The sequence below is a fragment of the Streptomyces sp. NBC_00569 genome, from assembly GCF_036345255.1.
Taxonomy (GTDB): domain Bacteria; phylum Actinomycetota; class Actinomycetes; order Streptomycetales; family Streptomycetaceae; genus Streptomyces.
This window is the reverse complement of sequence record NZ_CP107783.1, coordinates 6,294,960-6,352,630: the sequence shown is the minus strand read 5'-3', so window position 1 is coordinate 6,352,630 and position 57,671 is coordinate 6,294,960. Positions and strand designations below refer to the sequence as shown.

At 71.6% G+C, this 57,671-nt stretch carries 44 protein-coding genes (2 of these 44 cut by a window edge); 24 read left to right on the top strand and 20 right to left on the bottom strand.

The annotated features are described in order from the left end of the window. Window positions 1–2,282, top strand: partial view of a heavy metal translocating P-type ATPase gene (locus tag OHO83_RS28610; protein ID WP_266670705.1) — the 3' portion only. It extends 40 nt beyond the left edge of the window; 2,282 of the gene's 2,322 nt are visible here — the last part of the coding sequence; its start codon lies off the left edge, out of view; it ends in the stop codon at window positions 2,280–2,282. 632 nt (window positions 2,283–2,914) lie between these two features. On the opposite strand, the gene OHO83_RS28605 is transcribed toward OHO83_RS28610, so the two are convergent. The 3 genes from OHO83_RS28605 to OHO83_RS28595 form a co-directional block, all read right to left on the bottom strand. Then, entirely contained in the window at window positions 2,915–4,204 is a 1,290-nt protein-coding gene (locus OHO83_RS28605; protein WP_116512889.1) for a citrate synthase, read from the bottom strand. 134 nt (window positions 4,205–4,338) lie between these two features. After that, a complete protein-coding gene (recD2, locus tag OHO83_RS28600; protein ID WP_329435124.1) occupies window positions 4,339–6,642 on the bottom strand; it encodes an SF1B family DNA helicase RecD2 in 2,304 nt (767 codons plus the stop codon). A gap of 55 nt (window positions 6,643–6,697) precedes the next feature. Further along, window positions 6,698–7,282 carry a hypothetical protein gene (locus OHO83_RS28595; RefSeq protein WP_330279917.1) on the bottom strand — a complete coding sequence of 195 codons (585 nt, stop codon included), beginning with the start codon at window positions 7,280–7,282 and terminating at the stop codon, window positions 6,698–6,700. A gap of 247 nt (window positions 7,283–7,529) precedes the next feature. Here OHO83_RS28595 and OHO83_RS28590 point away from each other — a divergent pair, with 247 nt between their 5' ends. From OHO83_RS28590 to OHO83_RS28565, 6 genes are all read left to right on the top strand, one after another. Then, window positions 7,530–8,585, top strand: a complete 1,056-nt coding sequence (locus tag OHO83_RS28590) for a LacI family DNA-binding transcriptional regulator (RefSeq protein WP_266670712.1) — start codon at window positions 7,530–7,532, stop codon at window positions 8,583–8,585. Further along, complete coding sequence (locus OHO83_RS28585; protein ID WP_266670714.1) at window positions 8,582–10,171, top strand: sugar ABC transporter ATP-binding protein; 1,590 nt, start codon at window positions 8,582–8,584, stop codon at window positions 10,169–10,171. Before OHO83_RS28590 ends, OHO83_RS28585 begins: the two co-directional genes overlap by 4 nt. Then, window positions 10,161–12,107: an ABC transporter permease/substrate-binding protein gene (locus OHO83_RS28580; protein WP_266670716.1), complete on the top strand. Its 1,947-nt coding sequence runs from the start codon at window positions 10,161–10,163 to the stop codon at window positions 12,105–12,107. Before OHO83_RS28585 ends, OHO83_RS28580 begins: the two co-directional genes overlap by 11 nt. Before the next feature lie 86 nt (window positions 12,108–12,193). Then, complete coding sequence (locus OHO83_RS28575; protein ID WP_266670718.1) at window positions 12,194–13,093, top strand: ribokinase; 900 nt, start codon at window positions 12,194–12,196, stop codon at window positions 13,091–13,093. Then, window positions 13,090–13,479 (top strand): D-ribose pyranase, encoded by a 390-nt coding sequence (gene rbsD, locus OHO83_RS28570; protein WP_266670720.1) that lies wholly within the window; start codon window positions 13,090–13,092, stop codon window positions 13,477–13,479. The genes OHO83_RS28575 and rbsD overlap by 4 nt, the downstream gene beginning before the upstream one ends. Window positions 13,480–13,702: 223 nt before the next feature. Further along, the gene (locus tag OHO83_RS28565) at window positions 13,703–14,167 is read left to right on the top strand and encodes a DUF937 domain-containing protein (protein WP_266670722.1); all 465 of its coding nucleotides are present in this window, start codon (window positions 13,703–13,705) and stop codon (window positions 14,165–14,167) included. Between the two features lie 47 nt (window positions 14,168–14,214). Here OHO83_RS28565 and OHO83_RS28560 read toward each other — a convergent pair whose 3' ends face one another. From OHO83_RS28560 to OHO83_RS28550, 3 genes are read right to left on the bottom strand one after another with little or no spacing between them, the layout of a single operon-like run. Beyond that, window positions 14,215–15,012: a sugar phosphate isomerase/epimerase family protein gene (locus OHO83_RS28560; protein WP_330280805.1), complete on the bottom strand. Its 798-nt coding sequence runs from the start codon at window positions 15,010–15,012 to the stop codon at window positions 14,215–14,217. 32 nt (window positions 15,013–15,044) lie between these two features. Beyond that, window positions 15,045–16,196 carry a dihydrodipicolinate synthase family protein gene (locus tag OHO83_RS28555; RefSeq protein ID WP_329435121.1) on the bottom strand — a complete coding sequence of 384 codons (1,152 nt, stop codon included), beginning with the start codon at window positions 16,194–16,196 and terminating at the stop codon, window positions 15,045–15,047. Continuing rightward, window positions 16,193–17,350, bottom strand: coding sequence for a Gfo/Idh/MocA family protein (locus tag OHO83_RS28550; protein ID WP_266670726.1), 1,158 nt, complete (start codon window positions 17,348–17,350; stop codon window positions 16,193–16,195). The genes OHO83_RS28555 and OHO83_RS28550 overlap by 4 nt, the downstream gene beginning before the upstream one ends. Window positions 17,351–17,516: 166 nt before the next feature. Between OHO83_RS28550 and OHO83_RS28545 the strand changes: the two genes are divergently transcribed. Both OHO83_RS28545 and OHO83_RS28540 read left to right on the top strand, forming a co-directional pair. Continuing rightward, complete coding sequence (locus OHO83_RS28545; RefSeq protein WP_266670728.1) at window positions 17,517–18,566, top strand: LacI family DNA-binding transcriptional regulator; 1,050 nt, start codon at window positions 17,517–17,519, stop codon at window positions 18,564–18,566. A gap of 797 nt (window positions 18,567–19,363) precedes the next feature. Beyond that, on the top strand, window positions 19,364–20,164 hold the full coding sequence (locus tag OHO83_RS28540; RefSeq protein WP_329435120.1) for a sugar phosphate isomerase/epimerase family protein: 801 nt from the start codon (window positions 19,364–19,366) through the stop codon (window positions 20,162–20,164). On the opposite strand, the gene aroA is transcribed toward OHO83_RS28540, so the two are convergent. Together aroA and OHO83_RS28530 are read right to left on the bottom strand one after the other, a co-directional pair. Beyond that, a complete protein-coding gene (aroA, locus tag OHO83_RS28535; RefSeq protein ID WP_330279916.1) occupies window positions 20,148–21,404 on the bottom strand; it encodes a 3-phosphoshikimate 1-carboxyvinyltransferase in 1,257 nt (418 codons plus the stop codon). The two genes, OHO83_RS28540 and aroA, sit on opposite strands and share 17 nt — an antisense overlap. Further along, window positions 21,391–22,365, bottom strand: coding sequence for an EamA family transporter (locus OHO83_RS28530; protein ID WP_330280804.1), 975 nt, complete (start codon window positions 22,363–22,365; stop codon window positions 21,391–21,393). Before OHO83_RS28530 ends, aroA begins: the two co-directional genes overlap by 14 nt. Before the next feature lie 133 nt (window positions 22,366–22,498). Here OHO83_RS28530 and OHO83_RS28525 point away from each other — a divergent pair, with 133 nt between their 5' ends. The 3 genes from OHO83_RS28525 to OHO83_RS28515 all read left to right on the top strand — a co-directional run bounded on the left by OHO83_RS28525 (window position 22,499) and on the right by OHO83_RS28515 (window position 26,407). Continuing rightward, complete coding sequence (locus tag OHO83_RS28525; RefSeq protein WP_330280803.1) at window positions 22,499–23,476, top strand: LysR family transcriptional regulator; 978 nt, start codon at window positions 22,499–22,501, stop codon at window positions 23,474–23,476. Window positions 23,477–23,809: 333 nt separating this feature from the next. Then, window positions 23,810–25,663 (top strand): glycoside hydrolase family 3 protein, encoded by a 1,854-nt coding sequence (locus OHO83_RS28520; protein ID WP_389564054.1) that lies wholly within the window; start codon window positions 23,810–23,812, stop codon window positions 25,661–25,663. A gap of 111 nt (window positions 25,664–25,774) precedes the next feature. Next, window positions 25,775–26,407, top strand: a complete 633-nt coding sequence (locus tag OHO83_RS28515) for a hypothetical protein (RefSeq protein ID WP_330279915.1) — start codon at window positions 25,775–25,777, stop codon at window positions 26,405–26,407. A 34-nt stretch (window positions 26,408–26,441) separates the two neighbouring features. Here the strand turns inward: OHO83_RS28515 and OHO83_RS28510 are convergent, their stop codons facing one another. The 7 genes from OHO83_RS28510 to OHO83_RS28480 all read right to left on the bottom strand — a co-directional run bounded on the left by OHO83_RS28510 (window position 26,442) and on the right by OHO83_RS28480 (window position 37,831). Next, window positions 26,442–27,869 (bottom strand): S28 family serine protease, encoded by a 1,428-nt coding sequence (locus tag OHO83_RS28510; RefSeq protein WP_266670738.1) that lies wholly within the window; start codon window positions 27,867–27,869, stop codon window positions 26,442–26,444. Between the two features lie 101 nt (window positions 27,870–27,970). After that, window positions 27,971–28,363 carry a hypothetical protein gene (locus tag OHO83_RS28505; RefSeq protein WP_330279914.1) on the bottom strand — a complete coding sequence of 131 codons (393 nt, stop codon included), beginning with the start codon at window positions 28,361–28,363 and terminating at the stop codon, window positions 27,971–27,973. 94 nt (window positions 28,364–28,457) lie between these two features. After that, on the bottom strand, window positions 28,458–32,198 hold the full coding sequence (locus OHO83_RS28500; protein WP_330279913.1) for an ABC transporter ATP-binding protein: 3,741 nt from the start codon (window positions 32,196–32,198) through the stop codon (window positions 28,458–28,460). A 162-nt stretch (window positions 32,199–32,360) separates the two neighbouring features. After that, window positions 32,361–33,287 carry a serine hydrolase gene (locus tag OHO83_RS28495; RefSeq protein WP_330279912.1) on the bottom strand — a complete coding sequence of 309 codons (927 nt, stop codon included), beginning with the start codon at window positions 33,285–33,287 and terminating at the stop codon, window positions 32,361–32,363. A 221-nt stretch (window positions 33,288–33,508) separates the two neighbouring features. Continuing rightward, window positions 33,509–35,182, bottom strand: a complete 1,674-nt coding sequence (locus OHO83_RS28490; RefSeq protein ID WP_330279911.1) for a thiamine pyrophosphate-binding protein — start codon at window positions 35,180–35,182, stop codon at window positions 33,509–33,511. Window positions 35,183–35,314: 132 nt separating this feature from the next. Continuing rightward, the gene (gene speB / locus OHO83_RS28485) at window positions 35,315–36,286 is read right to left on the bottom strand and encodes an agmatinase (RefSeq protein WP_266564021.1); all 972 of its coding nucleotides are present in this window, start codon (window positions 36,284–36,286) and stop codon (window positions 35,315–35,317) included. Window positions 36,287–36,358: 72 nt separating this feature from the next. Beyond that, window positions 36,359–37,831, bottom strand: coding sequence for a sodium:solute symporter (locus tag OHO83_RS28480; RefSeq protein WP_266670748.1), 1,473 nt, complete (start codon window positions 37,829–37,831; stop codon window positions 36,359–36,361). A 178-nt stretch (window positions 37,832–38,009) separates the two neighbouring features. On the opposite strand from OHO83_RS28480, the gene OHO83_RS28475 reads away from it, so the two are divergent. Further along, entirely contained in the window at window positions 38,010–39,518 is a 1,509-nt protein-coding gene (locus tag OHO83_RS28475; protein ID WP_266670750.1) for a PucR family transcriptional regulator, read from the top strand. A 62-nt stretch (window positions 39,519–39,580) separates the two neighbouring features. Next, complete coding sequence (locus OHO83_RS28470) at window positions 39,581–40,378, top strand: phosphatase (protein WP_266670752.1); 798 nt, start codon at window positions 39,581–39,583, stop codon at window positions 40,376–40,378. Here OHO83_RS28470 and OHO83_RS28465 read toward each other — a convergent pair. The 4 genes from OHO83_RS28465 to OHO83_RS28450 all read right to left on the bottom strand — a co-directional run bounded on the left by OHO83_RS28465 (window position 40,362) and on the right by OHO83_RS28450 (window position 44,297). After that, a complete protein-coding gene (locus tag OHO83_RS28465; protein WP_330279910.1) occupies window positions 40,362–41,351 on the bottom strand; it encodes a cation diffusion facilitator family transporter in 990 nt (329 codons plus the stop codon). The genes OHO83_RS28470 and OHO83_RS28465 overlap by 17 nt on opposite strands. Window positions 41,352–41,398: 47 nt before the next feature. Next, window positions 41,399–42,280: an acyl-CoA thioesterase gene (locus OHO83_RS28460; RefSeq protein WP_266670756.1), complete on the bottom strand. Its 882-nt coding sequence runs from the start codon at window positions 42,278–42,280 to the stop codon at window positions 41,399–41,401. Between the two features lie 36 nt (window positions 42,281–42,316). Then, window positions 42,317–43,474: an acyl-CoA dehydrogenase family protein gene (locus OHO83_RS28455; protein WP_100594312.1), complete on the bottom strand. Its 1,158-nt coding sequence runs from the start codon at window positions 43,472–43,474 to the stop codon at window positions 42,317–42,319. Window positions 43,475–43,709: 235 nt separating this feature from the next. Then, window positions 43,710–44,297, bottom strand: coding sequence for an SACE_7040 family transcriptional regulator (locus OHO83_RS28450; protein ID WP_100594093.1), 588 nt, complete (start codon window positions 44,295–44,297; stop codon window positions 43,710–43,712). Between the two features lie 111 nt (window positions 44,298–44,408). Here OHO83_RS28450 and OHO83_RS28445 point away from each other — a divergent pair, with 111 nt between their 5' ends. The 10 genes from OHO83_RS28445 to OHO83_RS28400 all read left to right on the top strand — a co-directional run bounded on the left by OHO83_RS28445 (window position 44,409) and on the right by OHO83_RS28400 (window position 57,358). After that, a complete protein-coding gene (locus OHO83_RS28445) occupies window positions 44,409–46,031 on the top strand; it encodes a carboxyl transferase domain-containing protein (RefSeq protein ID WP_330279909.1) in 1,623 nt (540 codons plus the stop codon). Between the two features lie 19 nt (window positions 46,032–46,050). Next, a complete protein-coding gene (locus tag OHO83_RS28440) occupies window positions 46,051–47,988 on the top strand; it encodes an acetyl-CoA carboxylase biotin carboxylase subunit (protein WP_330280802.1) in 1,938 nt (645 codons plus the stop codon). Next, window positions 47,985–48,956 (top strand): hydroxymethylglutaryl-CoA lyase, encoded by a 972-nt coding sequence (locus tag OHO83_RS28435; protein WP_266670761.1) that lies wholly within the window; start codon window positions 47,985–47,987, stop codon window positions 48,954–48,956. The genes OHO83_RS28440 and OHO83_RS28435 overlap by 4 nt, the downstream gene beginning before the upstream one ends. A gap of 5 nt (window positions 48,957–48,961) precedes the next feature. Continuing rightward, window positions 48,962–50,122 carry an acyl-CoA dehydrogenase family protein gene (locus OHO83_RS28430; protein ID WP_330279908.1) on the top strand — a complete coding sequence of 387 codons (1,161 nt, stop codon included), beginning with the start codon at window positions 48,962–48,964 and terminating at the stop codon, window positions 50,120–50,122. Between the two features lie 104 nt (window positions 50,123–50,226). Continuing rightward, the gene (locus OHO83_RS28425) at window positions 50,227–51,270 is read left to right on the top strand and encodes an ABC transporter substrate-binding protein (RefSeq protein WP_330279907.1); all 1,044 of its coding nucleotides are present in this window, start codon (window positions 50,227–50,229) and stop codon (window positions 51,268–51,270) included. 5 nt (window positions 51,271–51,275) lie between these two features. Further along, window positions 51,276–52,163: a siderophore-interacting protein gene (locus OHO83_RS28420; protein ID WP_329435091.1), complete on the top strand. Its 888-nt coding sequence runs from the start codon at window positions 51,276–51,278 to the stop codon at window positions 52,161–52,163. A 153-nt stretch (window positions 52,164–52,316) separates the two neighbouring features. Beyond that, the gene (gene desA, locus OHO83_RS28415; protein WP_329435090.1) at window positions 52,317–53,768 is read left to right on the top strand and encodes a lysine decarboxylase DesA; all 1,452 of its coding nucleotides are present in this window, start codon (window positions 52,317–52,319) and stop codon (window positions 53,766–53,768) included. Then, on the top strand, window positions 53,752–55,032 hold the full coding sequence (locus tag OHO83_RS28410; RefSeq protein ID WP_266670771.1) for a lysine N(6)-hydroxylase/L-ornithine N(5)-oxygenase family protein: 1,281 nt from the start codon (window positions 53,752–53,754) through the stop codon (window positions 55,030–55,032). The genes desA and OHO83_RS28410 overlap by 17 nt, the downstream gene beginning before the upstream one ends. Next, window positions 55,029–55,589 (top strand): GNAT family N-acetyltransferase, encoded by a 561-nt coding sequence (locus OHO83_RS28405; protein WP_329435088.1) that lies wholly within the window; start codon window positions 55,029–55,031, stop codon window positions 55,587–55,589. The genes OHO83_RS28410 and OHO83_RS28405 overlap by 4 nt, the downstream gene beginning before the upstream one ends. Beyond that, a complete protein-coding gene (locus tag OHO83_RS28400) occupies window positions 55,586–57,358 on the top strand; it encodes an IucA/IucC family protein (RefSeq protein ID WP_266670775.1) in 1,773 nt (590 codons plus the stop codon). Before OHO83_RS28405 ends, OHO83_RS28400 begins: the two co-directional genes overlap by 4 nt. 84 nt (window positions 57,359–57,442) lie before the next feature. On the opposite strand, the gene OHO83_RS28395 is transcribed toward OHO83_RS28400, so the two are convergent. Next, window positions 57,443–57,671, bottom strand: partial view of a beta-N-acetylhexosaminidase gene (locus tag OHO83_RS28395; protein ID WP_330279906.1) — the end only. Its footprint extends 1,391 nt past the window's final position; 229 of the gene's 1,620 nt are visible here — the last part of the coding sequence; its start codon lies off the right edge, out of view; it ends in the stop codon at window positions 57,443–57,445.

The following is a 57,671-nucleotide window of genomic DNA, read 5'->3' as shown; positions in this document are numbered from 1 at the left end:
AAGTGGAGCTCGCCGTCGGCGGGATGACCTGCGCCTCCTGCTCGGCCCGTATCGAGAAGAAGCTCAACCGCCTCGACGGCGTGACGGCGTCGGTCAATCTCGCGACCGAGAAGGCGAAGGTCGCTTACGCGCCCGGGGTCGAGGTCGCCGACCTGGTCGCCACGGTGCAGAGGCTCGGATACACGGCGGAGCCGGTCGCCCGGGAGGAGCCGGCCGAAGCGGCCGCGGACGGTCCGGACGGGGCTCGCGACGAACCCCCGCACGAGATCCGCACGGAAGCCGGGAGCGGGTCCGGGACCGAGCCCGACCCCACCGCCCCCGAGCGCCGGCGGCTCGTCGTCTGCGCGCTGCTCTCCCTGCCCGTCGTCCTGCTGGCGATGGTGCCCGCCCTCCAGTTCGACAACTGGCAGTGGCTCTCCCTCACGCTCGCCGCCCCCGTCGCCGTCTGGGGCGGGCTCCCCTTCCACCGGGCCGCCTGGACCAACGCGCGGCACGGCGCCGCCACCATGGACACGCTCGTCTCCGTCGGAACGCTCGCCGCGTTCGGCTGGTCGCTGTGGGCCCTGTTCCTGGGCGACGCCGGCACGAGCGGGATGCGGCACGGATTCACGTTCGCCGTCGACCGCACCGACGCCTCCTCCACCATCTATCTCGAAGTCGCGTCGGGCGTCGTCACCCTGATCCTGCTCGGCCGCTACCTGGAGTCCCGCTCCAAGCGCCGTGCCGGCACCGCCCTGCGCGCCCTGCTCGAACTCGGCGCCAAGGACGTCGCCGTGCTGGACGCCTCGGGCGCGGAAGTGCGCCTGCCGGTCGGGCGGCTGCGGCCGGGCGACCGGTTCGTCGTACGGCCCGGCGAGAAGATCGCGACCGACGGCACCGTCGTCGAGGGCGCCTCAGCCGTCGACACCGCCCTGCTCACCGGCGAGTCCGTGCCCGTGGACGTGACCGTCGGCGACGCCGTGACCGGCGCGACCGTGAACGCCGGCGGCCGGCTCGTCGTCGAGGCGACCCGCGTCGGCGCCGACACCCAGCTCGCCCGCATGGCGCGCCTCGTCGAGGACGCGCAGACCGGCAAGGCCGAGGTGCAGCGCCTCGCCGACCGGATCGCCGGTGTGTTCGTGCCGGTGGTGTTCGTCATCGCGCTCGGCACGTTCGCCGGCTGGCTGCTCGCCACCGGTGAGGCGACCGCCGCGTTCACCTCGGCCGTCGCCGTCCTGATCATCGCCTGCCCCTGCTCGCTCGGCCTCGCGACGCCCACCGCGCTCATGGTCGGCACCGGCCGCGGCGCCCAGCTCGGCATCCTCATCAAGGGCCCCGAGGTCCTGGAGAGCACACGCCGCGTCGACACCGTCGTCCTCGACAAGACGGGCACGGTGACGACCGGCCGAATGACGCTCCAGGACGCGTACGCCGCCGAGGGCGTCGAGGAGAAGACCCTGCTGCGGCTGGCCGGGGCCCTGGAGCACGCCTCCGAGCACCCCGTCGCCCGGGCCGTCGCGGAGGGCGCCGCAGGCCGGGCCGGGACGCTGCCCGCCGTCACCCGCTTCACCGCGCTCGCCGGGCTCGGCGTCCGCGGCGTGGTGGACCGGCACGACGTCCTGGTCGGCCGGGAACGCCTCCTCGCCGAGCACGGCATCGCCCTGCCGCCCTCGCTCACGGCCGCCAAGACCGCCGCCGAGGCCGCCGGCCGCACCGCCGTCGCCGTCGCCTGGGACGGCGAGGCACGGGGTGTCATCACGGTCGCCGACGCGGTCCGCCCGACGAGCGCCCAGGCCGTCGCCGAGCTGCGGGCGCTGGGCCTCACGCCGGTGCTCCTGACCGGCGACAACCGGATCGTCGCCGAGTCCGTGGCGCGGGCCGTCGGGATCGCCGAGGACGCCGTGTACGCGGAGGTCCTGCCGCAGGAGAAGGTCGACGTCGTGCGGCGCCTGAAGGCCGAGGGGCGCACCGTCGCCATGGTCGGCGACGGCGTGAACGACGCGGCGGCGCTCGCCACCGCCGATCTGGGGCTCGCGATGGGCACCGGCACGGACGCCGCGATCGAGGCGGGCGACCTGACGCTGGTGCGCGCGGACCTGCGTGTGGCGGCCGACGCGATCCGGCTCTCCCGGCGCACCCTCGCCACCATCAAGGGGAACCTCTTCTGGGCCTTCGGCTACAACGTGGCCGCGCTGCCGCTGGCCGCCGCCGGGTTCCTGAACCCGATGATCGCGGGCGCCGCGATGGCGTTCTCGTCCGTGTTCGTGGTGACGAACAGCCTCCGGCTGAGGACGTTTTCCTGAAGGTGAGCGGCCCATTTTCTGGAAGGACTTCCCATCGCCCCTGGTCTGGCCCATCATCAAGGGGTCTTCACATTCGCCTCACATCACAACCGCAGCATTCTCACGTCCGAACCTCGATCTACATATGGGGTCTCTTGCGTACGATCAGGACATATGCAGGAGACGCAGATCACAGTGATCTGAACGTAACCATTTGAGGTTCTCGTGAGTCTAAGGAGGCGATGCAGGAACGTCTTGGGGGGCGTTTCTGTGTTGACCGGGGCCGTCTTGGGGGACGGACCCGACCGCGTTGGCCGGGACACGTGCCACGGAGAGCTTGAGCGGCCCTCCCGTGTACGCGTCCCGGCAGACCGCACCGCAGACGCCCGGACGGATCCCGTGGGGGGAATCCGCACCGGGAAAAGGAAAGCGCCCCGACTGCCGGCCCGTGGGGGGACTGGCAGCGGGGCGCTTTCCGCTTTCTCTTCACTTCCGCTCCCGCTCGAAGCGGGGGTGCGCTGCATGCTGTGCGGTCACGCAGCGCAAGGTGCACGGCGCGAGGCCTCGACGGGCCCCGACGAGCACGAGGTCACACAGGACCCCGCGGGTACTGCACCGGCCCGGGGAACAAGCCCCGGACCCCCGGCCGAGGATCAGCGAGCCTCGACGGGCACGAAGTCACGCAGGACCTCGCCGGTGTAGATCTGACGCGGGCGGCCGATGCGCGATCCCGGCTCCTTGATCATCTCGTGCCACTGGGCGATCCAGCCCGGCAGCCGGCCGAGGGCGAACAGGACCGTGAACATCTCGGTCGGGAAGCCCATGGCCCGGTAGATGAGGCCCGTGTAGAAGTCGACGTTCGGGTAGAGGTTGCGCGAGACGAAGTACTCGTCGGAGAGCGCGTGCTCCTCCAGCTTGAGCGCGATGTCGAGCAGCTCGTCGGACTTGCCGAGGGCCGAGAGGACATCGTGGGCCGCGGCCTTGATGATCTTGGCGCGCGGGTCGAAGGACTTGTACACCCGGTGGCCGAAGCCCATCAGGCGGACGCCGTCCTCCTTGTTCTTCACCTTGCGGATGAAGGAGTCGACATCGCCGCCGTTGGCCTGGATGCCCTCGAGCATCTCCAGGACGGACTGGTTGGCGCCGCCGTGCAGCGGGCCCCACAGCGCGGAGATACCGGCGGAGATCGAGGCGAACATGTTCGCCTGCGAGGAGCCGACCAGACGCACGGTGGACGTCGAACAGTTCTGCTCGTGGTCCGCGTGCAGGATGAGCAGCTTGTCGAGCGCGGAGACGACGACCGGGTCGAGGTCGTACTCCTGCGCCGGCACGGAGAACGTCATGCGCAGGAAGTTCTCGACGTAGCCGAGGTCGTTGCGCGGGTAGACGAACGGGTGGCCGATCGACTTCTTGTACGCGTACGCCGCGATGGTCGGCAGCTTGGCGAGCAGCCGGATCGTCGACAGGTGGCGCTGCTGCTCGTCGAACGGGTTGTGACTGTCCTGGTAGAACGTCGACAGCGCGCTGACCACGGAGGACAGCATCGCCATCGGGTGGGCGTCACGCGGGAAGCCGTCGAAGAAGCGCTTGACGTCCTCGTGGAGCAGCGTGTGCCCGGTGATCTCGTTCTTGAAAGTGGAGAGCTCGTCGACGGTCGGAAGCTCGCCGTTGATCAGCAGGTAGGCCACCTCAGTGAAGGTGGAACGCTCGGCCAGCTGCTCGATCGGGTAGCCGCGGTACCGGAGGATGCCCTGCTCACCGTCGAGATAGGTGATCGCGGATTTATAGGCGGCGGTGTTGCCGTACCCGCTGTCGAGGGTCACCAGACCGGTCTGGGCCCGGAGCTTCCCGATGTCGAAGCCCTTGTCACCGACGGTGCTGTCGATCACCGGGTAGGTGTACTCGCCATCGCCGTACCGCAGTACTACAGAGTTGTCGCTCACGTCATCCCTCACCGACGTAGTGCCTCTTCTTCGAGGTGCCCTGACTGTTCTCTACCATCCCCCACTTGGCCCAGCAGAGTGCACTCGGGGTCGACCATTGGGCCTATTCGCGGCACTGAGTGCCGCGAACCTGCTCATCCTGCCCCCTTCGCCCCGCTTGCGGAAAGCCCGTGTGACGTTTCCGACTCATTTGATCGATCGAAAGTTACCAAACCGAAGGATGTGCCCCCGGAGAGCCGGAAACGGAGTGCCGTACAACGCCTTCCCGCGGAGACCGTGCGCACCGCCTGGCCGAGCGCCTTGCGTGAACCGACGAGCACCACCAGCTTCTTGGCCCGCGTGACCGCCGTGTAGAGGAGGTTCCTCTGCAGCATCATCCAGGCACCGGTCGTGACCGGGATCACGACGCACGGATACTCACTTCCCTGGGACCGGTGGATCGTCACGGCATACGCGTGAGCCAGCTCGTCCAGCTCGTCGAATTCGTATACGACTTCCTCGTCCTCGTCGGTGAGTACGGTCAGCCGCTGCTCGTCCGCGTCGAGGGAGGTGACGACGCCGACCGTGCCGTTGAACACGCCGTTCTCCCCCTTCTCGTAGTTGTTCCTAATCTGGGTGACTTTGTCGCCCACGCGGAAGACCCGGCCGCCGAAGCGCTTCTCGGGAAGGTCGGGGCGGGCGGGCGTAACGGCTTGCTGGAGCAAGCCGTTGAGGGTGCCGGCGCCGGCCGGGCCACGGTGCATCGGGGCGAGCACCTGGACGTCGCGCCGCGGGTCGAGGCCGAACTTGGCGGGGATGCGGCGGGCGGCGACATCGACAGTGAGCCGGCCCGCCTCCTCCGTGTCCTCCTCCACGAACAGGAAGAAGTCCTTGAGGCCCTGGGTGAGCGGATGCTGACCCCCGTTGATGCGGTGCGCGTTCGTGACGACGCCGGACTCCTGGGCCTGGCGGAAGATGCGGGTGAGGCGGACCGCGGGGACGGGGCCGCCCTCGCCGAGCAGGTCCCGCAGCACCTCGCCCGCGCCGACGCTCGGCAGCTGGTCGACGTCGCCCACGAACAGCAGATGGGCCCCCGGCGGCACGGCCTTGGCCAGCTTGTTGGCCAGCAGGAGGTCCAGCATCGACGCCTCGTCGACCACGACCAGGTCGGCGTCGAGCGGCCGGTCCCGGTCGTAGGCCGCGTCACCGCCCGGCTTGAGTTCGAGGAGGCGGTGGACCGTGGACGCCTCGGCGCCGGTCAGCTCGGCCAGGCGCTTGGCGGCGCGGCCCGTGGGGGCGGCGAGGACGACCTTCGCCCGCTTGGCGCGGGCCAGCTCGACGATCGAGCGCACCGTGAAGGACTTGCCGCAGCCGGGCCCTCCGGTGAGGACGGCGACCTTCTTCGTCAGGGCGAGCTTCACCGCCTCCTCCTGCTCGGGCGCGAGCTCGGCTCCCGTGCGCCCCGCGAGCCAGGTCAGGGCCTTGTCCCACGCGACGTCCCGGAACGCCGGCATCCGGTCCTCGTCCGTGCGCAGGAGGCGCAACAGCTGGGCGGACAGGGAGAGTTCGGCGCGGTGGAAGGGGACGAGGTAGACCGCGGTCACCAGCTCTTCCCCACCGTCCGGGCCCGGCACCCGCTCCCGTACGACGCCCTCCTCCTCGCCCGCCAGCTCGCCCAGGCACTCGATGACCAGGCCCGTGTCGACCTGGAGGAGTTTGACCGCGTCGGAGATCAGCTGTTCCTCCGGCAGGAAGCAGTGGCCCTGGTCGGTGGACTGCGAAAGCGCGTACTGCAGGCCAGCCTTGACGCGCTCGGGGCTGTCGTGCGGGATGCCGACGGACTGCGCGATGCGGTCGGCGGTGAGGAAGCCGATACCCCAGACGTCGGACGCGAGCCGGTAGGGCTGGTTCTTGACCACGGAGATCGACGCGTCGCCGTACTTCTTGTAGATGCGCACCGCGATCGACGTGGACACCTCCACACTCTGGAGGAAGACCATCACTTCCTTGATGGCCTTCTGTTCCTCCCAGGCGTCGGCGATCTTCTTGGTGCGCTTGGGGCCGAGGCCCGGCACCTCGATCAGGCGGCCCGGCTCCTGCTCGATGATGTCGAGGGTGTCCAGACCGAAGTGACGGGTGATCCGGTCGGCGAAGACCGGGCCGATGCCCTTGACCAGGCCCGATCCGAGGTAGCGGCGGATGCCCTGGATGGTGGCGGGCAGGACCGTCGTGTAGTTCTCCACGGTGAACTGCTTGCCGTACTGAGGGTGGGAGCCCCAGCGGCCCTCCATGCGCAGCGACTCGCCGGCCTGCGCGCCGAGCAGCGCGCCGACGACGGTGAGCAGATCACCGCCGCCGCGGCCGGTGTCGACGCGGGCGACCGTGTACCCGCTCTCCTCGTTGGCGTATGTGATCCGCTCGAGGACTCCCTCGAGCACCGCCATCCCCGGGTTCGGCATGAGGCGACCGTACCGGTGGGGTCGGACAGCCGGGGAGCCGTGCCCGCGTTACGGACTACAGGCCGCCCATGGGTTCGATGTCCACCTTGACGGGCGTGCCCCAGACCCGCACCACCTCGTAGTCCGTGAACGCGTGGACCAGGCGGTACGCCGAGGCCGCGCGGGGCTCCCTGCGCTGGGCCGCGAGATAGTGCTCGGCCTCCCTGCGGTCGTGCCGCGGGGTGCCGCACAGCTGCCACACCTGTCCGTTCCACTTCTCGGGGAGCCAGCGCTGCTGGGGCTGCGGGCGGTCCTCCCGGACGCCGTACCGCGACATCGCCGGGGCGTCCGCGCTCTCGCCCTGCCGCGGCCGCGTGGGATACGTGCCGTTGATCTCGGAGCGGCGGGCGACGCGGCGGCGGGTCTCGCAGAGCAGGCACAGGTCCTGCGCGTTCTCGTCGACCGGGCCCGTCGGGTGCTCCGGGCAGCGCGTGGTGGGCGGGTCGCCGGTGACGGAGTCCTCGATGAGGTCGAGCGCGCGCTTCACGTCCGCGCGCATCTCGTGCAGCTTGCTGTCGGGGGTGTCGATGCCGAGGCCCTCGCCGTGCTCGCCGAGGAGGCGCAGGGCCCGGCCGAGCGCGGTGAGCTGTGCGTGATTCACGGGCGTGTGCCCCTTCCGTGCGGGTTCCGTGGCTGACTCCGCCAGCGTCTCACGCGCCACTGACACGACCGTCCGGCATCGACCGCCCGGGCGGCGAACATCACGATCCGGTCTCGACAAGCGGAACGGGGGTTGCCAACATCCCGTGTAATCGATTCCAATCCTTCGTGTAATCGATTCCATGACGGTGTCGGACCAGGTTTCGGATCCGTTCCGGACCGAGCAGCCACAAGGAGGTGGTCCTGCGATGGCGAGCATCAAGGACGTCGCCGCGGCGGCGGGTGTCTCCGTCGCCACGGTCTCGCGGGTGCTGAACAGCCACCCGTCCGTGAGCCCGGACGCGCGCGCCCGGGTCCTCGGCGCGGTCGACTCGCTCGGCTACCGCCCGAACGCCGTGGCCCGCTCCCTGCGCACCGCCCAGACCCGCACGCTCGGCCTGGTCATCAGCGACGTGCTCAACCCGTACTTCACCGAGCTGGCCCGCTCCGTCGAGGAGGAGGCCCGCGCACTGGGCTACAGCGTCATCATCGGGAACGCGGACGAGCAGCCCGACATCCAGGACCACCACGTACGCACCCTCGTCGACCGGCGCATCGACGGCCTCCTGGTCTCCCCCACCGACGGCGGCTCGCCGCTGATGCTGGAAGCCGCGCGCGCCGGTACGCCGATGGTCTTCGTCGACCGCTGGATCCCGGGCGTGGACGTGCCCGTGGTCCGCTCCGACGGGCGCGCCGCGGTGCGCGAACTCGTGGCCCATCTGCACGCCCTCGGCCACCGCCGCCTCGCCATCATCGCGGGGCCCGCCGCCACCACGACCGGCAGCGAGCGCGTCGAGGCGTTCCGCGAGGCCCTCGCCGCGTACGGGACAGCGCTGCCGGACGCCTACATCGGGCAGGGCGACTTCCAGGCGGACAGCGGCCGGCGCGCGACGGAGCGCTTCCTCGCCCTGTCCGAGCCGCCCGAGGTCGTGTTCGCCGCCGACAACCTGATGGCGCTCGGCGCGCTCGACGCGATCAGGGCCGCCGGGCTGCGCGTCCCGCACGACATCGGGCTCGCGGCCTTCGACGACATCCCCTGGTTCGTGCACACCGACCCGCCGGTCACGGCGATCGCCCAGCCGACCAAGGAGCTCGGCCGGGCCGCCGTACGGGCCCTGATCGACCGCATCGAGGGCAGGCCACCGCAATCGGTGACGCTGCCCGCGCGCCTGGTCGTCCGCCGGTCCTGCGGCGAGACGCGGAGCCCGGCCCCGGCTCCCGCGGACACCCCCACCGCCACGACCTCAACGAGGAGGAACCCGTGAGCAACCCGGAAGAGCGGCAGGCCCATGAGGCGGCCGGGCCGCCCGACGAGCTGCTGCGCATCGAGGGGATACGCAAGACGTTCCCCGGCGTCGTCGCGCTCGACAGTGTCGACTTCGATCTGCGCCGCGGCGAGGTGCACGTGCTGCTCGGCGAGAACGGCGCGGGCAAGAGCACCCTCATCAAGATGCTCTCCGGCGCCTACCGGCCCGACGCGGGCCGGATCGTCGTCGACGGCCGGGAGACCCGTATCCACGGGGCGCAGGACGCCGAGCGTCTCGGGATCGCCACCATCTACCAGGAGTTCAACCTCGTCCCCGACCTGACGGTCGCCGAGAACATCTTCCTGGGCCGCCAGCCGCGCCGCCTCGGGATGATCGACCGCAAGAAGATGGAGGCCGACGCCGAGGAGCTGCTGCGGCGCGTCGGCCTGACGGTCTCCCCCCGGACCCGGGTGCGCGAACTGGGCATCGCCCGGCTCCAGATGGTCGAGATCGCGAAGGCCCTGAGCCTGGACGCGCGCGTCCTGATCATGGACGAGCCGACGGCCGTGCTCACCTCGGAGGAGGTGGACAAGCTCTTCGGGATCGTGCGCGCGCTGCGCGAGGACGGTGTCGGCGTCGTCTTCATCACCCACCACCTGGAGGAGATCGCCGCGCTCGGCGACCGCGTCACGGTCATCCGCGACGGCAAGAGCGTCGGCCAGGTCCCCGCGTCGACCCCCGAGGCCGAGCTCGTACGGCTCATGGTGGGCCGCAGCATCGAGCAGCAGTATCCGCGCGAGCGGCCCGAACTCGACGCCACGGACGCTCCGTTGCTGCGGGTCGAGGGGCTGACCCGCGACGGGGTCTTCCACGACGTGCACTTCGAGGTGCGGGCCGGCGAGGTCGTCGGCATCGCGGGCCTCGTGGGCGCGGGCCGTACCGAGGTCGTCCGTGCCGTCTTCGGCGCCGACCCGTACGACAAGGGCAGCGTCGAGGTGGCGGGCGCGCGGCTGCCGCGGCACGACGTGAACGCGGCGATGGCCGCAGGCGTCGGCCTCGTGCCCGAGGACCGCAAGGGCCAGGGCCTCCTCCTGGACGCGTCCGTCGAGGAGAACCTGGGCCTGGTCACACTGCGTTCGGCGACCCGCGCGGGCCTCGTGGACCGCAGGTCCCAGCGCGCCGCGGCCGCGCGCATGGCCGAGCAGCTCGGCGTGCGCATGGCCGGGCTCGGCCAGCATGTGCGGACCCTGTCCGGCGGCAACCAGCAGAAGGTCGTCATCGGCAAGTGGCTGCTCGCCGACATCAAGGTCCTCATCCTCGACGAGCCGACCCGCGGCATCGACGTCGGCGCGAAGGTCGAGATCTACCAGCTCGTCAACGAACTCACCGCGGCCGGGCACGCCGTCCTGATGATCTCCAGCGATCTGCCGGAGGTCCTCGGGATGAGCGACCGGGTCCTCGTCATGGCGCAGGGCCGGATCGCGGGCGAACTCGCGGCCGGCGAAGCGACCCAGGACTCCGTGATGGCGCTCGCCGTCAGCACCGCGGCATCCCCGGCAACCACCCCCGAACACAATGAAGTGGAGGGCTCCCGTGGCCACTGACACGCTCAAGAGCAGCACGGCCGGCGCGGGTGGCCTGCGCCGCGTCCTGCTCGACAACGGCGCGCTGAGCGCCCTGGTCGTCCTGGTGATCGCGATGTCGCTGCTGTCCGGCGACTTCCTGACCACGCAGAACCTGCTCAACGTCGGCGTGCAGGCCGCCGTGACCGCGATCCTCGCGTTCGGCGTCACGTTCGTCATCGTCTCTGCGGGCATCGACCTGTCGGTCGGCTCCGTGGCCGCCCTGTCGGCGACGGTCCTCGCGTGGGCCGCGACCAGTGAGGGCGTCCCGGTGTGGATCGCCGTGATCCTCGCCGTCGTCACCGGTATCGCCTGCGGATTCGTCAACGGCGCGCTGATCTCGTACGGCAAGCTCCCGCCGTTCATCGCGACGCTCGCGATGCTGTCGGTGGGGCGTGGCCTGTCGCTCGTCATCTCGCAGGGCAGCCCGATCCCGTTCCCGCAGTCCGTCTCGCGGATCGGTGACACGCTCGGTGGCTGGCTGCCGGTGCCGGTGCTCGTGATGGTCGTCATGGGGCTGATCACCGCGCTGATCCTGGGCCGTACGTTCATCGGCCGGTCCATGTTCGCGATCGGCGGCAACGAGGAGGCGGCGCGCCTGTCCGGGCTCCGCGTCAAGCGGCAGAAGGTCGTCATCTACGCCCTGTCGGGCCTGTTCGCCGCCGTCGCGGGCATCGTCCTCGCCTCGCGTCTGACCTCCGCGCAGCCGCAGGCCGCACAGGGCTACGAGCTGGACGCCATCGCCGCGGTCGTCATCGGTGGCGCCTCCCTGTCCGGAGGCGTCGGCAAGGCGTCGGGCACGTTCATCGGCGCGCTGATCCTCGCGGTGCTCAGGAACGGCCTCAACCTCCTTTCCGTGTCGGCGTTCTGGCAGCAGGTCGTCATCGGCGTCGTCATCGCGCTCGCCGTGCTCCTCGACACCGTGCGCCGCAAGGCGGGCGCGACCCCGACGGCCGCCGGCGCCACGTCCGGGCCGGGCGGCTCCAAGGGCAGACAGGCCGCCCAGTACGTGATCGCGGCCGTCGTCGCCGCGGCAATCATCGGCGGCATCTCCCTGTGGAACAACGGCAAGTCGGGTACGTCGACCAAGCTCGGCCTGTCCGTCTCGACGCTGAACAACCCCTTCTTCGTGCAGATGAAGGCGGGCGCGCAGGCCGAGGCGAAGAAGGAGGGCATCAAGCTCACGGTCACGGACGCCCAGAACGACGCGTCCCAGCAGGCCAACCAGCTCCAGAACTTCACCAGTGAGGGCATGAGCTCGGTCATCGTGAACCCCGTCGACTCCGACGCGGTCGGCCCGGCCGTGCGCGGCGCCAACAAGGCGGACATCCCCGTCGTCGCCGCCGACCGCGGCGTCAACAAGGCGAAGACGGCCACGCTCGTCGCCTCCGACAACGTCGCGGGCGGCCGGCAGGCGGCGAAGACGCTCGCCGACAAGCTCGGCGGCAGCGGAAAGATCGTGATCCTCCAGGGCACGGCCGGCACCTCCGCCAGCCGGGAGCGCGGCCAGGGCTTCGCCGAGGGCCTCAAGGCCTACCCCGGCATCAAGGTCGTCGCCAAGCAGCCCGCGGACTTCGACCGCACCAAGGGCCTCGACGTCATGACCAACATGCTCCAGGCCAACGCGGGCGTCGACGGCGTCTTCGCCGAGAACGACGAGATGGCCCTCGGCGCGATCAAGGCGCTCGGCTCCAAGGCGGGCAAGTCCGTCGCCGTCGTCGGCTTCGACGGCACGCCGGACGGTCTCAAGGCGGTCGAGGCGGGCACGCTGTACGCGTCCGTCGCGCAGCAGCCGAAGGAGCTCGGCCGGATCGCCGTGCAGAACGCGGTCAGGGCGGCGAAGGACAAGAAGGTCGCGGAGATGGTGAAGGTGCCGGTGAAGGTCGTCACCTCGAAGAACGTCGCGAGCTTCAAGTAACCGTCCCGGGTTCCGGGTCACCGGCCGGGGCGCCCCGGCCGGCCCCATCGAGAACGTCCGTCCAGACCACGGAGAAAGTGACAGCGATGCACGACTACGACCTGCTGGTGGTGGGGTCGGCCAACGCCGACCTGGTGACCGTCGTCGAGCGCCGCCCGGGCGCCGGGGAGACCGTCCTCGGCTCTGACCTGGCCGTCCACCCGGGCGGCAAGGGCGCCAACCAGGCCGTCGCCGCCGCGCGCCTCGGGGCCCGTACGGCGCTGCTCGCGCGGGTCGGCGACGACGGGCACGGGCGGCTGCTGCTCGACTCGATGAGGTCGGCGGGCGTCGACCCGGTCGGCGTCCTCGTCGGCGGGGCGCCCACCGGGGTCGCCCTGATCACGGTGGACCCGTCCGGGGACAACAGCATCGTGGTGGCACCGGGTGCCAACGCCCGGCTCACCCCGCAGGACGTCAAGGCCGCCGGGGCGCTCTTCCAGGCGTCGCAGGTGGTCTCGGCGCAGCTGGAGATCCCGCTCGACACGGTCGCCGAGGTCGTACGGGCCATGGCACCGGGCAGCCGGTTCGTCCTCAATCCGTCCCCGCCCGCTCCCCTGCCCCCCGAGGTACTCGCGGCCTGCGACCCGCTCATCGTCAACGAGCACGAGGCGCGGGTCGTGCTCGGCGCGGACGTCACCGGCGAGCCCGAGGACTGGGCGACGGCGCTGCTCGCCCTCGGGCCGCGCTCCGTCGTGATCACGCTGGGCGCCGAGGGCGCGCTGGTGGCCGACGGCGCGGGTACGCACCGCGTGCCGTCCGTCAAGGTCACGGCCGTGGACACGACCGGTGCGGGGGACGCCTTCACGGCGGCCCTGGCGTGGCGGCTCGGCGCGGGCGAGAGCCTCGCCGACGCGGCGGCCTTCGCGGCCCGCGTCGGCGCGGCGGCGGTCACGAAGGAGGGCGCCCAGGCGTCCTACCCGACGACCGCCGAGGTCGCGGCGCTGTGAGGAAGGCCGGAATACTCAACCGCCACCTGGCCGGCGCGCTCGCCGAGCTGGGCCATGGCGACGGCGTGCTCGTGTGCGACGCGGGCATGCCGATCCCGGCGGGGCCGCGGGTCGTGGATCTGGCGTTCCGGGCCGGCGTCCCGTCGTTCGCCGAGGTCGTCGACGGGCTCCTGGACGAGCTGGTGGTGGAGGGCGGGACCGCTGCCGCGGAGATCCGGGCCGCGAACCCCGCGGCCGCGGGGCTGCTCGCGGAGCGCCTTCCCGCGCTCGCCTTCGTCCCGCACGAGGAGCTGAAGGAGCTCTCGCGGGGAGCGCGGCTCGTCGTCCGTACGGGAGAGGCGCGCCCGTACGCGAATGTGCTGCTGCGCTGCGGGGTCTTCTTCTAGCCGGCTGCTGCGGGCCCGGCTTGCGGGCATGCAAAAGGGGGCCCGGTCGGCGGACCGGACCCCCTGAGGCTTCCCCTCCCCATCAGAACCCCGCGATCCCCCCGGATCCCCCTCCAGAAGTCCTGATGCCACATACGACCCGCGCGGCACGGAAAGGGTTGCACGGTCCGCCCAGAATCTTTTCGGAGTGCCGACACAGTGGGGCAGACGTAGCGTTTCCGGCATGAGCGAAAACACCGGTTCCGCCGAACCCTCCCTGCAGAAGGACGTACTCGACGAGCTCGGGGACGACCGGCTCGGCGAGATCGCCGACCTGCTCGGCACGGACCCGGCGGGCGCGCAGGACGTCGTGGGCACCACCGTCTCCGAGCTCTCCGGAGGGCTCAGGGAGAAGGCGACGGCCGATCCCGCGCAGGCCGAGGAGGTCCGGCAGGCGCTCGCCGAGACGCAGGAGCAGCAGCCGCTGCAGGGCGTGGCCGCGTTCGGCGGGCTCGGTGGTCTGGCGGCCGGCGGGCTGATGTCCGGGATCCTCTCGAAGATGAGCCGCCCGGTCGCGAACGCCGTGGCCAAGAAGACCGGCCTGCCGCCCGCGACGGTCACGCGGGTCATCGAGCTCCTGATCCCGGTGCTGCTGACGGTCTTCACCAAGCGGGCCGCGGGCCGGAAGGCGGGCGGCGGCCCCCGGTAGCCACCGCCTTCCACCGCCGCCCGGAAGCCGGCCGCTGCCGGGAGGGTTCAGCCGGCGTGCCGCACGAAACGGTCCGCCGTCTCCGCGAGGACCTCGCGCCCGTCGCGTGCCCACAGCCCGTCGTTGAACAGTTCCACCTCGATGGGCCCCGCGTACCCGGCGTCCTCGACGAGGCCGCGCCACGCGCGCATGTCGATCGCGCCGTCACCGATCTGCCCCCGTCCGTTGAGGACGCCCTCGGGCAGCGGCGTCGTCCAGTCGGCCAGCTGGAAGGCGTGCAGCCGCCCGCCCTCCCCGGCACGCGCGATCTGCGCGGGCGCCTGGTCGTCCCACCAGATGTGGTACGTGTCCACGCAGACGCCGACCTGCTCGGCGGGGAAGCGCTCGGCGAGGTCGAGCGCCTGCGTCAGTGTCGACACGACGCAGCGGTCGGAGGCGTACATCGGGTGCAGCGGCTCGATGGCGAGCCGGACCCCACGCTCTGCGGCGTACGGGCCGAGCTCCGCGAGCGCGTCGGCGATCCGCTCCCGCGCGCCGTGCAGGTCCTTGCTGCCTTCGGGGAGGCCGCCGGAGACCAGGACGAGGGTGTCCGTGCCGAGGACGGCGGCCTCGTCGACGGCCGCGCGGTTGTCGTCGACAGCCTTCACGCGCGCGAGCGGGTCGATCGCGGTGAGGAAGCCGCCCCGGCACAGCGTGGTGACGGCGAGCCCCGCGTCCCGTACGAGTTTCGCCGCGGCCTCGACCCCGTACGTCTGCACGGGCTCGCGCCACAGGCCGACGCCCGGGACCTCCGACTCGACGCAGGCCGCGACGAGTTCTTCGAGGCCGAGCTGCCGGACGGTCATCTGGTTGATGGAGAAGCGGTCGAGGGAACGGCTCACTGGTCGACTCCGTACACGCTGAGCAGGGACTTCATCCGGGTCTCGGCAAGGGCGGGGTCCGGGAACAGGCCGAGGCCGTCGGCGAGTTCGTAGGCGCGCGCGAGGTGCGGGAGCGGACGGGCCGACTGGAGGCCGCCGACCATCGTGAAGTGGGACTGGTGGCCCGCGAGCCAGGCGAGCAGGACGACGCCCGTCTTGTAGAAGCGGGTCGGCTTCTCGAAGAGGTGCCGGGACAACTCGACCGTCGGGTCGAGCAGTTCACGGAACTTGGCGGTGTCCCCCGTGTCGAGGACGCGCACCGCCTCGGCCGCGAGCGGGCCCAGCGGGTCGAAGATGCCGAGGAGCGCGTGGCTGAAGCCCTGCTCGTCGCCCGCGATCAGCTCGGGGTAGTTGTAGTCGTCCCCCGTGTAGCAGCGCACGCCCCGCGGGAGACGGCGGCGCAGCTCGACCTCGCGCCGGGCGTCCAGGAGCGAGACCTTGATGCCGTCGACCTTGTCGGGGTGCGCGGCGATGACGTCGAGGAACGTCTCGGTGGCGGCGTCGAGGTCCGGCGAACCCCAGTAGCCGTCCAGGGCGGGGTCGAACATCGGGCCGAGCCAGTGCAGGATGACGGGCTCGGACGCCTGGCGCAGCAGATGCCCGTAGACGTCGAGGTAGTCCTCGGGTCCGGACGCGGCGGCCGCCAGGGCCCGCGAGGCCATGAGGATCGCCTGCGCGCCCGTCCCCTCCACGAGCGCGAGCTGTTCCTCGTAGGCCGCGCGGACCTCGGCGAGCGTGGCGGGCCCCGTCAGCTGGTCGGTGCCCACCCCGCACGCGATGGCGCCTCCGGCCGACCGGGCCTCGGCGGTCGAGCGCCGGATCAGCTCGGCCGCGCCCGCCCAGTCGAGGCCCATGCCGCGCTGGGCGGTGTCCATGGCCTCGGCGACACCCAGGCCGTGCGCCCACAGATGACGGCGGAAGGCGAGCGTCGCGTCCCAGTCGACGGCGGCCACGCCGGGGCCGGCGTCGGCGAGCGGGTCCGCGACGACGTGCGCCGCCGAGAAGACGGTCCGCGACACGAGCGGCGCGCCCGTGGTGAAGGAGGCCGGCTCGGCGCGCGGGGTGTGGTCGCGCAGCGAACCGCCGGGGCCGGGGAGTCGGATCGTCACAGCGCGATCTCCGGGACGTCCAGGCGGCGGCCCTCGGACGACGACTTCAGGCCGAGCTCGGCGAGCTGGACCCCGCGGGCGCCGGCGAACAGGTCCCAGCGGTAGGGCGCGTCGGCGTACACGTGCTTGAGGAACAGCTCCCACTGCGCCTTGAAGCCGTTGTCGAACTCCTGGTTGTCGGGGACCTCCTGCCACTGGTCGCGGAAGGAGTACGTGGCCGGCAGGTCCGGGTTCCATACGGGCTTCGGGGTCGAAGCGCGGTGCTGGACACGGCAGTTGCGCAGCCCGGCGACGGCGGAGCCCTCGGTGCCGTCCACCTGGAACTCGACGAGCTCGTCCCGGTTGACCCGCACCGACCAGGAGGAGTTGATCTGCGCGACGGCGCCGCCGTCGAGCTCGAAGATGCCGTACGCCGAGTCGTCGGCCGTCGCGTCGTACGGCTTGCCGCCCTCGTCCCAGCGCTGCGGGATGTGCGTCGAGGCCAGCGCCTGCACGCTGGTCACACGGCCGAACAGCTCGTGCAGCACGTACTCCCAGTGCGGGAACATGTCGACGACGATGCCGCCGCCGTCCTGCGACCGGTAGTTCCAGCTCGGCCGCTGCGCCTCCTGCCAGTCGCCCTCGAAGACCCAGTAGCCGAACTCGCCCCGCACGGACAGGATCCGCCCGAAGAAGCCGCCGTCGATGAGGCGCTTGAGCTTGAGCAGGCCCGGCAGGAACAGCTTGTCCTGGACGACGCCGTGCTTGATGCCCTTCGCCTTCGCCAGGCGGGCCAGTTCGAGCGCGCCGTCGAGGCTCGTCGCCGAGGGCTTCTCCGTGTAGAGGTGCTTTCCGGCGGCGATGGCCTTCTTGAGCGCCTCCTCGCGGGCGGACGTGACCTGGGCGTCGAAGTAGATGTCGATCGTGTCGTCCGCGAGGACGGCGTCGAGGTCGGTGGAGACGTTCGCCGGGTCGAGGCCGTGCTGCTCGGCGAGGGCCAGCAGCGCGTGCTCGCGGCGGCCGACGAGGACCGGCTCCGGCCACAGCACCGTGCCGTCTCCGAGGTCGAGGCCGCCCTGTTCGCGCAGGGCGAGGAGGGAGCGTACGAGGTGCTGGCGGTAGCCCATGCGCCCCGTCACCCCGTTCATGGCGATGCGCACCGTCTTGCGTGTCACGAGAGTCCCTTCGTACAGACGCCGATGAAGAACACGCTCGTCGTAGCAAGCGCTTTCTACACGGGAAGAAGCTAGCCTCTGCACAGCCGGTCGGACAAGACCGGGGGCTGATGAAACGGGATGCGAGGCCGGACGGGGGACCGGACGGCGACCGGAGGATGATGCGATGACCGTGACCCTGGCGGACGTGGCGGCCCGCGCCCAGGTCTCCCCCGCCACCGTGTCCCGCGTACTGAACGGCAACTACCCCGTGGCCGCGGCCACGCGCGATCGGGTGCTGCGCGCGGTGGACGACCTCGACTACGTACTGAACGGGCCGGCCAGCGCCCTGGCCGCCGCCACCTCCGACCTGGTCGGCATCCTCGTGAACGACATCGCCGACCCGTTCTTCGGGATCATGGCCGGGGCCGTTCAGTCCGAGATCGTGGGGCCTGGCGGACGCGCGGGCGGCGAGCGGCTCGCGGTCGTGTGCAACACCGGCGGGTCACCGGAGCGCGAACTCACCTACCTGACACTCCTCCAGCGTCAGCGGGCGGCGGCCGTCGTCCTCACGGGCGGCGCCGTCGAGGACGCCGAGCACGCCAAGGCGATCTCCGGGAAGCTGCGGCGGCTCGCGGACGCGGGAACCCGGGTCGTCCTGTGCGGGCGGCCGCCCGTGCCCGACGCGGACGCCGTGGCGCTCGCCTTCGACAACCGCGGCGGCGGCCGGGCCCTGACCGACCACCTGCTCGACCTCGGCCACCGCAGGATCGGCTACATCGCGGGCCCCGAGGAACGGACGACGACCCGCCACCGCCTCGAAGGGCACCGCGCGGCACTGGCGGCGCGGGGCGTGCCCGACGACACCGGGTGGACCGTGCACGGCCCCTACGACCGGCGGTCCGGTTACGAGGCGACGGTCGAACTCCTGCGCCGCGAACCGTCGTTGACGGCCGTGGTCGCCGCGAACGACACGGTGGCGCTCGGCGCGTGCGCCGCGCTGCGGGAGGCGGGCCTGAGCATTCCGGACGACGTGTCGGTGGCCGGCTTCGACGACCTGCCGTTCAGCGTGGACGCGGTACCGGCTCTCACGACGGTCCGGCTGCCACTGGCGGAGGCGGGGGCCCGTGCGGGCCGCATCGCCATGGGCCGCGAGGCGGCTCCCGCCGGAGGGATGGCAGTGGTGCAGGGGGAGTTGATGGTGCGGGGGTCGACCGGGGTGCCGTCCAAGGCGTAGACCTCCGGCGGTGCGCGGGGCGCCGCGCTCAGGTGCGGGCCGGGTGCGCGAGGCACGGTCTCGGGTGCGGGCGCGTGGGCGCGTGGGCGAGGCGCGTTCCTCGGACGCGGGCGGATCAAGCGCCGTGCCCGCGCACGGGCGAGGCGCCGAGCTCGGACGCGGGCGCTTGCGTGAGGCACGCTCCTCGGGCACGGGCGAGACGCCGAGCTCGGACGCGGACGCGTGGGCGAGGCACGCTCCTCGGGCACGGGCGAGACGCCGAGCTCGGACGCGGACGCGTGGGCGAGGCACGCTCCTCGGGCACGGGCGAGACGCCGTCCTCGGACGCGGGCGCATGGGCGAGGCACGCTCCTCGGGCACGGGCGAGACGCCGTCCTCGGACGCGGGCGCATGGGCGAGGCACGGCGTCCTCGGGCACGGGCGGATCAAGCGCCGCCCCCGGGCACGGGCGAGGCGCCGAGCTCGGACGCGGGCGCGTGTGTGAGGCATGGCGTCCTCGGGCACGGGCGAGTGAGGCGCTGCCCTCGTGTGCGTCCCGGTGAGTCCCTGTCCAGGGCCGAGGTGAGGCCCGGCCGGAGCGGGCGATGGATGCCTGGCCATCGCACGGAATCGGCTCGTCCGAGCCGGGACCCGATCGGCGGGGACGTCGCCGAGGCTCGGGCCGTGGAGGGGAGCGTGCCTGGCGCCGTCAGATGTCGTTCCGTCGTCGGAGCGCGTCGCGCGCCCCGTCACCCGGCCGCCGCACTCGCGCCCGGCGTGCCCTTGACCCCTGCCCGGGGCCCGGTAGCGTCCCCGCCATGAAACTGGCCTTCTCCACGCTCGGGGTTCCCGGGCTTCCCCTCGCCGATGTCGTCCGGCTCGCCGGCGATCACGGGTACCACGGTGTCGAGCTGCGCGCCCATCCCGAGGAACCCGTACACCCGGGGCTCGGACCCACCGAACGGGCCGACGCGGCCGCCGAGTTCAAGGCCGCCGGGGTCGAGATCCTCGGGCTCGCCGGCTACGCGCGCGTGGCGGCTCCCGGCGAGGACCAACCCGTGATCGCGGAGATCAGGTCACTCCTCGAACTCGCCCGCGACGTCGGAGCGCCCTACGTACGCGTCTTCCCGGGCGGCGGCACGGAGCAGAGCGCCGCCGAGGCCGACGCCACGGCCGCCCGGCGCCTGGGCACCGCCGCCGAGTACGCAGCGGACCTCGGCGTCCGCATCCTCCTGGAGACGCACGACTCGCACCGCACCGGAGCCGACGCGACGCGCGTGCTCGGCACGGTCGGGCACCGGCAGGTCGGCGCCCTGTGGGACGTCATGCACACCTGGCTCGGCGGCGAGCAGCCCGTCCAGTCGTACGCGGCGCTGTCCCCGCACCTGGGCTACGTACAGGTGAAGGACATCGCGGGCACCGACGACACGACGCCGCTCGCGCTGGGCGCGGGCGTGCTGCCGCTCACCGAGGTCGTGGACGTGCTGTGCCGCGAGGGCTGGGACGGGTGGCTGTGCTGGGAGTACGAGAAGCGCTGGTACCCGGACGCCGCCCCGCTGCCCGGGCTTCTGACGGCCGGGCGGGAGCATCTCGCCCAGCTGCTCAACGAGTCGGCGTAGACGGCTGCCCGAACACCTTCGCGAAGGCCTCGTGGAAGTCGGGGAACGTCTTCCGCACGCACCCCGGGTCGTCGAAGGCGACGCCGCCCGGGATCCGCAGGCCCGTCACCGCGAAGGACATCGCGATGCGGTGATCCCCGTACGTGGTGATCTGTGCCGGGGCCGGGGTGCCCGGCTGGATCTCGATCCAGTCGGGTCCCGTCGCCACCGTCACCCCGAGCGCGCGCAGGTTCCGCGCGCAGGCGTCAAGGCGGTCGCACTCCTTGACGCGGGTGTTGTGGACGTCTTCGATGCGGACCGGGCCGCTCGCGTACGGAGCGATCGCGGCGAGGGTCGGCATCGTGTCGGAGATGTCCCGCATGTTGACCGTGATGCCTGACAGGGCCGCGGAGCCGGGGGCGGTGACCGTGGTGCGGTCCGCCGTCGTCGTGACCCCTGCGCCCATGCGCCGCAGTACGTCGACGAACGCCAGGTCGCCCTGGAGCGCGTCCTTCCCCAGCCCTTCGACGGTGACCTCGCCGCCGGTGACGGCCGCCGCCGCGAAGAAGTAGCTGGCGGTCGAGGCGTCGGGTTCGATCGCGTAGGTGGTGGCGCGGTAGCCGCCGGGCGCGACCGTGAACACGTTGCCGTCGCGGCGGACTTCGGCCCCGAAGCTGCGCATCATCGCGAGGGTGATCCCGATGTACGGCGCCGAGACCAGGTCGGTGACCGTGATGCGCAGGCCGGTCCTGGTCAGCGGCCCGAGCAGCAGGAGCGCGGTGAGGTACTGGGAGGACTGGCCCGCGTCGAGGGTGACGTCGCCGCCCCGGACCCCGCCCGCGGTGACCGTGAGCGGATGGTGCCCCTCGGCCTCCTCATGGCGGAGGTCCACACCAAGGTCGCGCAGGGCCCTGGTGAGCGGCGCGAGGGGGCGGCGGCGCATCTGGGGCGAGGCGTCGAAGCGGTATGTGCCGTGCGCGGCTGCCGCGGTGAGCGTGGGCAGGAAGCGGGAGGTGGTCGCGCCGTCCCGGCAGTACACGTCGGCGTCCGTGGTGGCGGGGCCCGTCGGGCGGCCCTCGATGTGCCAGGCGTCCGGGCCGCGTTCGACGCCGTAGCCGAGCCGGAGCAGTCCTTCGGCGAAGCCCTCGGTGTCGTCGGAGCCGAGGGGGCGTACGAGGGTGGTGGTGCCCTGTGCGGCCGCGGCGAGGAACAGGGCCCTCGCCGTCACGGACTTGGAACCGGGGATCTCAACGACTGGCATGCGCTTCATGGTCCTCGACGGGCGGCGCGGGCGCCGGAGTGTCCACACGCTGGACGACCCGGTTCCGGGGAGCGGGCGCGAGCGACGCGAGGGCGACGCCGCCGACGAGCAGCGCGGCGGCGCACCAGCGCAGGGGGCTGACGCTCTCGCCGAGGAAGAGCGCGGCGGACGACATCCCGAACACCGGGACGAGCAGCGTGAACGGGGCGACCGACGAGGCGGGGTGGCTGCGCAACAGGAAGGTCCAGGCGCCGAAGCCGAAGAGCGTGGTGACCCAGGCGACGAACGCGATGATGCCGGCGCCGGTCCAGTCGAGCGACGCGAGCGCCCGTGTGTCGCGGTCCCAGCCCTCGAAGGTGAGGGAGAGCGCGAGCAGCGGCAGGACGGGGACGGCCGACGTCCACACCATGAAGGTGAAGGGGGCGGACGGCGCCGCCTTGCGGGTGAGGACGTTCGAGATGCCCCAGCCGACGGCGGCCACGACGACGAGCGTGAAGCCGAGCAGGGGACCGCTCGCGCCCTCGTCGGCGGCGGCGACGCCGATCCCGGCGAGCGCGACGACCATGCCGGCCAGGCGGATCCGGCCGGGCCGTTCGCCGAGCGCGACGAAGGCGAACAGGGCGGTGAACACGGCCTGGATCTGCAGGACGAGGGAGGAGAGTCCGGCGGGCATCCCCTGGTTCATGCCGACGAAGAGCAGGCCGAACTTCATGACGCCGAGCGCCAGTCCGACGCCGACGACCCATCCCCAAGCGCTCGACTTCGATCGAGCGGGGGAGACCCCGTCCCGCGCCACCTCGGGCCGCCCCACGAAGAACACGGCGGGCACTGCCGCGACGAGGAAGCGCAGGGCCGAGAAGAGCAGCGGCGGGAAGTGGTCGAGGCCGACCTCGATGACGACGAAGTTGACGCCCCAGATGGCGGTGACGAGGACGGCGAGCGCGATGTGGGACGGGCGCATGGGGAGCGTAGGAGCCATGGGTCGAGGATCACCGGGCACGACCGTGTAGCACCAGCGCGAATGTCTGCATGGTTGAATTCAGTAACGCTAATGAATGCCCCAGACTCCGCCCCAGGCCCACCGGGAGGCCGGCATGCTCGATCTCCAGCGGCTGCGCGCGCTGCACGCCGTCTCCGTGCACGGCACGGTCGGGGCCGCCGCGGCGGCCCTCGGCTACACGCCGTCCGCGGTCTCGCAGCAGATCTCCAAGCTGGAGCGGGAGACGCGGACCGTGCTCCTCGAACGGCACGGGCGGGGCGTCCGCCTCACCGACGAGGCACTCGAACTCGCTCGTACGGCACGGGACCTGATGGTCATCGTCGAGCGCGCCGAGACCGGTCTGGAGGAGCGGCGCGGGCTCCCGGCCGGGCGGCTGACGATCGCCGCGTTCGCCTCGGCGGCGCGCGGCCTGCTGCCGTCCGTCCTCGCCGATCTCGCCGTACGGCATCCCGCGCTGGACGCCCGGCTCACGGAGGTCGATCCGCATCTGTCGGTCGATCTGGTCGCCAAGGGGGCCGTCGACCTGGCCGTCGCGCACGACTGGGACATCGCGCCGCTGCCGGCCCCCGCCGGCGTGGAGCAGGCCGCCATCGGGGACGACCTGTGCGACCTGCTCGTGCCGGCCGGGCATCCGCTCGCGGGACGTGACGCGGTGCGCCGCGAGGAGCTCGGCGGCGAGCGGTGGGTGTCCCAGCCGCCGGGGCGGGTGTGCCACGACTGGCTGGTGCGGACGCTGCGGGCGGCGGGTTTCGAGCCCGACATCAGACACCAGGCCGAGGAGAACCCGACGCTGACCGCGCTCGTCGCGGCCGGGCTCGGCGTCGCGCTGATCCCCCGGCTCGGCCGCGGCCCGCTGCCGGACGGCGTCGTCGCCGTGCCGCTCGACCCCATGCCCGTACGGCACTTGTACGCGCTGTGGCGGACAGGGGCGTCGCGCAGGCCGGCCATCGCGGAGGCGGTACGGACGCTGCGGGAGCGGTGGGGCGAGGTCACCCGGGAGCCGGATCAGACGGAACAGGCCGAACAGACGGATCGGCCGGATCGGCCGGATCGGCCGGATCAGGCCCGCTGACCGGCACTCAGGAGCGATGCCGCTCCCCTGGTTTCACCGGCGCACCACTTTCCGGCGATCCCCGCGCAGCGGGGAACCCGCCCGCGCACCGCTCCGTCAGAACGGCATGCTGCCGGAGAGTCTCCGCAGAGCGGTGTCGGCCTCGCTGCTGGCTGCGACTGCTGACCACCCTCTCCGCCGCCTGCGGCCGGCAGCACGCCGTCACCGGCGCGCCCCCTTCCTCTGCGCCGGTGACGGCCCCTCCCGCAACCCTTCTGCCGCCCCCGCTGCGCGCACCCTTGACTGGCAGAAACTTTCCGGATAATCGTGGCCCTCGGAAGTTTCTTTCAGGGTATGGATCACCAGTTCTCCTCCGGAAGGAGTGCGCACGTGCACCACAGCCTGTCCAGACGCACCCTGCTCGCCGCCGCCACCGCGGGCGCCGCCGCGGTCACCCTGTCCGGCGTCCCGGCCCGGGCCGACGACGCGTCACGCAAGGGCAAGGACGCGCGACTCAAGCAGCTCATCTCCCGGATGAGCCTCGAGGAGAAGGTCGGCCAGCTCTTCGTGATGCGGGTCTACGGCCACTCCGCCACCGACCCCGACCAGGCCGACATCGACGCCAACCTCGCCGAGATCGGCGTCCGCACCGCGGCCGAACTGATCGACAAGTACAAGCTCGGCGGCATCATCTACTTCACCTGGGCGCACAACACCCGCGACCCGCACCAGATCGCCGACCTGTCGAACGGCATCCAGCGCGCGGGCCTCGCCCAGCCGAGCCGTATCCCGCTGCTGATCTCCACCGACCAGGAACACGGCATCGTCTGCCGCGTCGGCGAGCCGGCGACGCTGTTCCCGGGCGCCATGGCCATCGGCGCGGGCGGCTCCCGCTCCGACGCCCGCACCCTGGGCCGGATCGCCGGCGCCGAACTGCGCGCGGTCGGCATCCGCCAGAACTACGCGCCCGACGCCGACGTGAACATCAACCCGGCCAACCCGGTCATCGGCGTACGCTCCTTCGGCGCCGACCCCGAGGCCGTCGCGGGCCTGGTCGCCTCCGAGGTCAAGGGCTACCAGAGCGCCGACATCGCCTCCACGGCCAAGCACTTCCCCGGCCACGGCGACACCGCCACCGACAGCCACTTCGGCTTCCCGATCATCACGCACACGCGTGAGCAGTGGCAGCAGATCGACGCGCCGCCGTTCAAGGCCGCGATCGCCGCGGGCATCGACTCGATCATGACGGCGCACATCATGGTCCCCGACCTCGACGGCTCGGGCGACCCGGCGACGCTCTCGCACCCGATCATGACGGGCATCCTGCGCCAGGAACTCGGCTTCGAGGGCCTCATCGTCACCGACTCCCTCGGCATGCAGGGCGTACGCGACAAGTACGGCGACGACCGCGTGCCGGTGCTCGCCCTGAAGGCGGGCGTGGACCAGCTCCTCAACCCGCCCTCCCTGGAGGTGTCCTGGAACGCCGTCCTCGGCGCCGTGAAGAACGGCGAGCTGACGGAGGAGCGCCTCGACGAGTCGATCCTGCGCGTCCTGCGCCTCAAGGAGAAGCTGGGCCTGTTCGACGAGCCGTACGTCACCGGCCGCGGCGTCGACAAGACCGTCGGCACCCGGGAGCACCTGGCCGCCGCCGACCGCATCGCCGAGGCCACCACGACGCTCCTGCTCAACAAGAACGGGCTGCTCCCGCTGTCGCGCCGCACCCACAGGAACATCCTCGTGGTCGGCGCCGACCCGGCCTCGCCCTCCGGCACGACGGGCCCGCCGACGACGACACTCGGCCAGGCCCTGACCGAACTCGGCTTCACCGCCACGGTGTTGTCGACCGGGACGGCACCGAACCAGGCGAAGATCGACGAGGCGGTCGCCGCCGCCGGGGGCAAGGACGCGGTCCTGGTCGGCACGTACAACGTCACGGCGAACAGCGCTCAGCAGCGGCTCGTGAACGCCCTGGCCGCCACCGGCGTCCCGGTCGTCGCGGTCGCGATCCGCAACCCGTACGACATCGCGCAGGTGCCCGGCGTCGGGGCCTCGCTCGCCTCGTACTCGTGGACCGACGTCGAACTGCGGGCCGCGGTCCGGGTGATCGCCGGCCGGGCCAGGCCGCGGGGCAAGCTGCCCGTGCCGGTGCAGCGGGCCGACGATCCGGCGCAGGTGCTGTACCCGATCGGCTACGGGTTGTCGTACTAGACGTACGCCGCACTCCCGGCGCACCACCGCCAACTGGCCCAAACCCCCCTGCACGCCTGGCGTGCGCCCGCCCCGGCGGGCCACGCTGGGATGTGTATCGGGGGGATTGCCATGCTTGCGTGGAACAAGGCGCGGTGGGTGGGGGCGGCGTGCGCGGCGCTGCTCGCCATGACGCTCGCGGCATGTCAGGGGTCGCCGCACGCGGGGTCCGGCGGCCCGTCGCCGGGGGGCAGCCGGTCGCCGTCGGGGTACGGGGCGGTGTTCCTCGCCGTGGACGAGTGCAGCTCGCGGGGGCGCGACGCGTTCACCGAGGTGCCGTGCCGGAGCGAGCGGGCGGTGGCACGGGTCACCGCGCGCTACGACGGAAAGGCGGTGGACGGGCCGACCTGCCCGGCCCGCACCGACTTCGTCCTGCACATCAGCGAGGACCGGCCCTCGCTCGTCGGGAGCGACGGAACCGCCACCGGGGAGATCCCGCAGGGCTACGCCTGCATGCGCAACCTGGAGCCGCCGCACCCCGGGGATCCGGGGGGCGGCGGCGGGCCCCGCACGATCGTCGGGGACTGCGTGTACGCGGCGGGCCGCGGCCAGGTCCGCGAGACCGCCTGCGACGGCTCCGGCAAGGAGAAACCCCGTTACCGGGTGGCCGCCGCGGCGGTCGACCGCGCCGAGTGCCCCGCGCTCACGGCGTTGTACGTGACGCTGGGCGGGTCCGAACCGGTGGGATGCGCGGTCCGGGTGTAGTTCCGGCGGTCAGGGTCGATCCGGACGAGAGGCCCTACGGCCGCAGGGTCAGCTCGCGCTGGACGTCACGCTTGTCGAGCCTGGCGTCGTACGGGGCCAGCGGCTTGGCGGCCTGCGCCGCGGGGGCGGAGACTCCGGCCCACTTCAGGATCCGCTCCGTGGCGAACGTCTTGTCGTCGGCGTTCAGACCGGCGACGTTCGCCCCGTGGTTGGCGCCGGGGGCGGTGAGCACGTACGAGTCCGTCGAGCCCTTGCCCGGGCGGAACCGCTCGGCGCCCCACGGGTCGTTGGAACCGTAGACGTACAGCATCCGCGTCGCGTGGTGGCGCACCCAGGAGTCCACGTCGCGCATCGCCGACGGCTGGAACTTCATCGGGATGGAGCGCGGCACGAAGTTGCGCGGCGGCTGGTAGCCGTAGCGCGACAGATTGCCCAGCCAGGGCTGCTTGATGTCGGGCGAGCCGAGCTGCGTACCGGCCTGGTAGTAGTACGGCGTGTACGTGGCGAGGCTCTGGTCCGCGTACGAGGACCAGCCGCCGACCGCGTCGACGTAGTCGAAGAGCGCCTGGTCCGTGACCGTCGCGGCGTCGGGCACCTCGGCGCACGCCGTCTGCGACGGCTGGTACTGCCAGAAGCCCCACACCAGGTCGAGGACGGTGGCCTCGTAGGCCTTGTCCAGCGAACCGACGGTGTCCAGCGTGTAGTTGTTGGCCTTCAGGTACTCCGCGTACTTCTTCTCCAGGGCGTCGCGGCGCACCAGCGTCTCGCGCTGCACGTTCTGCAGCGCCACGCGGCAGTCCTTCGGGCCGACCGTCTTGAAGAAGTCGTCGTACGCCGAGTCCTCCTTGTTCACGACGTCGTTCGGCGCGACGTACGCGACGACGCCGTCCATGTCGCGCGGGTAGAAGCGCTCGTAGTACGTGGCCGTCATGCCGCCCTTGGAACCGCCGGTGGTCAGCCAGTTCTTGCCGTAGATCGGCTTGAGGGCCTGGTAGATGCCGTGCTGGTCACTGGCCGCCTGCCAGATGTCGAGCTTGGACCAGTCGGCCGGGGCGGGCCGGGAAGGGGTGAAGTAGCGGTACTCCACGGAGACCTGGTTGCCGTCGACGATGCGGGTCGGCTCGCTGCGGCTGGGCGTCGTGGACACGTTGTAGCCGCTGGTGAACATGACCGTCGGGCGGCTGACGTCCTTGTGCAGCACGGTGATGCGCTGCTGGAACGTGCCCTTGGACGGGTGCCGGTGGTCGACCGGCTGGGTGTAGTTGAGGACGAAGTAGCGGTAGCCGGTGTAGGGCTTCTCCTCCACCAGGCTCATGCCGGGTATGGCGAGGAGCCGGTCCTTGATATCGGTACTGGTGTCGGCGGCCGCAGGCCGGGCCGGAGCGGCGGTGGCCGCTGTGGCCGTACTCACGGTGCCTATCAGCACCACGAGCGCCAGCAACCATCTCAGCGCATTGCGCATGCATACTCCCCTGTAGAACACAGATGCGCACCGGAACCTAGCGGAGGAACATCTGTTCTGTCAGGGGTTCTTGGTGTTCTGTCAGCGCCCGGGGCGCGCGTTCAGCAGAGGATCCAGCCCGAGCTCACCGACGCCCCGCCGACCGCGCCCCTCACCCACACGCAGCGGTGGCCCGTGTGGACGGTCACCGGGCCCGCGTGGTGGGCGTAGCGCCCGCTGTCCTGAACGGGCCTGCTGCCGCGCGCCTGCACGCTGACCGACATCTTCTGCCGTACGCCGTCGCGCTTGGTGAAGGTGACCGCGCAGAGGTAGTTGCCGCTGCGGTAGAGGACCGTCCTGCCCGTGGAGAACGACAGGGTGCGCACCTTGTGGCCGGGACAGATCGCCGCGGCCTGGGCCGTGCCGACGGCCGGCCCCGCGAGGGCCAGCAGCGCCGAGGAGGTCAGTACTGCTGCCGCGGCCGCCAGCCGTCTGCGTATGCCGCCCTCGCTCATGCCTCCACCCACCGTCGCCCCTCCAGTCACGTGTGCCACAGCGTACTGATGTACGGACGCGACACACAGGGCCGGTGGTTGCACCGGTCCCCCGTCACAGCGAAGAGCTGATCTCCGCCTCGGGCTCGGCCTCGCCGGCGAAGGTCCGCCACAGCTCGGCGTAGCGCCCGCCGAGCGCGAGGAGCTCGGCGTGCGTGCCGTCCTCCGCGACGCGCCCGTCGGCCATCACCACGACCCGGTCGGCGCGGGCCGCGGTGGTGAGGCGGTGCGCGACGACGAGGGTCGTGCGCTTGCCCGCTATCCGGTCCGTGGCCTGGTTGACCTGGGCCTCCGTGGCGAGGTCGAGCGCGGCGGTCGCCTCGTCGAGCAGCAGGATGTCGGGGTCGACGAGCTCGGCGCGGGCCAGGGCGATCAACTGCCGCTGCCCGGCCGACAGATTGCGGCCTCGCTCGGCGACCTCGTGGAGATAGCCGCCCTCAAGGGTGGCGATCATCTCGTGCGCGCCGACCGCGCGGGCCGCCGCCTCCACCTGGGCGTCGGTCGCGTCGGGGCGGCCGTAGGCGATGGCGTCGCGCACGGTGCCCTGGAAGAGGTACGCCTCCTGCGGTACGACGCCGAGGCGGTGGCGGTAGCTCGTCAGGTCGAGGGCGCGCAGGTCGGTGCCGTCGACGGTGACGCGGCCCGCCGTCGGGTCGTAGAAGCGGGCGACGAGCTTGACGAGGGTCGACTTGCCCGCGCCGGTCTCGCCGACGAAGGCGACGGTCTGCCCGGCGGGGATGCGCAGGGCCACGTCGCTGAGCGCCGCCTCGGAGCCGTCGGCGGCCCCGTACGCGAAGTCCACGTCCTCGAAGGCGATCTCGCCGCGCAGGGAGAGCACGTCGAGGGGTTCCTCGGCGTCCTTCGTGGACGTCGGCTCCTGGAGGAGCTCCTGGATGCGGCCGAGCGAGACGGTGGCCTGCTGGTAGCCGTCGAAGACCTGGGAGAGCTGCTGCACGGGCGCGAAGAACAGGTCGATGTAGAGGAGGTACGCGACGAGCGCGCCGGTCGTCAGGGTGCCCGCCTCGACCCGGCCCGCGCCCACCATCAGGACCGCGGCCGCGGCGACGGACGACAGGAACTGCACGAACGGGAAGTACACCGAGATCAGCCACTGGCCACGGATACGGGCGCTGCGGTAGGCCCCGCTGCGCTCGGCGAACCGCTCGGCGCCCGAGCGCTCGCGCCGGAACGCCTGCACGATCCGCAGCCCGGCGACGGACTCCTGGAGGTCGGCGTTGACCACCGAGACACGCTCACGGGCGAGTTCGTACGCCTTGACGCTGGAGCGGCGGAAGAAGAACGTGCCGACGATCAGCGGCGGCAGCGTCACGAAGACGACCAGGGCGAGCTGGACGTCGATGACGAGGAGCGCGCCCATGATGCCGAAGAACGTGACGACGGAGACGAAGGCGGTGACCAGGCCCGTCTGGAGGAACGTCGACAGGGCGTCCACGTCGGTCGTCATCCGGGTCATGATGCGCCCGGTCAGCTCCCGCTCGTAGTAGTCGAGGCCGAGCCGCTGGAGCTGGGAGAAGATCTTCAGGCGCAGCGAGTAGAGGACCCGCTCGCCGGTGCGTCCCGTCATGCGGGTCTCGCCGATCTGCGCGCACCACTGGACGAGGACGGTGACCAGGCCGAGCCCGGCGGCCGCCCACACGGCGCCGAGCGCCAGCTGCGAGACGCCCTCGTCGATGCCGTGCCGGATCAGCACGGGGAGCAGCAGCCCCATGCCCGCGTCGAGGGCGACGAGCACGAGGCTGATCAGCAGGGGCGCGCCGAATCCGCGCAGCAGGCGGCGCAGCCCGTACGACTCCTCGGCCGTCACCGCGCGCGCCTCGTCGATGTCCGGGACGTCGGTCGCGGCGGGCAGGGCTTCGACCTGCGCGAGCAGTTCGGGCGTCGCGGGCATCCCGGCGAGCGCCGGGTCCTCGGCGTTCTTCGCCTCGCGATCGCCCGTCCACAGGGTGGGGGTGATGCCTCGCTCGGCGTCGAACTCGGCGTCCAGTTCGTCGCGTACGGAGGTGTCCTCGTCGGGGAGCGCGGGCGCGATGTGCCCCGGCGAGACCCCGCCGAGCTCGTCGGGGTCGGTGAGCAGGCGCCGGTAGAGGGCCGATCCGGCCTCCAGCTCCTCGTGGGTGCCGATCGCGGCGAGGCGCCCGCCGTCGAGGACGGCGATGCGGTCGGCGAGGCCGAGGGTGGAGCGGCGGTGCGCGATGAGGAGGGTGGTGCGGCCGGCCATGACGCCGCGCAGCGCCTCGTGGATCTCGTGTTCCACGCGCGCGTCGACGGCGGACGTGGCGTCGTCGAGGACGAGGAGGCGGGGGTCGGTGAGGATGGCGCGGGCGAGCGCGATGCGCTGGCGCTGGCCGCCGGAGAGCGTGAGGCCGTGCTCGCCGACGGTCGTGTCGTAGCCGTCGGGGAGCTCGGCGATGAAGCGGTCGGCCTGGGCGGCGCGGGCCGCTGTCTCGATCTGCTCGTCGCTCGCGTCGGGAGCGCCGTACGCGATGTTCGCGCGGATGGTGTCGGAGAAGAGGAAGGAGTCCTCGGGCACGAGGCCGATGGCGGCCCGGAGCGAGTCGAGGGTCAGTTCGCGCACGTCGTGGCCGCCGACGAGGACGGCGCCGTGCGTGACGTCGTAGAAGCGCGGCAGGAGCAGCGAGACGGTCGACTTGCCGGAGCCGGAGGAGCCGACGACGGCGAGGGTCTGGCCGGCCGGGATCTCGAAGGAGAGTCCGTCGAGGACGGTCCGGTCGGCGCCCTCGTACGAGAACGACACGTCGTCGAACTCGACGGTCGCGGGGGCGTCGGCGGGCAGTTCCTTCTTGCCGTCCTCGAGGGACGGCTCCGTGTCGATCAGTTCGAGGACACGCTCGACGCCGGCGCGGGCCTGCTGGCCGACGGTCAGGACCATGGCGAGCATGCGGACGGGGCCGACGAGCTGGGCGAGGTAGCTGGAGAACGCGACGAACGTGCCGAGCGTGATCTGGCCGCGGACCGCGAGCCAGCCGCCGAGCGCGAGCATCGCGACCTGGCCGAGGGCCGGGACGGCCTGGAGTGCGGGGGTGAACTTGGAGTTCAGGCGGATGGTGCGCAGGCGGCCGGCGAACAGCCGCCGCCCGACCTCCCTGAGTTTCCCGGTCTCCTGGTCCTCCTGCCCGAAGCCCTTCACGACGCGCACGCCGGAGACGGCCCCGTCCACGACCCCGGCGACGGCGGCGGCCTGCGCCTGCGCGTACCAGGTGGCGGGGTGGAGGCGGGAGCGGCTGCGCTTGGCGATGAACCAGAGGGCGGGGGCGACGGCGAGCGCGACGAGGGTGAGCGGCAGGGACAGCCACGCCATGATCACGAGGGAGATCAGGAAGAGCAGGACGTTCCCGATGGTCATCGGGAGCATGAAGAGCAGGCCCTGGATGAGCTGGAGGTCGCTGGTCGCCCGGCCGACGACCTGGCCGGTGGACAGCTCGTCCTGGCGCCGGCCGTCGAGCCGGGTGATCGTCCCGTACATCTCGTTGCGCAGGTCGTGCTGGACGTCGAGCGCGAGGCGGCCGCCGTAGTAGCGGCGGATGTAGGTGAAGACGTAGACGACGAGGGCGGCACCGATCAGGGTGCCCGCCCACGGGCCCATGGAGCGGGTGTGGTCCTGGACCACGTCGTCGATGATCACCTTGGTGATCAGCGGCACCAGCGCCATGACGGCCATGCCGCCCAGGGACGCGCCGAGCGCGAGCACGACGTCCTTCGGGTACCGCCACGCGTACCCGGCGAGACGCCGGCCCCAGCCCCGTTGCTCCGCCACGTGTCCGCCTCCTGTTGTCCTGACCTGCCGTGAGGCCCAACGCGGAGACCGGCGGATTTCATCCCGCCGCAACAAACCGGGGAGCAGACCGGGACCAAGGACGGAGGCCGCCCGGTCCTTTGGTCCTCGGCCGGCCCCCGTCCCTGCCGGTCGGCTCCGCGGTCACTTCTGCGGTACGGCGACGAACGCCTCCTTGGGCGTGCTGGTCGGCGTGTACCGGGACGCGGCGGGGGCGGTCGGCGTCAGGTCCTTGTGGATGGCCCGCGCCACGGCCTGGATCGTGTCCACGCCGTAACTCATCGTGCTGTTGCCGTGCGTCAGGACGGAGATCGTGTAGTCGTGTCCGCCGCCCTGGAACGCGCCGATGCTGTGCACGCGCCAGCCGTGCGTGGAGCGCTCCAGCCAGCCGTTCTTGACGTGCACGGCGACGGACGAGGGCGCGCCGGCCGGGGTGCCCCACCGCTGCGACGAGACGACCTTCCCCATGAGCTTGAGGATGTAGGCGCGGGAGTTGTCGCTGAGGACGGAGTTCTTGGCGGTGACCAGCGAGAGCAGCTTCTGCTCGTCCTGGACGTTGATCTGGGTCAGCCCCCAGTAGCCACCGGACCCCGGCACGGTCCGCGTCATCCCGGCGGCCTTCAGGAAGCCCTTCACCTTGGTCGTGCCGAGCTGCTTCCACAGCGATGTGGTGGCCGCGTTGTCCGACTTGGTGATCATGGCGGTGGCGAGGTTCGCCTCGCGTGTCGTCAGATACCGGTTGGTCTTCTTGGCGTCCCAGAGCAGCGTGGCGAGAACGGTCACCTTCACGACACTGGCGGAGTCGTACGAGGACGTGGCCCGCAGGGAGCACGTGGTGTTCGTGGTCCGGTCGTGGAGCCCGACGGCAACGGTCCCCTTACGGCTCGCGAGGGCGGCGGTGATGTCCTTCTGCAGCTTGGCGGCAAGGCCGGCCTTGTCCGAGGTGCAGGTGACCTGCGGTGCGGTCGCGGCGGACGCGGGCGCGGCGCCCGCGACGACCGGCACGAGCACCCCGGCGGCGACGACCGCCGGAAGCACGCGGGCAGCACGTATGGATATGCGGCGAGTCATGCGTTTCCCCCCAGATCGAAACGAGCACGCCTCCAGCGCACTCGCCCCACATGACTCCCGAACGGGGGCGAAGGGTTGTACGGACCCCGCCAGATCCGGGAGCGCGCCGGGGAGCCGCTCGGCTCCCCGGGGACGCGACCCCTTGCGGACCAGGGCCCGGACACGCCGGCGGCCCCCGGGAAGGCATCTCCCGGGGGCCGCCGCCCGATCGGCCGAGCGCCTCAGCCCAGATGCGTGGGCGCGAACATCTTCAGCAGTGCGGGGAGCACCACGACCGACGGGCCCGGTTCCGCGAGTGCCTTGGCCAGGTCGTCCTGGAGCGTCTCCGGGGACGTGCGGACGCCCGGGACCCCGAACGACTCCGCCAGCGCCACGAAGTCCGGGCGCGAGAGCTCCGTCGCCGTGGCTTCGCCGAACGCGTCCGTCATGTACTCGCGCAGGATGCCGTAGCCGCCGTCGTCCACGATCAGCCAGGTCACCGGCAGGTTGTACTGCTTCGCCGTGGCCAGTTCCGCGATCGAGTACATCGCGCCGCCGTCGCCCGAGACCGCGAGGACCGGCTTCGACGGATCGGCCGCGGCGGCGCCGAGCGCGGCCGGGAAGCCGTAGCCGAGGCCGCCCGCGCCCTGCGCCGAGTGCAGCGCGCCCGGCCATGCCGACCAGGCCCAGTACGCCAGGATCGTCATGTCCCAGAAGGAGGGGGAGGAGGCCGGGAGTGCCGCCCTCACGGACCCCAGGATCTCGCGTTCGAAGGACAGGTCCTGGCCGTCGAGGCGTTCACGGACCGCGGCCAGGAGCGTCGCGACCCGTTCGGGCACCGACGGGTCCGGGCGGTCCGTGACCGTGTCCAGGAGCGCCGAGAGCGCCAGGCGCGCGTCGGCGTGGATGCCGAGCGCCGGGTGGTTGGACTCCAGCTTTCCGGCGTCCGCCTCGATCTGGATCACCCGGCCGCGCGGCGCGAACGTGTGGTAGTTCGAAGAGAGTTCGCCCAGGCCGGAGCCGACGACGAGGAGGACGTCCGCGTCCTCCAGGAGGTCCGTCGTGTGGCGGTCCTCCATCCACGACTGGAGCGAGAGCGGGTGCTCCCAGGGGAACGCGCCCTTGCCGCCGAAGGTGCACACGACCGGGGCATTGACCTTCTCCGCGAGCGCGACCAGCTTGCCGCTCGCGTCCGACCGTACGACGCCGCCGCCCGCGATGATCACGGGGCGCTCGGCGCGGGACAGCAAGTCCGCTGCCACGGCGGTCAGTTCGGGGCGCGGCACGAGGTCGCGCGGGGTCGCGTCCATCGCCGTGACGACCGGAAGGGCCGTCTGCGCGAGAAGCACGTCCTGCGGGATCTCCACCCAGACCGGGCCGTGCGGCGCGGTGAGGGCGGACTCCCAGGCGGCGGCGATCGCGGAAGGGATCTGCGACTGCGTCCGCACGGTGTGGACGGACTTGACCACGTCCCGGAACGAGGCCTGCTGGTCGCGGAGTTCATGCAGATAGCCGTGGCGTCCGCCGCCGAGCCCGGCGACCGGGATCTGGCTGCCGATGGCCAGGACGGGCGCCGACGCGGCCGCCGCCTCCTGGAGCGCGGCGAGCGACATCAGGGCGCCGGGTCCGGTGGAGAGCAGGAGGGGCGCGACCTCACCGGTCACGCGCCCGTACGCGTCGGCCGCGAAGCCCGCGTTGTTCTCCACGCGCAGGCCCACGTACCGCAGGTCCGAGCGGCGCAGCGCGTCGAACATGCCGAGCGCGTGCTGGCCGGGGAGCCCGAAGACGGTGGACGCGCCGAGGCCGTGCAGCGTCTCGACGACGAGGTCACCGCCGTTGCGGCCGGGCGGAGGGTTCAGGGCGGCTTCGGTCTGCGCGGCCGTGGGCAGCAGTTCCAGGTCGTGGTCGTGGGTCATGGGTCCCTCGGGGCGTAGCGTGGTCGGTCGGGTGCGGCCCGGTGGCCGGGTTGCGCCCACCCGTTCCTCCCTCAGTGTCTGAAGGACCTGGGGGGACCCCCAGCGGAACGGGTGCCCGCAACCCGAGCAGGACTACTTCGCCGCGCGGCTCTGCGCGATCTGGCGGGACATGATCGTCGTCAGCTCGTACGCGGTGTGCGAGGCGGCGACGGCGGTGATCTCCGCGTGGTCGTAGGCCGGGGCGACCTCGACGACGTCGGCGGAGACGAGGTTGCAGGACGACAGGCCGCGCAGGATCTCCAGGAGCTCGCGCGAGGTCATGCCGCCGGCCTCGGGGGTGCCGGTGCCGGGCGCGTGGGCCGGGTCGAGGCAGTCGATGTCGATGGAGATGTACAGCGGGCGGTCGCCGATGCGCTGGCGCAGCTGGTCGGCGACCTCGTCGGCGCCGCGGCGGTAGATGTCCGCCGAGGTGACGATGCCGAAGCCCATCTTCTCGTCGTCGGTGAGGTCCTGCTTGCCGTACAGCGGGCCGCGCGTGCCGACGTGGGAGAGCGCCTCGGTGTCGAGGATGCCCTCCTCGACGGCGCGACGGAACGGGGTGCCGTGCGTGTACTCGGCGCCGAAGTACGTGTCCCACGTGTCGAGGTGCGCGTCGAAGTGGAGCAGCGCGACCGGGCCGTGCTTCTTGGCGACCGAGCGCAGCAGCGGCAGCGCGATGGTGTGGTCGCCGCCGAGCGTCATCATGCGGGCGCCGGTGCCGAGGAGGTCGTCGGCCGCGGCCTCGATCGTCTCGACGGCCTCGTTGATGTTGAACGGGTTGGCCGCGATGTCACCGGCGTCCGCCACCTGCGCGAGGGCGAACGGGGAGGCGTCCTGCGCCGGGTTGTAGGGGCGCAGCAGCCGGGACGCCTCGCGGATCGCGTTGCCGCCGAAGCGGGCGCCCGGCCGGTACGAGACGCCCGTGTCGAAGGGCACGCCCACGACGGCCACGTCCGCGGTGCCCACCTCGTCGAGGCGGGGCAGCCGGGCGAAGGTGGCGGGACCGGCATACCGCGGGACGCGGGAGGAGTCGACCGGACCGCGGGGCGTCTCGTTGCTGCTCATGCGAATTGCCTTCTTTCCTACGCTTCTTGGCGCCGCGCGGCCCTTGGCGGGGCCACGCGGCGCTTTCCGAATTTACTGAGTGACGGTGGCCGGCTCCGCGTCCGTCTCCGCCCCGCGCCCGGCGAGCCGTTCGCGCCAGGCGGCGAGCACCGCGGCGTCGGTCGGCTTGGTGGCGAGGGAGACCACGACGTACGCGGCGAGGGACAGCAGGAGGCCGTAGTACACGGGCTCGTTGGCGAGGATCCCGTAGCCCCACATCAGGCCGATGACGGCGAGTCCGCCGACGACGACGGCGGCGAGGGCGCCGGCCACGGTGCCGCGCTTCCACAGCAGACCGCCGAGGATCGGCACGAGGAGCCCGGCGACGAGCAGGTTGTAGGCGACGGTCAGGGCCTCGACGACGTTGTTGAGCGCGATGGCGATGCAGATCACCGCGACGCCCATGATCAGGATGAAGAGGCGGTTGCCCTTCACCTCGTCGTGGGGCTCGTCGGCGTTCTGGCCGGAGGGCTTGATGGCGCCCCGCAGACGCGACCAGATGTCGTTGTTGGCGACGGTCGCGCAGGCGATCAGCGCGCCGGACGACGTCGACATGACGGCGGCGAGCGCGGCGGCGAGCACCAGGCCGCGCACACCGATGGGGAGCTCGTCCTTGACGATGGTCGCGAAGGCGGCGTCGGCGCTCGGCAGCTTCGGGTACATGACCTTCGCGGCGGTGCCGATGACGGCGCCGGCGACGGCGTAGACCAGGCAGTAGGTACCCGCGACGGTGCCGCCGACGCGGGCGACCTTGTCGCTGCGGGCCGTGAACACGCGCTGCCAGATGTCCTGGCCGATCAGCATGCCGAAGGTGTAGATCAGCACGTACGTGAAGATCGTCTCGCCGCCGATGCCCAGCGGGTCGAAGTACTCGGTGGGCAGCTTGGCCTTCATCTCGCTGAAGCCGCCGGCCTTGATGACGGCGATCGGCAGCAGCAGGAGCAGCACGCCGATGGTCTTCACCACGAACTGCACCATGTCGGTGAGGGTGATGGACCACATGCCGCCGAGCGTCGAGTACGCGACGACGATCGAGCCGCCGAGGATGATCGCGATGGTGCGGTTCATGTCGAACAGCACGTCGAAGATCGTGGCGTAGGCGATGGTCGAGGTGACGGCGAGCATCAGCGTGTACGCCCACATCACGATGCCGGAGATGAGCCCGGACCGGCCGCCGTAGCGCAGGTCGAGCATCTCGGAGACGGTGTAGACCTTCAGGCGGGCGATGCGCGCCGAGAAGAACACGGACAGCGCGAGCAGGCCGAGGCCGATGGTGAAGACCATCCACGCGCCGGACAGGCCGTACTGGTAGCCGAGGCCGACGCCGCCGATGGTGGAGGCGCCGCCGAGGACGATCGCGGCCATGGTGCCGGAGTACATCATCGGGCCGAGCCTGCGGCCCGCCACGAGGAACTCGCTCTTGGACTTGGCGCGGCGCATGCCCCACCAGCCCATGGCGAGCATGCCGGCGAGATAGACGACGATCACTGTGTAGTCGACGGCCATAGGGCCCTCCTTCGCGCACCTCGGTGGCGTGTCGTGCAGATGGGGGTGGGTGACCGGCCGTGGGGACATCCGCCCGTACCCGAGGCCTGCGGTCGGCACGACATTAGGTGGCCTGAAAGCAACGCTGAAGTGTACGTTTTATCCACTCTCCCGCGACTGGATGGAGAAAACATCCACCATGCCCGACGCAACCCGGCCTGCGGCGGGCCCGTCAGGCCCCTCTGCGCCCCCCGCACCGGCCGTTCCGCCGACCCCGCCGGTCCCGCTCACCGCGCTGCTCGCCCGCGAGGACCTGGGCCTGCGCCAGATCGCGGGCCCGCCCGTGGGCCCCGACACGGTGATCCACTGGGCGCACACGTCCGAGATGGCCGACCCGTACCCGTATCTGCTCGGCGGCGAGCTGCTGCTGACCGCCGGAGTGCACGCGACGGAGTCGGCGGGCACGGGTCCCTATTACGACGACTACGTGGCGCGGATCGTCGCGGCGGGCGGGGCGGCGCTCGGCTTCGGGGTCGCGCCGGTGCACGACACGGTGCCGCGCGCCCTGGTCGCGGCCTGCGAGCGGCACGGCCTGCCGCTGCTGGAGGTACCGCCCCACTCCACGTTCAGCGGCGTGACCCGCGCGGTGTGGCAGCTGATGGCCCAGGCGCGCCACGCGGAACTGCGCCGCGTCAGCGAGGCGCAGCAGGGCCTCGCCACGGCGGCGGCACGCCCCTACCCGGTGCCCGCGGTGCTGCGGCAGCTGGCGCAGCGCACCGGCGGCTGGGCGGTGCTCAGCGCGCCGGACGGCACGGAGGTCGGCCGGGCGGGCCCCGACCCGTCGGCCGAGGTGAGCGCGGCGATGGCGCAGCTGATGCGGATCGTGCGCCCCGGCGAGACCCGCCTCTTCCCCGCGCCCACGTCGGCGGCGGACACGGTGGGCGGCACGCAGCTGGCGGCGTACGCGCTGGGAGGCGGCCAGGGCTACGCGCTGGGGACGGCGGTCGGCCACCGCGACCCCGGTGACCACACCATCGCGGGGGTGGCGGTGGTCCTGCTCTCCCTGCTCACGGGCGAACACCAGACGACGGCCGAGGCGTCGCGCTCGGCGGCCCTGGTCCGGCTCCTGCTCGGCGAGGAGCCGGCCGACGTCGCGGCGCTGCTCGGCGACGGCACGTGGCGCGTGGTCCACGCCGCACCCGACCGCCCGTCCCCGCCCCCGGTCTCCCTCGGCACGCCCCTCCTCGACGCGACCGACTCCCTCGTACGCGCCCTGCTCCCCGCGGACCAGGAGGTCGTCGCGCAGGAGGGCTGGGTGATGGGGGTGAGCGGCACGGCGCCCACGGACGACCTGGCGGCGGCCGACGCGCAGGCCTCGCGCGCCCTGACCCGGGCGAAGGCGACCCGCTCTTCGCTCGTGCACCACCACGCGGACGCGCGGGGACTCGCCTCGCTCCTCGACCCCGGGGAGGTGACGGCGCACGCCCGCACGCTCCTCGCCCCGATCGCGCACACTCCCGCGCTGACCGAGACACTGCGTACCTGGCTGTCCCTGCACGGGAGTTGGGACCGCACGGCCACGGCGCTCGCCGTCCACCGCAACACCGTGCGGCAGCGCATCGCGAAGTGCGCCACGCTCCTGGACACCGACCTGGACGACCCCGACGTGCGCATGGAGCTGTGGTTCGCCCTGCGCCACGCAGAGTGACACCCGTCCCACCCTCCGGGACATCGGGGCTCCTCACAGCGCCCGACGGCACAATGGGGGGCATGCCGATACCCGGGATCCCCAGCCGCGCCGCGCTCGTCGACCATCTGATCCGCACCCGCATCGCGGGCGACGTGGCCACACCCCGCGACAACAACCTCTCCCACTACCGCAGGCTCGCGAACGGCGACCGCCACTACTGGCTCGGCCTGGAGCTCGGCGACCGCTGGACCGACGAGCAGGACGTCCTCGCGGTGATGGCGGAGCGGTGCGGCGTGAACGACGACCCCGAGTACCGCTTCGGCCAGGACACCATCGACCCGCAGCTCACGGTCGACGCCCTGGACCGGATGGGCGCCCGGCTGCGCAAGGCGGCGGCCGGCAAGGAGCGCGTCCTGTTCGCGACGGGCCACCCGGGCGGGCTCCTCGACGTGCACCGCGCGACGGCCGCGGCGCTGCGCGCGGCGGGCTGCGAGATCGTCGTGATCCCCGAAGGCCTGTCGACGGGCGAGGGCATGGTCTTCCAGTTCGCGGACGTGGCGGTCCTGGAGCGCGGCGCGACCCTTTGGCACACGCATTCCCCGGACCCCATGGCGCAGATCCTGGACGGCCTGGAGCGCGAGGGACGCCCGCTGCCGAACCTCGTCGTCGCCGACCACGGCTGGGCGGGCTGCGCGGGCCAGCGGGGCATCGACTCCATCGGATACGCGGACTGCAACGACCCGGCGCTGTTCGTCGGCGAGGCGGAGGGCACCCTTCAGGTGACGGTGCCGCTCGACGACCACGTCACGAGCCCGCGCCACTACGACCCGATGACGGCGTATCTCCTCGACGCGGCGGGCCTCAGCCCCACGGGTTGAGCCCCTCCTCGCGCCGCTGCGCGAACCCGGGCGTCGGGTCGAGGTAGACCCGGGTCACGTTCGGGAACCGCTCGCGCAGCCGGGCGGCCGCCTCCTCGCAGGCCCACTCGACCTGCGCGGCGGTCGAGGTGTCGCGCAGGTCGACCTTCGCCGCGACGAGCGCCTCGCGCGGGCCCTGGACGAGGGTGGTCAGTTCGAGTACGGCCTCGATGTGCTCGACACCGGCGAGCAGTTCGCGGATCTCCAGGCGGACCGCCTTGGGCAGCGGGCGCCCGATGAGGAGTTCGGCGTTGGACCGTCCGAGGACCCAGGCGACGTACAGGAGCAGCGCGCCGATGCACAGGGAGGCGATGGCGTCCCAGACGCCGGAGCCGGTGAGCTGACCGCCGAGCAGTCCGCCCGCGGCGAGGAGCAGGCCGACGAGGGCGGCCGCGTCCTCCAGGACGACGGCCTTCACGGCGGTGTCGGGGGTGCGCTGCAGATACCGGCCCACGGGCGCCCCGATGCGTTCGGCCTCGCCCCGGGCCTGTCTGATCCCCGTACGCAGCGAGAAGCCCTCCAGCAGGAAGGCGACGGCGAGCACGATGTACGAGACGAGCGGGTCGCCGAGCTCCTCACCGGCCACGAGGGTGTGGATGCCGTCGTAGATCGAGAAGACGGCGCCGCCGACGAACGTGGCGACGGCGGCGAGCATGGCCCAGATGTAGCGCTCGGACCCGTAGCCGAGGGGATGTTCCTCGTCCGCGGGCTTCTCGCTGCGCTTCAGCGCGGTGAGCAGCAGCACCTCGGTGACCGTGTCGGCGACCGAGTGGGCGGCCTCCGAGAGCATGGCGCTCGACCCGCTGATGATTCCGGCGACGGCCTTGGCGAGGGCGATCCCGAGGTTGGCGGCGGCCGCCACGAGGACGGTGGTGGCGCTCTCGCCCCCGCCGTCCTCTCCGGCCGTTCCCGTCTGCTCAGCGCTCGTGCCCATGCACGTGACGGTATGTCCGATCCCCGCGCGCCGCGAACCACGCGGGCTCACCGTGGGACGCGGACGACGCCCTCCTGGATCACGGAGATGGCGAGCTGTCCGTCGCGCGTGTAGATGCGGGCCTGGCCAAGGCCGCGCCCGCCCGAGGCCGACGGCGACTCCTGGTCGTACAGGAGCCATTCGTCCGCGCGGAACGGCCGGTGGAACCACATCGCGTGGTCGAGCGAGGCGCCGACGACGTCGCCCACGGCCCATCCCCCGCGCCCGTGCGCGAGCAGCACGGAGTCGAGGAGCGTCATGTCGGAGACGTACGTGGCGAGGCAGACGTGCAGCAGCGGCTCGTCGATGACGCCGTGGAGCTTGCCGTTCGTACGGAACCAGACCTGCGAGCGCGGCTCCTGCGGGGTGCCCACGCTGCCGAACGGCGGCGCGTCCACGTACCGCAGGTCGACGGCCTCGCGCGCTTCGAGGAGCCGCTCGGCGACACCGGGCTCGACGAACGCGTCGGCGTAGCGCGGCAGCATCTCGGCGGCGGTGGGCAGCGTCTCGGGGTCGGGCGCGGGCGGCATGGCCGCCTGGTGCTCGAGCCCGTCCTCGTACGTCTGGAAGGACGCCGAGAGATGGAAGATCGGCTGCCCGTGCTGGACGGCGACGACGCGGCGCGTGGTGAAGGAGCGCCCGTCGCGGATCCGGTCGACCGTGTACACGATGGGCGCGCCCGGGTCACCGGGCCGCAGGAAGTACGCGTGCAGCGAGTGGGCGTGCCGCTCGCCGGGAACGGTGCGCCCGGCGGCGACGAGCGCCTGGGCGGCCACCTGTCCGCCGAAGACCCGGGGGACGACGGCGGAGCGGGACTGCCCGCGGAAGATGTCCTGCTCGATCTGCTCCAGGTCGAGCAGATCGAGCAGGGACTCCAGTGCCTGATTCATACAGCCAGTTCTACAGAAGGCGGAGGGACGGGCGGGTTACAGGCCCATGTCCTTCGCGATGATCGTCTTCATGATCTCGCTGGTGCCGCCGTAGATGCGGTTGACGCGGTTGTCCGCGTACAGGCGCGCGATCGGGTACTCGTTCATGAAGCCGTAGCCGCCGTGCAGCTGGAGGCAGCGGTCGATGACGCGGTGCGCGACCTCGGTGCAGAACAGCTTGGCGCTGGCGGCCTCGGCGGGGGTCAGCTCGCCCGCGTCGAGGGCCTCCAGGGCGCGGTCGGCGACGGCCTCGGCGGCGTCCACCTCGGCCTGGCAGGCGGCCAGTTCGAACTTGGTGTTCTGGAAGGAGGCGACGGGCTTGCCGAAGACGGCGCGCTCCTGGACGTACTCCTTGGCGAACCGGACGGCGGCCTTGGCCTGCGCGTAGGCGCCGAAGGCGATGCCCCAGCGCTCGGAGGCGAGGTTGTGGCCGAGGTAGTAGAAGCCCTTGTTCTCCTCGCCGAGGAGGTCCTCGACGGGGACCTTCACGTCGACGAACGCCAGCTCGGCGGTGTCGGAGGTCTTCAGGCCGAGCTTGTCGAGCTTGCGGCCTATGGAGTAGCCCTCGGACTTGGTGTCCACGGCGAAGAGGGAGATGCCGTGGCGGCGGTCCTCGGCGGTGGGCGCGTCGGTGCGGGCGCAGACGATCACCTTGTCGGCGTGGACACCGCCGGTGATGAAGGTCTTGGCGCCGTTGAGGACGTAGTGCGTGCCGTCCTCGCTCAGCTTGGCGGTGGTCTTCATGCCCGCGAGGTCGGAGCCGGTGCCCGGCTCGGTCATCGCGAGGGCCCACATCTCCTCGCCGGAGACGAACTTCGGCAGGAAGCGCTTCTTCTGCTCGTCGGTGGCGAGCATCTTGATGTACGGAAGGCCGAGCAGTACGTGCACGCCGGAGCCGCCGAACTGCACGCCCGCGCGCGAGGTCTCCTCGTACATCACCGCCTCGAACTTGTACGAGTCGATGCCGGCGCCGCCGAACTCCTCGGGCACGCGGATACCGAAGACGCCGAGCTCGGCGAGCTTGTAGTAGAAGTCGCGCGGGGCCTGCCCGGCCGCGAACCACTCGTCGTAGACGGGCACGACCTCGGCCTCGATGAAGGCGCGGATGGTGTCCCGGAACGCCTCGTGGTCCTCGTTGTAAACGGTACGGCGCACGACCTGCTCCTTCGGAAACGGCATCACTGCACGACTAAGCGCTTGCTCAGCGTAGGTTACCCGCCAGTTTCTGGAGCGTCCAGAGACGCACGTCACGCTGCGTTCCCGTCGTCGGATTCCCGTCGTCCGCCCGGAGGACGGGACCGGCGGCGCCTGGTGCGTGCGATCACAAGGCGCCGGGGAGGCCGCGCAGCGGGGCCACCAGGGCTCTCCGGTGACGCGGCACGGGGGACCCCTAGGCGGCCTCGAACGCCCCGCGGGCCATGCGGTGCAGCAGGCCGGCCGTCGCCTCACGGCCGGGCAGTCCGCCGGACCTGCCGAGGTGCGGGGTCGAGTTGAGCAGGCCAAAGACCGCGTGCACGGCGGCCCTCGCGGGCTGCTCGACCAGGCCCGGATAGACCTCGCGCACCGCCTCCACCCACAGCTCGACGTACTGGCGCTGGAGCTGGCGCACCAGCTTGCGGTCGCTGTCGCGCAGGCGGTCCAGCTCACGGTCGTGCAGGGTGATCAGGGGGCGGTCGTCGAGGGCGAAGTCGATGTGCCCCTCGATGAGCGAGTCGAGCAGCGCCTCGGGATCGCCGCCGTCCGACTCGGCGAGACGGCGCTTGCCGCCGGTCAGGAGCCGCCCGCTGATCCCGACGAGCAGCTCCGCGAGCATCGCGTCCTTGCCCGCGAAGTGGCGGTAGAGCCCGGGGCCGCTGATGCCGACCGCGGCACCTATCTCGTCGACGCCGACTCCATGGAACCCGCGCTCGGCGAACAAGCGCGCGGCTTCCTTGAGGATCTGCTCGCGGCGGGTGGGGGCGTCGGTTCTGGTGGCCATGAAGGTAATTCTAGACAGCGACGTTAGCGGTCGTTAACCTGAAGGAAACGCGTTAACGCTCATTAACCGAGCGGGAGCCGGACGACGCGAGCCGAATGAGGGGACTGCGGGATGCAGGAGGCACCGGAGCTGACGAGCGCGGCGGACCCCGCCTCGGAGGCCTGGAAGGCCAACGAGGCGGCGCACGAGGCGCTGGCCGACGAGCTGCGCGGCAAGCTGGCCGCGGCCCGGCTCGGCGGCGGTGAGCGGGCCCGCGCCCGCCACACCGCGCGCGGCAAGCTGCTGCCGCGCGACCGCGTGGACGCACTGCTCGACCCGGGCTCCCCGTTCCTGGAGCTGGCGCCGCTCGCGGCCGACGGGATGTACGGGGACCAGGCCCCGGCCGCCGGGGTGATCGCCGGGATCGGGCGGGTCAGCGGCCGCGAGTGCGTGATCGTCGCCAATGACGCGACGGTCAAGGGCGGCACGTACTACCCGATGACGGTGAAGAAGCACCTGCGCGCCCAGGAGGTGGCGCTGGAGAACCGGCTGCCGTGCGTCTATCTGGTGGACTCGGGCGGCGCCTTCCTGCCGATGCAGGACGAGGTCTTCCCCGACCGCGAGCACTTCGGGCGGATCTTCTACAACCAGGCACGGATGTCGGGCGCCGGCATCCCCCAGATCGCGGCGGTCCTCGGCTCGTGCACGGCGGGCGGCGCGTACGTCCCGGCGATGAGCGACGAGGCCGTGATCGTGCGCAATCAGGGCACGATCTTCCTGGGCGGCCCGCCCCTGGTGAAGGCCGCCACCGGCGAGGTCGTCACCGCCGAGGAGCTGGGCGGCGGCGAGGTGCACTCCCGGGTCTCGGGCGTCACGGACCATCTCGCCGAGGACGACGCGCACGCGCTGCGGATCGTGCGGACGATCGTCTCGACGCTCCCGGAGCGCGGCCCGCTGCCCTGGTCGGTCACCCCGGCGATCGAGCCGAAGGTGGACCCCGCGGGGCTGTACGGCGCGGTGCCGGTCGACTCGCGCACCCCGTACGACGTGCGGGAGGTCATCGCGCGCGTGGTGGACGGCTCGCGGTTCGCCGAGTTCAAGGCGGAGTTCGGGCAGACCCTCATCACCGGCTTCGCCCGCATCCACGGCCACCCGGTCGGGATCGTCGCGAACAACGGCATCCTGTTCTCCGAGTCCGCCCAGAAGGGCGCGCACTTCATCGAGCTGTGCGACCAGCGCGGCATCCCGCTGGTGTTCCTGCAGAACATCTCGGGCTTCATGGTGGGGCGTGACTACGAGGCGGGCGGGATCGCCAAGCACGGCGCCAAGATGGTCACCGCCGTGGCCTGCACGCGTGTACCGAAGCTGACCGTCGTGATCGGCGGCTCGTACGGCGCGGGGAACTACTCGATGTGCGGCCGGGCCTACTCGCCGCGCTTCCTGTGGATGTGGCCCGGCGCCAAGATCTCCGTCATGGGCGGCGAGCAGGCCGCCTCCGTCCTCGCGACCGTCAAGCGCGACCAGCTGGAGGCGCGCGGCGAACAGTGGCCCGCCGACGACGAGGACGCCTTCAAGGCTCCGATCCGGGCCCAGTACGAGGAGCAGGGGAACGCCTACTACGCGACGGCCCGGCTCTGGGACGACGGCGTGATCGACCCGCTGGAGACCCGGCAGGTCCTCGGCCTCGCCCTGACCGCCTGTGCCCACGCGCCACTGCCGGAGAAGTCCGGCGGCTTCGGCGTCTTCCGGATGTGAGGGGAGGGACCCCATGAGCATGTTCGACACCGTTCTTGTGGCCAACCGCGGCGAGATCGCCGTCCGCGTCATCCGTACGCTGCGGGCCCTCGGCATCCGCTCGGTGGCCGTGTACAGCGACGCCGACGCCGACGCCCGCCATGTGCGCGAGGCCGACACGGCGGTCCGCATCGGGCCGCCGCCCGCGGGCGAGAGCTACCTCCGCGTGGACCGGCTCCTCGAAGCGGCCGCGCGCACGGGCGCGCAGGCCGTCCACCCGGGCTACGGCTTCCTCGCGGAGAACGCCGCGTTCGCGCGGGCCTGCGCCGACGCCGGCCTCGTCTTCATCGGCCCCTCCGCCGACGCGATCTCCCTCATGGGCGACAAGATCCGCGCCAAGGAGACGGTGAAGGCGGCCGGGGTCCCGGTCGTGCCCGGCTCGTCCGGCAGCGGCCTGACCGACGCCCAACTGGCGGACGCGGCACGTGAGATCGGCATGCCCGTGCTGCTCAAGCCGTCCGCGGGCGGCGGCGGCAAGGGCATGCGCCTGGTGCGTGACGAGGCGCTGCTCGGCGACGAGATCGCGGCCGCACGCCGCGAGGCCCGCGCCTCCTTCGGCGACGACACCCTGCTCGTGGAGCGCTGGGTCGACCGCCCCCGGCACATCGAGATCCAGGTCCTGGCCGACGGCCACGGACACGTGATCCACCTGGGTGAGCGCGAGTGCTCCCTCCAGCGCCGCCACCAGAAGATCATCGAGGAGGCGCCGAGCGTCCTCCTCGACGAGGCGACCCGCGCGGCGATGGGCGAGGCCGCGGTACAGGCGGCGCGCTCGTGCGGATACCGCGGCGCGGGCACGGTGGAGTTCATCGTGCCGGGCAACGACCCTTCGTCGTACTACTTCATGGAGATGAACACCCGCCTCCAGGTGGAGCACCCGGTCACGGAGCTGGTCACCGGCGTCGACCTGGTGGAGTGGCAGCTGCGGGTCGCCGCCGGTGAGCGACTGCCGTACACGCAGGACGACATCGAGCTGACCGGGCACGCCGTCGAGGCGCGGATCTGCGCCGAGGACCCCTCGCGCGGCTTCCTGCCGTCGGGCGGCACGGTCGTCGCCCTGCGCGAGCCGCAGGGCGACGGGGTGCGCACCGACTCCGGCCTCAGCGAGGGCACGGAGGTCGGGAGCCTGTACGACCCGATGCTGTCGAAGGTCATCGCGTACGGGCCCGACCGGGCGACCGCCCTGCGCAAGCTGCGCGCCGCCCTCGCGGGGACGGTCACGCTGGGCGTGCCGACGAACGCCGGGTTCCTGCGGCGGCTGCTCGCCCACCCGGCGGTCGTGGCGGGCGAGTTGGACACCGGGCTTGTGGAGCGCGAGGCCGACAGCCTGGTCTCCGGCGAGGTGCCGGAGGAGGTGTACGAGGCGGCCGCCGCGGTCCGCCGGGCGGCCCTGACGCCGTCGGGATCCGGCTGGACCGACCCGTTCGCGCAGCCGACCGGCTGGCGCCTGGGCGGCACGCCCGCACCGGTCGACTTCCACCTCAAGGCCGCGGGACTCGAACCCGTCACGCACCGCGCGCGCGGCACCCACACCGTCGGCCCCGACAGCGTCACCGTCCATCTGGACGGCCTGACCCACACCTTCCACCGGGCAGGTGACTGGCTGGGCCGCGAAGGCGACGCCTGGCACGTGCAGGACTTCGACCCGGTGGCGGCCTCGCTGACCGGCGCCGGGCACTCCGGCGCCGACTCCCTCACCGCGCCGATGCCCGGCACGGTCACCGTGGTGAAGGTGGCCGTCGGCGACGAGGTGGCCGCGGGGCAGAGCCTGCTGGTGGTCGAGGCGATGAAGATGGAGCACGTCATCTCCGCCCCGCACGCCGGCACCGTGGCCGAACTGGACGTCACACCGGGCACGACCGTCGCGATGGACCAGATCCTCGCGGTCGTCACGCCGCACGAGGAGATGACGGCATGAGCACCCCCCTACCCACCGCCCTGCCCATGGTCGTGCCCTCCCAGGACCTGCCCGCGCGCGTGCGGATCCACGAGGTCGGCGCGCGCGACGGACTGCAGAACGAGAAGGCGACGGTCCCCACGGAGGTGAAGGCGGAGTTCGTGCACCGCCTCGCGGCCGCGGGCCTGACCACCATCGAGGCGACCAGCTTCGTGCACCCCAAGTGGGTGCCCCAACTGGCCGACGCGGAAGCCCTGTTCCCGCTCCTTCAGGACATCGAGCCCCGCCCGCACCTGCCCGTGCTCGTGCCGAACGAGCGGGGTCTGGACAGGGCCCTCGCGCTCGGGGCGCGCCGCGTCGCCGTGTTCGCCAGCGCCACGGAGTCGTTCGCCAAGGCCAATCTGAACCGGACGGTGGACGAGGCGCTCGCCATGTTCGAGCCGGTCGTGACCCGCGCCAAGGAGGGCCGGGCGCATGTGCGCGGCTATCTCTCCATGTGCTTCGGGGACCCGTGGGAGGGCGCCGTCCCGGTCCACCAGGTCGTCCGGGTCGCCAAGGCCCTGATGGACATGGGCTGTGACGAGCTGAGCCTCGGCGACACGATCGGCGTCGCGACGCCGGGCCACGTCCAGACGCTCCTGGCCGAGCTCAACGAGGAGGGCGTGCCGACGAACGCGATCGGCGTGCACTTCCACGACACGTACGGCCAGGCCCTGTCCAACACCCTCGCGGCGCTCCAGCACGGAGTGACCACCGTGGACGCCTCCGCGGGCGGCCTCGGCGGCTGCCCCTACGCGAAGAGCGCCACCGGAAACCTCGCCACCGAAGACCTCGTGTGGATGCTTTCGGGCCTCGGCATCGAGACCGGGGTCGACCTGGGCCGTCTCACCGCCACCAGCGCGTGGATGGCCGAACAGCTGGGCCGGCCCAGCCCGTCCCGCACCGTCCGCGCCCTCGTGAAGACGGCACAGCCCCTACAGGAGCAGTGAACAAGATGGACCACCGCCTGAGCAGCGAGCACGAAGAACTCCGCCGCACCATCGAGGAGTTCGCGCACGACGTCGTCGCCCCGAAGATCGGCGACTTCTACGAGCGGCACGAGTTCCCGTACGAGATCGTGCGGGAGATGGGCCGCATGGGCCTGTTCGGGCTGCCCTTCCCGGAGGAGTACGGCGGGATGGGCGGCGACTATCTGGCCCTCGGGATCGCCCTGGAGGAGCTGGCGCGTGTCGACTCGTCCGTGGCGATCACGCTGGAGGCGGGCGTCTCGCTCGGCGCGATGCCCCTCCACCTGTTCGGGACCGAGGAGCAGAAGGCCGAGTGGCTGCCGCGGCTGTGCGCCGGCGAGATCCTCGGCGCGTTCGGCCTGACCGAGCCCGACGGCGGCTCGGACGCGGGCGCGACCCGTACGACGGCGAGGGTCGACGAGGCGACCGGCGAGTGGGTGATCAACGGCACGAAGTGTTTCATCACCAACTCCGGTACGGACATCACCGGTCTGGTCACGGTCACGGCGGTCACCGGCCGCTCCCCCGAGGGCAAGCCGCAGATCTCCTCGATCATCGTGCCGTCCGGCACCCCGGGCTTCACGGTGGCGGCGCCGTACTCGAAGGTCGGCTGGAACGCGTCGGACACGCGTGAGCTGCACTTCGACGACGTGCGGGTCCCCGCGGCGAACCTGCTCGGCGAACAGGGCCGCGGATTCGCCCAGTTCCTGCGGATTTTGGACGAGGGCCGCATCGCGATCGCCGCGCTGGCGACCGGTCTGGCGCAGGGCTGCGTGGACGAGTCCGTGAAGTACGCCAAGGAGCGGCACGCGTTCGGCCGCAACATCGGCTCGTACCAGGCGATCCAGTTCAAGATCGCCGACATGGAGATGAAGGCGCACACGTCCCGCCTCGCGTGGCGTGACGCGGCCTCGCGGCTGGTGAGCGGGGAGCCGTTCAAGAAGGAGGCGGCGCTCGCCAAGCTCTACTCGTCGACGATCGCGGTCGACAACGCGCGAGAGGCCACGCAGATCCACGGGGGCTACGGCTTCATGAACGAGTACCCGGTGGCCCGTATGTGGCGCGACTCCAAGATCCTCGAGATCGGCGAGGGCACGAGCGAGGTGCAGCGCATGCTGATCGCGCGGGAGCTGGGCCTGACGGGCTGAGAGGGCGGCGGCGAGGGGGCCCTCTGGACAACGGCTTAGGTTAGGTTAACCTAAGCCAGAATCCGGCCAGCGGCCCTCCGTTCGTCACGAAAGCAGCCACTGTCATGCGCCATGCCCGTCTCACCACCCCTTCCCGTCGCGGCATCCTCGCCGCGGGCGGCGCCCTCGGCCTCGGAGCCGCGCTCGCCGCCTGCGGCAGCGATTCCAAGGACAGTGGCTCGGGCGCCAAGTCGGGCAGCGCCAAGTCCGGCCCCTGGTCCTTCAAGGACGACCGCGGCACGACGGCGAAGAGCGACAAGACCCCGGCGAACATCGTCGCGTTCACCGGTGTCGCCGCCGCCCTGTTCGACTACGGCATCGAGGTCAAGGGCGTCTTCGGCCCGACGACGACCAAGGGCGGCAAGGCCGACGTGCAGGCCGGCGACATGGACGTCAGCAAGCTGACGGTCATCGGCAACACCTGGGGCGAGTTCAAGATCGAGAAGTACGCGGCGCTCGCCCCCGACCTCCTCGTCTCGACGATGTTCGACGAGAAGGGCACCCTCTGGTACGTCCCCGAGGAGTCCGCGGACAAGATCCTCGAGCTCGCCCCGAGCGTCGGCATCTCCGTCTACGACCGGCAGATGACCCAGCCGCTGGCGCGCCTGCTCGAACTCGCCGGGTCGCTCGGCGCGGACGTGAAGGCCGAGAAGACCGTCAAGGCGAAGAAGCGCTTCGAGGACGCGGCCGCCCGCCTGCGCAAGGCCGCCAAGGCCCGCCCCGAGATCCGGGTGCTCATCGGCTCCGCGAGCCAGGACATCTTCTACGTCTCCGGCTCCAACCTCTCCGCCGACCTGGAGTACTTCAAGTCGCTCGGCGTGAACATCGTGGAGCCCACGGAGAAGGCGAAGAAGGCCAGCGGCGGCTGGTTCGAGAACCTCAGCTGGGAGAACATCGACGCCCACCCGGCGGACATCATCATGATGGACAACCGGACGTCGGCCATCCAGCCCGCCGACCTCGACAAGGCCACCTGGAAGCAGCTGCCCGCCGTCAAGGCCGGCCAGGTCATCCCCCGCGTCACCGAGCCCATCTACTCGTACGCCAAGTGCGCCCCGATCCTCGAGGACCTCGCCGAGGCCATCGAGAAGGCGAAGAAGGTCGGCTGACACACATGACGACGACCGAGTCCCCCGCGATCGCACCCTTCCGGTTCTTCGACCTCCAGGTCGCGCGGACGCGGCGGCTCGGTCCGTCGCTGCAGCGCGTGACGTTCACGGGGCCCGACCTCGTGGACTTCCACACCGGAGGCCGCGACCAGAGCCTGTCGCTGTTCCTGCCGCGGCCGGGCCAGGAGGCCCCCGTCCTGCCGGCCGCCGAGCCGGGTGACGACGGCCGCGCCTGGCACGCCGCATACCGGGCGCTCCCGGACGACGTGCGGGCCGTGATGCGCTCGTACACCGTCAGCGGGCAGCGCCGCGCGCCCGGTGAACCCGGCGAGGTCGACATCGACTTCGTCCTGCACCACGACGGCCCCGGCGGCGCGGGCCCCGCCTGCGTCTGGGCCGAGGCGGCGAAGGCCGGTGACCGCGTGACGGTCCTCGGCCCGGCGGTCGCCGACAACACGGCCGTGCGCTGCCGCCCCCACGAGGGCGCCGACCACGTCCTGATGTGGGGCGACGAGACCGCCCTGCCCGCCGCCCTGGGCATCCTCGCCTGGCTGCCGCCGGAACTGCCCGCGCACGTCTGGCTGGAGGTCCCGCACCGCGCGGACATCCCGGCGATCGAGACCTCGGGGGACGTCACCGTCACCTGGCTCGTGCGTGACGAGAATGCGCCGTCCGCGCTGGACGCGATCCGCGCGGCCGACCTGCCGGACGCGTCCAGTCCGTACGCCTGGCTCGCGGGCGAGTCCGGAACCATGAAGCAGCTGCGCCGCCATCTCGTGCGCGAACGCGCCTACGACAAGCGGTCGGTGACGTTCGTCGGCTACTGGCGCAAGGGGCTCAGCGAGGACGGTCTGCGCGTCGCCGAGGCCCAGGAGGCCGCCGCCGAGGACTGACGGTCAGCACATTCCGGCCACTCATGAGGGGCGGGGTCGCAAGCACAACTTAGGTTAGGCTAACCTAAGTCAAGTGCTGGGGCCTCGCCCCTCTCCCATGCCGCCCGCCTTCCCCGCTCACCCGCATTCCTGCCCCCACCCGGAGGATCGTTCATGCGCTCGCACCTGCTCAACGACACGACCGCGGAGCACTACCGCCGTTCCGTGACCGAGGGAATCGAGCGGGTGGCGGCCAAACTCGCCACCACCGACCGGCCGTTCACCGGGGTCACGGTCGACGAGCTCACCCCCCGCATCGACGCCGTGGACCTGGACAAGCCCCTCCTCGACACCACCGCCGCCCTGGACGAGCTCGAAGAGGTCTACCTCCGCGACGCGGTCTACTTCCACCACCCGCGCTACCTCGCCCACCTCAACTGCCCGGTCGTCATCCCGGCCGTGGTCGGCGAGGCCGTGCTCTCCGCGGTCAACTCCTCCCTCGACACCTGGGACCAGTCGGCCGGCGGCACCCTGATCGAGCGCAAGCTCATCGACTGGACCACGAGCCGTATCGGCCTCGGCCCCGCCGCCGACGGCGTCTTCACCTCCGGCGGCTCCCAGTCCAACCTCCAGGCGCTGCTGCTCGCCCGCGACGAGACCAAGTCGGAGCACGCCGAACACCCCACGAGGATGCGGGTGTTCGCCTCCGAGGTCAGCCACTTCAGTGTCAAGAAGTCCGCGACGCTCCTCGGCCTCGGCCCTGACGCCGTGGTCACCATCCCCGTGGACCGCGACAAGCGGATGCAGACCGTCGCCCTCGCGCGGGAGCTGGAGCGCTGCCGCGAGGAGGGGCTCGTGCCCATGGCGGTCGTCGCCACGGCAGGGACCACCGACTTCGGCTCCATCGACCCGCTCCCCGAGATCGCCGAGCTCTGCGCCCAGTACGGCACCTGGATGCACGTCGACGCCGCGTACGGCTGCGGGCTCCTCGCCTCCGTCAAGAACCGGCACCTCCTCGACGGCATCGAGCGCGCCGACTCCGTGACCGTCGACTACCACAAGTCGTTCTTCCAGCCCGTGAGTTCGAGCGCCGTGCTGGTCCGCGACACGGCCACCCTGCGGCACGCCACGTACCACGCCGACTACCTCAACCCGCGCCGCATGGTCACCGAGCGCATCCCCAACCAGGTCGACAAGTCCCTCCAGACGACCCGCCGCTTCGACGCGCTCAAGCTGTGGATGACACTGCGCGTGATGGGAGCCGACGGTGTCGGGCAGCTCTTCGACGAGGTGTGCGACCTGGCCGGGAAGGCCTGGGAGCTGCTCGCCGCGGACCCCCGGTTCGACGTCGTCGTCGAGCCGCAGCTGTCCACCCTCGTCTTCCGCCACATCCCGGCCGGCGTCACCGACCCCGCCGAGATCGACCGCGCCAACCTGTACGCCCGCAAGGCCCTGTTCGCCTCCGGCGACGCCATCGTCGCGGGCACCAAGGTGGGCGGCCGCCACTACCTGAAGTTCACCCTGCTCAACCCCGAGACCACCGTCGACGACATCGTCGCGGTCCTCGATCTGATCGCCGGCCATGCCGAGCAGTACCTGGGAGAGAACCTTGTCGAAGCTTCCTGAGTCCCCTGATCCCCTCGACTTCATCGGGATCGGCCTCGGCCCCTTCAACCTCGGCCTGGCCGCCCTCACCGAGCCGATAGCCGAACTGAACGGCGTCTTCCTGGAGTCCAAGCCGGACTTCGAGTGGCACTCGGGGATGTTCCTCGAGGGCGCCCACCTCCAGACGCCGTTCATGTCGGACCTGGTCACGCTCGCCGACCCGACCTCCCCGTACTCCTTCCTGAACTACCTCAAGGAATCGGGACGGCTGTACTCCTTCTACATCCGCGAGAACTTCTATCCCCTGCGGACCGAGTACAACGACTACTGCCGCTGGGCCGCCGCGAAACTCACCAGCATCCGCTTCGGCACGACCGTCACGCGGGTCTCGTACGACGAGGCCGCCGAGGTGTACGTCGTGAGCACCGAGGGAGGCGAGACCTACCGCGCGCCGCGCCTCGTCCTCGGCACCGGCACCCCGCCGCACATCCCCGAGCCCTGCCGGGGCCTCGGCGGCGACGCGATCCACAACTCCCGCTACCTGCACCACAAGCAGGAGCTCCAGCGGAAGGACTCGATCACCCTCGTCGGCAGCGGCCAGTCCGCGGCGGAGATCTACTACGACCTCCTCAGCGAGATCGACGTCCACGGCTACCGCCTCAACTGGGTCACCCGCTCCCCGCGCTTCTTCCCCCTCGAGTACACGAAGCTGACGCTGGAGATGACCTCCCCCGAGTACGTGGACTACTTCCACGCGCTGCCCGAGGAGACCCGCTACCGCCTGGAGACCCAGCAGAAGAACCTCTTCAAGGGCATCGACGGCGACCTCATCAACGAGATCTTCGACCTGCTCTACCAGAAGAACCTGGCCGGCCCCGTCCCCACCCGGCTGCTCACCAACTCGGCTCTGCAGAGCGCGAGTTACGAGAACGGCACGTACACGCTCGGCCTGCGCCAGGAGGAGCAGGACAAGGACTTCGAGCTGCGCACCGACGGCCTGATCCTGGCCACGGGCTACAAGTACGAGACGCCCGCCTTCCTGGAGCCGGTCCGTGACCGCCTCAACTGGGACAGCCGGGGCCGCTTCGACCTCGCCCGCAACTACTCCGTCGACACCACGGGCCGCGGCGTGTTCGTCCAGAACGCCGGCGTGCACACGCACTCGATCACCTCGCCAGACCTGGGCATGGGCGCGTACCGCAACGCGTACATCATCCGTGAGCTGCTCGGCACCGAGTACTACCCCGTAGAAAAGACCATCGCGTTCCAGGAGTTCGCCGCATGAGCACCCCCACCGGCTCCCCCACCGGCACCTTCAGCATCCGCCCCCTCGACCCGATCGCGGACGCCGAGCTGCTGCACCGCTGGGTCACCGACCCCAAGGCCGCGTTCTGGCTGATGCAGGACGCGAAACTGCAGGACGTGGAGCGCGAGTACATGGCGATAGCCGCCGCCGGGCACCACGACGCGTTCATAGGCCTCCACGACGGCGAACCCGCCTTCCTCATGGAGCGCTACGACCCGGCGCACGTCGAACTCGTCGGTCTGTACGAGCCCGAGCCCGGCGACGTCGGCATGCACTTCCTGACGGCGCCCAGCGACGTCCGCATCCCCGGCTTCACCCGCGCCGTGATCACCACGGTGATGGAGTTCCTGTTCGCCGACCCTGCGGCCCGGCGCGTCGTCGTCGAGCCCGACGTGCGCAACAAGGCCGTGCACGCCCTGAACGAGGCCGTCGGCTTCGTCCCCGCGCGTGTCATCCAGAAGCCCGAGAAGCAGGCGCTGCTCAGCTTCTGCACGCGCGAGCAGTTCCTCGCCGCCACGGAGGTGGCCGCCGTATGACGCTCTCCGACGCCGTCACCCATCTCTCCCCCGAGCGCTGGGCCGAGGCCAACCGCCTCCTCATCCGCAAGGCACTCGCCGAATTCACCCACGAGCGCCTCCTCACGCCGGAGTCCCTCGGCGACGACCGGTACTCGGTGCGCTCCGACGACGGCGCGACCGAGTACCGCTTCACCGCCCGCCGCATGCGTCTCGACCACTGGCAGGTCGCCGCGGACTCGATCTCGCGTCACCGCGACGGCACCGAACTCCCGCTCAGCGCGCTGGAGTTCCTCATCGAGCTGAAGACCTCGCTCGGCCTGAGCGACGCGATCCTGCCGGTCTACCTGGAGGAGATCTCCTCCACCCTCTCCGGCACCTGCTACAAGCTCGCCAAGACCCCGATGACCGCGGCCTCCCTCGCACTCGACGGCTCCTTCCAGGAGATCGAGACGGGCATGACCGAGGGCCACCCCTGCTTCGTCGCCAACAACGGCAGGCTCGGCTTCGGCGTCCACGAGTACCTCTCGTACGCCCCCGAGACCGCGAGCCCGATCCGGCTGATCTGGCTGGCGGCGACACGGGAGCGGGCCGCGTTCACGGCCGGTGCCGGGCTCGACTACGAGTCCCACCTGCGTGCCGAGCTCGGCGAGGAGACCCTCGCGCGGTTCGCCGCCACGCTCACGGACCAGGGCTTGGACCCGGACGACTACCTGCTCATCCCCGTCCACCCCTGGCAGTGGTGGAACAAGCTCTCGGTCACCTTCGCGGCCGAGGTCGCCCAGCGCCGTCTGGTGCTCCTCGGCGAGGGCGACGACGAGTACCTCGCGCAGCAGTCGATCCGCACGTTCTTCAACGCGTCGCACCCGGAGCGGCACTACGTGAAGACGGCCCTGTCCGTCATCAACATGGGCTTCATGCGCGGCCTGTCCGCCTCGTACATGGAGGCCACGCCGGCCATCAACGACTGGCTCGCCCAGCTCATCGAGAACGACGAGGTCCTCAAAGCGACCGGTCTCTCGATCATCCGCGAGCGCGCCGCCGTCGGCTACCGGCACCTGGAGTACGAGGCCGCGACCGACCGCTACTCCCCGTACCGCAAAATGCTCGCCGCCCTGTGGCGCGAGTCGCCCGTCCCGTCCCTGGCCGACGGGGAGCGCCTCGCCACGATGGCCTCGCTGCTCCATGTCGACGCCGACGGCCGCTCGTTCGCCGCGGCCCTCGTCGAGCGCTCGGGCCTGACGCCCGCCGAGTGGCTGCGCCCGTACCTGCGGTCGTACCTCACGCCGCTGCTGCACAGCTTCTACGCGTACGACCTCGTGTACATGCCGCACGGCGAGAACGTCATCCTGGTGCTCGGTGAGGACGGCACGGTCCAGCGGGCGATCTTCAAGGACATCGCCGAGGAGATCGCGGTCATGGACCCCGACGCGGTCCTCCCGCCGGGCGTCGACCGGATCCGGGTCGAGGTTCCCGACGACCAGAAACTGCTGTCCGTCTTCACGGACGTCTTCGACTGCTTCTTCCGCTTCCTCGCGGCGAACCTGGTCACGGAGGGCGTGCTGGACGAGGACACGTTCTGGCAGGCGGTCGCCGACTGTGTCCGCGACTACCAGGAGTCGGCTCCCCAGCTCGCCGACAAATTCCGGCAGTACGACATGTTCGCCCCGGAGTTCACGCTGTCCTGCCTCAACCGGCTCCAGCTGCGCAACAACGAGCAGATGGTGGACCTCGCGGACCCGGCGGGGGCCCTTCAGCTGATCGGGACACTGCCGAACCCGATCGCGTAGACGTGAGTGGGGCTCCCCGAGACGCTGCAGTCCATAGCGACTGCGTCGCGGGTCGGGAAGCCCCACTCGCTCGCCTGCTGTGCCCTAGCCCGCGGGCCAGGGCACCTGCGCCGACTTGTAGTAGCCGATGCCGAGCGCGTCCCAGCGCGGAGCCTGCGCCGCGAGCCGCACCTTGTACGTGTCCCAGTCGTGCGTGGCCTCCGGGGACCAGCCCAGTTCGGCGACACCCGGCAGCCTCGGGAAGGCCATGTACTCGACCTGCGCGGAGGTCGACAGGGTCTCCGACCACAGCGGCGCCTCGACGCCCCGGACG

What these genes read in the sequence shown, in the direction of transcription:
- recD2 (WP_329435124.1), bottom strand. Translation starts at nt 6,642, where the DNA reads ATGCCGAACCCGGGGATGGCGGTGCTCGAGGGAGTCCTCGAGCGGATC.
- OHO83_RS28590 (WP_266670712.1), top strand. Translation starts at nt 7,530, where the DNA reads ATGGCGAGCATCAAGGACGTCGCCGCGGCGGCGGGTGTCTCCGTCGCC.
- OHO83_RS28575 (WP_266670718.1), top strand. Translation starts at nt 12,194, where the DNA reads ATGCACGACTACGACCTGCTGGTGGTGGGGTCGGCCAACGCCGACCTG.
- OHO83_RS28565 (WP_266670722.1), top strand. Translation starts at nt 13,703, where the DNA reads ATGAGCGAAAACACCGGTTCCGCCGAACCCTCCCTGCAGAAGGACGTA.
- OHO83_RS28560 (WP_330280805.1), bottom strand. Translation starts at nt 15,012, where the DNA reads ATGACCGTCCGGCAGCTCGGCCTCGAAGAACTCGTCGCGGCCTGCGTC.
- OHO83_RS28545 (WP_266670728.1), top strand. Translation starts at nt 17,517, where the DNA reads ATGACCGTGACCCTGGCGGACGTGGCGGCCCGCGCCCAGGTCTCCCCC.
- OHO83_RS28540 (WP_329435120.1), top strand. Translation starts at nt 19,364, where the DNA reads ATGAAACTGGCCTTCTCCACGCTCGGGGTTCCCGGGCTTCCCCTCGCC.
- aroA (WP_330279916.1), bottom strand. Translation starts at nt 21,404, where the DNA reads ATGCCAGTCGTTGAGATCCCCGGTTCCAAGTCCGTGACGGCGAGGGCC.
- OHO83_RS28530 (WP_330280804.1), bottom strand. Translation starts at nt 22,365, where the DNA reads ATGCGCCCGTCCCACATCGCGCTCGCCGTCCTCGTCACCGCCATCTGG.
- OHO83_RS28525 (WP_330280803.1), top strand. Translation starts at nt 22,499, where the DNA reads ATGCTCGATCTCCAGCGGCTGCGCGCGCTGCACGCCGTCTCCGTGCAC.
- OHO83_RS28520 (WP_389564054.1), top strand. Translation starts at nt 23,810, where the DNA reads ATGGATCACCAGTTCTCCTCCGGAAGGAGTGCGCACGTGCACCACAGC.
- OHO83_RS28515 (WP_330279915.1), top strand. Translation starts at nt 25,775, where the DNA reads ATGCTTGCGTGGAACAAGGCGCGGTGGGTGGGGGCGGCGTGCGCGGCG.
- OHO83_RS28510 (WP_266670738.1), bottom strand. Translation starts at nt 27,869, where the DNA reads ATGCGCAATGCGCTGAGATGGTTGCTGGCGCTCGTGGTGCTGATAGGC.
- OHO83_RS28505 (WP_330279914.1), bottom strand. Translation starts at nt 28,363, where the DNA reads ATGAGCGAGGGCGGCATACGCAGACGGCTGGCGGCCGCGGCAGCAGTA.
- OHO83_RS28495 (WP_330279912.1), bottom strand. Translation starts at nt 33,287, where the DNA reads ATGACTCGCCGCATATCCATACGTGCTGCCCGCGTGCTTCCGGCGGTC.
- OHO83_RS28490 (WP_330279911.1), bottom strand. Translation starts at nt 35,182, where the DNA reads ATGACCCACGACCACGACCTGGAACTGCTGCCCACGGCCGCGCAGACC.
- speB (WP_266564021.1), bottom strand. Translation starts at nt 36,286, where the DNA reads ATGAGCAGCAACGAGACGCCCCGCGGTCCGGTCGACTCCTCCCGCGTC.
- OHO83_RS28480 (WP_266670748.1), bottom strand. Translation starts at nt 37,831, where the DNA reads ATGGCCGTCGACTACACAGTGATCGTCGTCTATCTCGCCGGCATGCTC.
- OHO83_RS28475 (WP_266670750.1), top strand. Translation starts at nt 38,010, where the DNA reads ATGCCCGACGCAACCCGGCCTGCGGCGGGCCCGTCAGGCCCCTCTGCG.
- OHO83_RS28470 (WP_266670752.1), top strand. Translation starts at nt 39,581, where the DNA reads ATGCCGATACCCGGGATCCCCAGCCGCGCCGCGCTCGTCGACCATCTG.
- OHO83_RS28465 (WP_330279910.1), bottom strand. Translation starts at nt 41,351, where the DNA reads ATGGGCACGAGCGCTGAGCAGACGGGAACGGCCGGAGAGGACGGCGGG.
- OHO83_RS28460 (WP_266670756.1), bottom strand. Translation starts at nt 42,280, where the DNA reads ATGAATCAGGCACTGGAGTCCCTGCTCGATCTGCTCGACCTGGAGCAG.
- OHO83_RS28450 (WP_100594093.1), bottom strand. Translation starts at nt 44,297, where the DNA reads ATGGCCACCAGAACCGACGCCCCCACCCGCCGCGAGCAGATCCTCAAG.
- OHO83_RS28445 (WP_330279909.1), top strand. Translation starts at nt 44,409, where the DNA reads ATGCAGGAGGCACCGGAGCTGACGAGCGCGGCGGACCCCGCCTCGGAG.
- OHO83_RS28440 (WP_330280802.1), top strand. Translation starts at nt 46,051, where the DNA reads ATGTTCGACACCGTTCTTGTGGCCAACCGCGGCGAGATCGCCGTCCGC.
- OHO83_RS28435 (WP_266670761.1), top strand. Translation starts at nt 47,985, where the DNA reads ATGAGCACCCCCCTACCCACCGCCCTGCCCATGGTCGTGCCCTCCCAG.
- OHO83_RS28430 (WP_330279908.1), top strand. Translation starts at nt 48,962, where the DNA reads ATGGACCACCGCCTGAGCAGCGAGCACGAAGAACTCCGCCGCACCATC.
- OHO83_RS28425 (WP_330279907.1), top strand. Translation starts at nt 50,227, where the DNA reads ATGCGCCATGCCCGTCTCACCACCCCTTCCCGTCGCGGCATCCTCGCC.
- OHO83_RS28420 (WP_329435091.1), top strand. Translation starts at nt 51,276, where the DNA reads ATGACGACGACCGAGTCCCCCGCGATCGCACCCTTCCGGTTCTTCGAC.
- desA (WP_329435090.1), top strand. Translation starts at nt 52,317, where the DNA reads ATGCGCTCGCACCTGCTCAACGACACGACCGCGGAGCACTACCGCCGT.
- OHO83_RS28405 (WP_329435088.1), top strand. Translation starts at nt 55,029, where the DNA reads ATGAGCACCCCCACCGGCTCCCCCACCGGCACCTTCAGCATCCGCCCC.
- OHO83_RS28400 (WP_266670775.1), top strand. Translation starts at nt 55,586, where the DNA reads ATGACGCTCTCCGACGCCGTCACCCATCTCTCCCCCGAGCGCTGGGCC.